The following is a 45162-nucleotide window of genomic DNA, read 5'->3' on the forward strand; positions in this document are numbered from 1 at the left end:
CGTCCCGAAAGGCGTGACACCGGAAGCAGCCGTACGGACGCTTCAGCAGGCCGTCCAAGTACTCGGCGTGCTGCTCGACCCGCACCGTGCCGACGCACGGGGCCGCGGCGAGCTGGCCGCGTCGACGACCGGTTCGGCACACGGTCTTGACGACGGCACCTGGCTCGCCCGCCTCGTCCAGCGCGGCATCGCCCTGGCCCACGGCACGGACCTTCCGGGCGACGCGGCCGGCCGACGGGCACTGTGGCGGCTGGTCTCAGTCACACCGGACGAGGTCTCCAGTACCGTGCTGACGTACGGCCTCCGGCCCCTCGGCGAGGACTGGCGCGCGAGGTCACTGCGGGAGCGGGCCGTACACCATGCGGAGACCCACCTGACCTCCCGGGACCTGCTCGACGTGCGGCTTCACCTGCCCGCCGGATCTGTCGTCCACATCTGCGAGAACCCACGTGTGGTGGAGGCCGCAGCGGAGGCAGGCTGCTCGCAACCCCTGGTCTGCACCTCCGGCAGTGCCGCGACGGTGGTCCTCACCCTTCTGGACATTCTCGCCTCCACCGACTGCCGCTTCGCTTACCACGGTGACTTCGACTGGCCGGGCATCGCTCTGGCAAACCGGATCATGCGCCGTTACGGAGCCCGACCTTGGCGCATGGGCGCTGACGACTATGAGCACCTGGCCACTCGCAGCCAGGCCGAAGGGATTCCCCAGCTGCCGCTGGTCGGTGAGCCCGTCAGCGCGGTGTGGGATGCGGGTCTCGCCCCTGCTATGGCAGCGCTTGGGGTGGCGCTCCATGAGGAGGCAACGCTTGACCTGCTGGTGAACGATCTGTGGGGTCCCCCGTTGGGAGACAAGGTGCCCGACCTAGCTCGGTCCCGCTCACGCCGCCAATTCCTGGGAGCCATCTGGGAGCCAACCCGCTCCCCAAGCCCCTTCGGGACCACCCGAGACCACGACAGACCGACGCCCTGACCAGGGCAAACGTCATCGGCGCTGGCAAGATCAGTATCCGACCCTCATTCGGGACGAAGAGGTCGTGGGTTCAAATCCCGCCACCCCGACAGCTGAAATAGCAGGTCAGAGGGCCCAGTGTGTAAGTTGCACTGGGCCCTCTGACGTTGCCGGGGCCACGAGGGCCGGCCCAGCTCCCCGTGTGATCGCGGGACGGAGCTGCTTGCTGGATCCGCAGGCCGACCAGCACCGAGAGGCGTACGGGTCCGTCACCCCGTGACCCGGTGTGGTCAGCCAGGTCAGCGGGTCAGCGCACGTCCACGCAGTCACCGGTGCCGGTGACCGGCGGCGTCGTGGAGGTGCCCTCGAACTTGTAGCGGTAGCAGCGGTCGGTGGTGGCGGTGCGCGTCTTCTTCTCGACGCCCGCCTGGCTGCCGGTGCCGGTGGAGTGGCTGCTGGTGGTGGCGTACGAGCCGGTCAGCGAACGCTCCTGGAGGCGGACGGTCTGCTGGGTGTAGCCCGCGTACTTGTAGGTGTCCCAGTTGGCGCGCTCCAGCTTGCCGGTGATCGTGATCGTCTTGCCCTTGGCGACGGGCTCGGGGGCCGCGTTGTTGCTCAGCCGGGACCAGCGCTTGAGGTACCAGGTCTTGGCGTTGTCGGTGCGCACGTCGGTGGCCGCGTCGGTGATTGCATAGAGGGAGGTCTTCCAGGCTCCGGCGTCCTCGTTCTTCAGGTCGTCCCGGGGGTCGATCTTGAAGGTGGCCGTGCAGCTGAACGTGGCGTCACCGGACCGGACGCAGGGGTCGATGTCCGCATCGAACTGCTCGGAGTTGATGAACTGCTTCAGTCCGCCGTCGCGGTCGGTGCCGCGCCAGAGCGCCGCGTGGCTGCCGTAGAGCGTCGACCCGCCGCTGAGCGTCCACTTCACGGTGATCGTCTGCGTGTTCGTCGTCCCGACGCTGGCGCTGTTGCCGCCGTTGACGGTGATGGCGGAGACGACGGTGGAGTCGGCAGTGCGCGCGGCCAGGGGCTTGGGCGCGTCGGTCTTCGCCGCCGACGCCTGGGCCGCCGCGGCCTTGCTCTGCTCCAGCGCCTCGGCCGCACCGGTCCCCTCCGCCATCGCGGACGGTGTGACGAGCAGGCCGACGGCGAGCCCGGAGGCGGCCAGTGCGCTGACGCCCAGAACCAGCTTCTTGCCGGACGTCAACTTACTGCGGGAGTGCTGGGACAAGAGGAGTCTCCGTTATCGACTATCGACGGGCGGATGCAGGTCGCGAACGGGCGGACCTGAGATCGCGCACGGCCACAGCGACCGCACAGTCTTGATCGCCGATGAAGCGAAAGGGTTGTACGCGCGCGACAGTTGAGGCTCGTGAGGTTGGGGGCGGTGTCGAGTCGTGGAAGAGTCTTGTCACTGGGCGCGGCGTCCGCGGTGCGACGCATGCCCTCCGCGCGGCTTCGGACCACCGATCCTGCCGGATCCCGGCGGGGCCGGCCACCACGAACCGAGCGCTTCGACAGTCGCCGCATTGCGCCACTCGCCCGCCCTACCTCCGCACCTGAATCAGCGCGTGGGTGCCACTGGTACGCCAGACATCCCCGGATCGTTCGAGAGCGTCCACCGTTCCCTCCTCCAGCCCGACGATCACGTCGGACTTCAGGGTCCGGAGCGCCACGACGGACCCTGGGAAGTACGAGGTGAGATCTGCGAAGGACGCAGTGGCGTCCCACAACTGGTCACCCACCAGGCGACGGTAGTTGAGGTCGCCCTTCAGGACGGTGAGCGCAGCACTCTCGAACTCGCCGCGAAGGTCCTCGGGCATCTCCCCGTACGGCTGCGGAGCGCAGAAGAAGGGGTGGGTGCGGACCACCAGGTTTCCTGCCGTCATGGCCTTCCACAGTCGGCCGCCGATCCGGCCGGCTTCGTCCGGCACCTCGATGAGGCGACGGAGGCAGTCGACGACGTCAGCCGTCATAGCGTCGGAGACGTAGTAGGGGTAGGGCTTCACGTGCAGCACGACCCGGTCGGCATGCCGCTGTTCGAGGAGGTGGTCGATGAGGATCAGGTCGGGGATCAGCTCTCGACCCGCGTTGTCCGCCACGACGGCGACCGTAGAGCCGGCTCCGACCGGCAGGAGCTGCCACAGCAGGACGCTGTCGTCGGCGACCAACGCAGGGGCGGCGGCCGCTCCGGCCTCAGGCTCCCCCGCCGCGACGCGGAAGCCGAGGTCCGCGCGGTTGCCCCAGAGCGAGGCGTGGAGCAGGGCCGTGGCCCGCTCCTCGGCCGGCACGTTCGCGAGCGCGTCCAGGGCGCGCAGCTCCTCTTCCACCGCGTCGCCTCCCAGTTCGGCCTTCTTGAACGGCTCGAAAGGGTCGACGCCCTGCCATGGGCCGGAGCCGAAGTACCCGACCGCACCGAGGAGCCTGCGGTAGAAGTAGCTCTCGGCCCACAGGAAGGGGGCGTCGTACCAGGAACGGCCGAAGTACTCCTGCCCCGAGACCACCCAGCGCTCGTGGTCACGTTCCGCAGGGGAAAGCGGTTCGACAACACCCTTGGTGATCTCGTCCAGCAGGGCGTCGAGGGACTCTTGCTGGCGCCCGCCGTACGGGAACGCGTCCCGCACCTGCTGGATGAGAGCAGGGTGGCGCTTGGCCAGCACACCCCAGGCGAACGAACCGGGCTCGTTGCTCAGGATGACCGGAGCATCCGGCGTTGAGGCGCGAGCTGCGTCTTCACCCGAGGCGCGGGAGGTCTTCTCCGTCATGGTTTCCAAGCCCTTCGATTCTCGCTCATGTGTCCGTGATGCTCAGAGCTATGAAGCCCGCCGCGCTTCCCAACGGCACTTCGCCCGTACCGGGTGCGACGGCCGCGCAGAGCAGTAGGGTGTCCACCCTGACCTTGGCGTTCTGCCGCTGCTCTCTGAGCGACCAGGGCCGCACCGTTCCGTCCGCCGCGGGCGGAACCACGACACCGTGCCGCCGGCCGCCGCACTTTCGGTCTTAATTCCGCAGAAGTTCTCGGATCAGGCTGATCAGCCCTGGCGAAGATCGCTACGGTAATGGCCTGGACGCTACGGGAGGGACCCCAATCCATGAGAGCGGACACGGTCGACCTGCGGCGGATCTTCGGCAGGGATGTGCGCTATACGGTGCCGCTCTTCCAGAGACCGTACGTGTGGAACCAGGATGACAACTGGTCGGCCCTGTGGGAGGACATCCGCCGCACCGCCGAGCGGGCCGAGCAGGCGGCACCGACCGGAGAGACTGTGGCGCCGCACTTCCTCGGGGCGGTTGTTTTCGACGAGACCCCATACCTCTCATCGAGCCTGGAGACGCGGCAGGTCATCGACGGGCAGCAGAGGCTGACAACGCTGCAGTTTTTCCTGTTCGCGGCCCGCCTGGTGGCGGCGACTCTCAACCACGAGCGCTCCGTGCGCCTGCTGAGCAAGTTCCTGGAGAACGACGAAGACCTGTTCGACCGCGCCCAGCATCCCGACCATCTGTACAAGGTCTGGCCGACCAATGCGGACCGTAACGAGTTCCGGGCCGTCATGCTCGGCCAAAAAGGGGGAGGACGGCTCGCTGAAGCCGTCGCGTACTTCGAGCGGGAGATCGACGCCTGGCTGGCGGAAGCAGCCGAGCCGCAGGAGCGGCTGGCGATGCTCGTGCATGCGCTGCGGGAACAACTGCGTCTGGTCATCATCGACCTGGAGGAGCACGACGACGCTCAGGTCGTCTTCGAGACTCTGAACAGCCGGGGTACACCGCTGGAGCACGCAGATCTGATCAAAAACCTGCTGTTCCGCGACGCCGAGCGTGCCGGAGCGGATGTCGACCGGCTCTACAAAACGTACTGGGCACCCTTCGACCAGGACGAATGGCGCGTGGAACAGACGACAGGCCGCATCACGCGGAGCCGACTCGATGTGTTCCTGACGTACTGGCTGACGATGCGCACGCGGCGCGAGTTCACAGCCTCCGCCTTGTTCAAGGAGTTCGAGCGCTGGCTGCACTCGGCATCCCTTCCTACGGAAGACGTCTTTGCCGAGCTGAGGCGATACGCCAAGATTTACGATCTCATCGACGACCATCCCCTGCAGGGCGTCGAGGGAAGGTTCCTGTATCGGATGAAGGTTCTTCAGACCTCCACGCCGATGCCCCTGCTCCTCTTCCTCTACGGCTTGGACAAGTCAGTCCTGTCACCGCCCCGTCGCCAGCGGGCCGTCAAGGCCATCGACAGCTTCCTCGTTCGACGGGCGGTGCTCAATCTCAGTACCCGCGACTACAACAACATCTTTCGTGAACTCGTCGCGGCTGTGGCCCGTCACCCCGACCACGCTGATGAAGCCGTCATCGAGGCCCTTTCGGCGATGCAAGGCCACCACCGTCATTGGCCGAGCGACTCCGATTTCCGTATGTCATTGGAACAGGATCCCCTCTACTCCCGCCTGGTCAGGCGCAGCGTACGTATCCTCCTGGAAGCACTGGAGGACGAATTGCGCACCGACCACACCGAACAGCTCACCGTCCCCATCGGCGAACAGGTCGGAGCGAAGCTGACCATCGAGCACGTCATGCCGCAGAGCTGGCGAGACAACTGGCCCCCCTATGAGAACGATATGTCCGAGGGGGCCGACCGCGATGAACTGGTTCACACACTCGGCAACCTGACCTTGGTCACAGCCCGCCTGAATCCCACTCTGGGCAACATGGCCTGGGAGAACAAGCGACAGTGGCTCGGCAGGCACAGCTTGCTACGCCTCACGCACGGCACTTTGCTCAGTGCTCCGCCGAACACTGACATCAGCGACTGGGCAACCACCTGGGACGAGCATCGAATCCGTAGGCGGGGCACGTACCTGGCCTCACTCTCCTTGGGCATCTGGCCGCATGCCGAAGATCTACGCGCCGATCCGTTGTCTGCGGAGCAGGGAAAATAGACAACGCTTGTGAACAGCACTGTCATTTCTCACTTGGTCCCCTCATCGTCGAAGTAGATCCTCTGGGCGATCGAACGCAATAGAGGCACTGCCTCCTGGGCAACGCGGAAGCCACTCGCCGAGACCGCGTCGAACTCGGGGTCGTAGACGGCGACGAGCAGCCGTTCGGCGTCTCCGACCGGAATTCCCTGCTCCTGGAGCCTCTTCGCAGCTGTCTTCACCGGTCGCGTGAATCCGCGAAGCATCCGAGTCTCCTCGTATCCGCCGATCTCGTACACAGTGGCGCGACTGACGAATCCGTCATTCTGAGCAGCATCGAGCAAAGCATACGCTTGCACATTCGCCTGACCGAGAAGCAGATCCACCAGAGCTTCGAGCGCCTCTGCCGTCCACTCCTGCTCTGCACTGGCCTTGGACGTCTGCAGTTGCTCCAAATCAAGGACGGAGGAACTCTCCACCTCTAGTGCGAGCACTTGTCGAGCCTGTTCGAGTAGGCCGCTGGGTTGCAGCATGAAGAGACGGTGGCCGGTGCGGCGATGCATCTCCTGAACCAGTTCGGAGCGAGGGCGCGCGGGAATGCTTCCGCTTCTCTGCTTCCACCAATCCTCTTTGCTGTCCCCTGTCACGAACAGCACTTCGGTCCCCAGACGCTCGGCTTCCATGAGTGTCTGCTCCCAGACCAGGTAGTCCCCCGCCGCCTGTTCATCGGGCTTGCTCTTGAAGTCCTCGTATCCGGGTGGCTCTTCAGCCTGCCCGCGTCGCTTGGCCTCCTGCAGCGCATTCGCATACTTCTGCTGGTCGAGAGGCGGACCAATCCGACCTTGGAGGATCGGATCCAGCAGAGCCAGTACGGGGTCGGCGTTCGTATCGGTCGCATCGGCGATGGCGTCCGCGTCGGCTTGGCCTTCTATCAGTGACTGAAGAGTGAGGAGCACCTCACCAAGTTGCCCGCGGTGCCTGCTGATCGCGCTGTTGATCTCCGAATCGTCTCCGACATGCACTTGCTTCAACCACCGGTCGAGCGCGTCACTCGCAGACTTTCCGGTCTTGGCAAGAGCAGCGCAGACCTCCAGGGCTCGGGCTTTGTGGTGGCCGAGAACGGAGTTCTGTTCTCGATTTCGCCAGAACTCGACAAGTACCTGATGGGGAACCCAGAGACGCTCACGCAACCTGTCCAGGACCGTCAGCAGATCGTCGCGTGTCCGCTGATTCGACCGGTACAAGGTCAGCAGCACGTTGGTGTCGACGACCACCAGCCCAGAACTGAAGAGACGCTGGTAGTCCTCCGTAGAGGGCGTTCGGTACTCCGCGAAACCATCGAAGATGCCCCGCGATTTCAGCGAACCGTCTCCACCCGAAGAACTTGCTGCGCCATCCATAGCCGATGCCCCCTCCCGGATCGGCGGGAATGTCCGACCCACCACCGATCCTTCCGCAACTGCGCCACCCGCGTGCGAAGTATCACTGGATCGATGGCTTCGGGGCCGGCCCGGGGGTTGCGATGGTGGCACCCAGGGCGCCGGCACGGGCCGGTGCTCCGGGCCGATACCTCCGCCGGCGCCGGTGACCGAGACGACGGCGTCCCCCAGGCTCTCACCCGACGGTCAGCGGCCGGGCCCCAGGTCGTCGGAGCGTCCGGCCTCGATGCGGGACCACTGGGGAATGGGCCGCCCGTTGGTGCGCATGGGGTGTTCGGGGGGTGCGTCCATGGTCTGCGGCCAGCCGGCGGGTGAGTCCTCCCAGAGTTCCTGGCGGCCGTACACGGTCATGTCCATGAGCGCGTAGTCGTAGTCCATCACCTCCACGCCGCGCAGCGTCGTCCAGTACGTCTCGTAGACGCGGTCGGCGTCGCGGACGTAGCAGACCACGTGCATGCTGCCGACCTGGCGTCCGGTCAGGAGTTCGTTGTTCGACGGGAGGGACGAGTACCACGGCACGTCCCAGCCCATGAAGTCCCGGTAGCGGCGGCTCTCCTCGTACGGGCCCTGGCAGAAGACCGCGTAGGTGATGTCGCGGGAGTGCAGGAAGGCCAGCTCCCGGACCTGGTTGGTGACCCAGGTGCAGCCTTCGCACTGGTCCGCCGCGTCGTGGCCCTCGTGCCACATGAAGTAGTACGCGATGAGCTGCCGGCGCCCTGCGAACGCGTCGAGCAGGGTGACCGGCCCGTCCGGCCCGGTCAGTTCGAGGCCGGCGTCGACCTCGACCATGGGCAGCCGGCGCCGGGCCGCCGCGATCGCGTCGCCCTCCCGGGTGTGCGCCTTCTCGCGGACCCGCAGTGCGTCCAGTTCGGCCTGGAAGGCGGCCCGGTCCGCCACCGGCGGCAGCGCCGGCGCGCGGCCGTGGCCGACCGTTCCGGTGGGGTCCTCGGTGTTGTCGGCCTCGGTCACGATCGTGTCCCGTCGTCGTAGGGCAGCCGGTCGGCAGGGGCCGTCGCCGGCCGCCGATCCGCGGGCGGCCAGGCTCGCAGGAGCGCCCGGTCCGATCCAGCTTCCGGCCCGGCGAGCCGGGTCCCGCACCCGGGACGGCTCAGCCGCGCCCGGCACCTCCCGGGGCCTTGTCCGACCATTCCCTTCTGCCTCACGCGCCGCAGAGGCCCTAGAGTGCCTCCGTGCCGACGTACAGCATCGGCCGGGCCGCGGAGCTGCTCGGCGTCAGTTCGGAGACCGTCCGCCGGTGGGCCGACGGGGGGCAGCTCGCCATGGAGCGGGACGGGGCGGGGAACCGGGTGATCGACGGGGTCGGGCTCGCCGCGTTCGCCAAGGACCGGGCCGCCGGGTTGCATCCCGTGCCCGGGGAGACACGGACCTCGGTGCGGAATTCGTTCGCCGGGATCGTCACCGCGGTCACCGTCGACGACATCGTGGCCCAGGTGGAGATCCAGTCCGGGCCGCACCGGCTCGTCTCCCTGGTGAGCCGGGAGGCGGTCGACGAGCTGGGCATCGAGGTGGGGGTGACCGCCACGGCCCGGGTGAAGTCGACCAACGTCCACATCGACCGGGCCTGATCCGCACCGCCCACAGCGGGGAGCCCCCCCCTGCGCCCCGGCGCCCCGCCGCCCCCGCCTCAGCGGCAGAGCAGTGCCGCCTTCAGGTCCAGTTTGTGGTCCAGGCGGGCCAGGTCGCGGCCGGTGAGAAGCTCCACGCGCTGGATGCGGTAGTGCACCGTGTTGACGTGCAGGTGCAGGGCCTCGGCCGTGCGGGCCCAGGAGCCGTTGTGCGTGAGGAAGACGTCCAGGGTCTCCAGGAGCATCCGGTGCGAGGGGTTCGTGTCGTCGGCGAGCGGGCCCAGCGCGTGGATGCCGAAGGCGGTACGTACGTCGGCGGGGATGCCCGCGAGGAGGGCGTCGAGGGTCGTGAGCTCATCGATCGCGGTGAGCCGGGCCGGGGACGCCAGTTCCTTCGTCGCGCCCGCCGGCCCCGGGCCCGTGCCTGCGGCCACCCCGTCCCTGTTCCCGGGCGCCCTTCCCGAGCGCGCCGCCGTCAGCGCGTAACGTGCCTGCGTCAGCGCGCCCTTGAGGTTCTGCGGGGTGGCGACCGATGTGCTGATGCCGCCGTGCAGGGGGACGTTCGCGTTCCGGGCCTGGAGCGTCGGCCACCGGCGCTTGAGGGTCGCGACCGCACCCGTGTCCGGGTCCGTATCCGGGTCCCTGCCGGTGCCGGGGCCGATCACCGCCCCCGGCTCCCCCGTCGGCAGCCGGCCCACCGCGAACCCCCGGCCCGTGAGGTGGCGCAGCGCCTCGGTCAGGGCGTCGAGCGCGCAGTCCCCGTCCGGACCCGCGGCCGTGATCACCGTGTACGGACCCTCGCCCGGGAGGCCGCAGGCGCCCAGCGCCGTCCGTAGCGGGGCGGGGGCGGCGCCGGTGGTCGACGGGGTGTCGATCAGGGCGAGGAGGTCCGTCGCGAGGTCACGGGCGGCCCGCTCGCGACGGACCGCCCCCTGCCGGTGCTGGGCGAACACCTCGGCTATCTCGTGCAGCATGCGCGGCGGGGCCTCGACCGGCTCGGGCAGATGCAGACGCCACTGGCCGTACGCGGAGGCGTCCGGATCGACGCTCAGGGCCGTGGTCGCCGCCGCGGCCTCGGCCGCCTGGCGGACGGACAGCGGCGGGGCCGTCGGCGTACGGGCGATCGTGCGGCCCGTGGCGCTGAGCACGTAGGCGGGCGGGGTGCCGAGGTGGGCGACCGCGCGGGTGAGCAGCGTGTCCGGGTCCGCGCCGTCCGCGAGGAGCCCGCTCAGCTCCGCCCGTACGTTCTCGGGCAGCGCGTAGTGGTCGGCGGGCCGTCGGCTGAGGTCGCCCCACTGCCGGAGGTACACCGTGTCGGTGACGGCCCGGAACGACGTGTGCACCGGCACCGAGAGGATCGCGATGCCGTGCCGGCGGCACGCCTCGACGAGCACCCGCGGCACGCCCCCGTGCGTCTCCTCGCCGGCCAGCAGCGCCGCCGCTCCGGCCCCGTGCAGGGCGGCGACGAACCGTTCCGCCTTCGCCTCGTCGTCCGCCGGGGCCCACCACACCAGGCCGCTGAGGACCAGCTCGCCCCGCTGGAGGAAGCGTCCCGGATCCTCCAGATCGGTCGCGGTCACCCCGCTGATCTCCCGGGTGAGCTGCGGGCGGTCGCCCCAGAGCAGGGTCAGGTCCAGGGACTCCAGCCGGAGGAGGTCTTCGACGTGCATGGGCGGTCTCCTTGCGGGGTTCCGGGCACCCCACCCGACATCTCACATTCACGAGGTCCAGAGGAGCTATTGCATCGTAAATGCAAGGTCAGGTGGGGCAAACACCCCTTGGTTGTTCCTCCAGCGTTACGGCTTCGGCCTGGTGTATTTCCGTACGGTGAACCAGTCGTGCCGGGCCCCCTCGCGCGGCTTCACTGACGGGCATGGACCTCAACACGGTGCTCGACGTACGGGACGCCCGCAGCCCTGTTCCCTGGCGGCCGGGCGACGCCTGGCTGGGCGGGGGCACGTATCTGTTCTCCGAGCCCCAGCCGCATCTGCGCCGGCTCGTGGACCTGGGGCGGATGGGCTGGGAGCCGGTGCGGGAGCTGCCGGACGGGTCGCTGGAGATCGCCGCGACCTGCACGATCGCTCAGCTCTCGCGGTTCGGGAGGGCGTGGGGCGCACCGGCGGCTCCCCTCGTCGAGCAGTGCTGCCGCGCCTTCCTCGCCTCGTTCAAGATCTGGAACATGGCGACCGTCGGCGGGAACCTCTGCAACGCTCTGCCCGCCGGCCCGATGATCTCGCTCACCGCCGCGCTGGACGGGGAGTGCCTGCTGCGGGCCCAGGACGGTTCGCTGCGGCGGGCGCGGGTCGCGGATTTCGTGGTGGGGGCGGGACGCAAGGACCTGGGTGAGGGGGAGCTGCTGCGTTCCATCACCCTTCCCGCCCGCGCCCTGGCCTGCCGTACCGCCTTCCGTCAGGCGTCCCTGTACGGGCTCGGCCGCTCGGGCGCCCTCGTGATCGGGGCCCTGGACCCGGTGGACGGCTCGCTGGCCGTGACGGTGAGCGCGGCGACGGTCCGGCCGTTCCGCTTCTGGTTCCCGCTGCCGCCGGACCAGGAGGCGCTGCGCGGGGCGATCGACGCGGCGGTCGGGGCCGACGACTGGTTCGACGACATCCACGGACTGCCCGCGTGGCGGCGGCACATGGCCCTCCGCTTCGCCGAGGAGATCCGCCGGGAACTGACGGCCGGAGAACCGTCCCAGGGAGGGGTTCGATGAGTTACGCGATCCAGGTCAACGGGCAGCCCTTCGAGGACGAGCCCCGCGCCGGCCAGTGTCTGCGCACCTATCTGCGCGAGCGCGGCTGGTTCGGCGTCAAGAAGGGCTGCGACGCCGGGGACTGCGGCGCCTGCACCGTGCACGTCGACGGCGAACCGGTGCACAGCTGCGTCTACCCCGCCGTACGGGCGACGGGGCGTGCCGTCACCACCGTGGAGGGGCTGGCGGACGTGGAGGGTGAACTCCACCCCGTACAGCAGCGGTTCCTCGACGCGCAGGGGTTCCAGTGCGGGTTCTGCACCGCCGGCTATCTGATGACGACGGCCGCCCTCGACGAGGAGCAGCTCGGCGACCTGCCCCGGGCCTTCAAGGGGAACATCTGCCGCTGCACCGGCTACCGGGCCATCGAGGACGCGGTGCGCGGCGTACGGCACACGGAGGATCCCGCGGCGGGGCGGGCCGTCGGGCGGAATCCGGGGGCGCCCGCCGGGCCGCTGGTGGTCACCGGAACGGCGCGCTACACCTTCGACGTCGACGTTCCCGGCCTGCTCCACATGAAGCTCCTGCGCTCCCCGCACCCGCACGCCCGCATCGTCTCCATCGACACCTCCGCCGCTCTGCGCGTGCCGGGCGTGCGTCTGGTCCTGACCCATCACGACGCCCCCGAGCGTCTCTACTCCACCGCCCGGCACGAGCACCCCACCGAGGACCCCGACGACACCCGGCTGCTGGACGACACCGTCCGTTACGTCGGCCAGCGCGTCGCCGCCGTCGTGGCGGACAGCGAGGGCGCGGCCGAGGAGGGCTGCCGCCGCGTCGAGGTGGTGTACGAGCCGCTTCCGTACGTCACCGACCCGGAGGAGGCCATGGCGTCCGGCGCTCCGGTCATCCACGACAAGGGGCCCGAGTCGCGCATCGCCCGTCCGGAGAACAACGTGGTCGGCGAGGTGCACGGCGAGATCGGCTCGGTCGAGGACGGCTTCGCCGAGGCGGACGTCGTGTACGAGGAGACCTTCCGCACCCAGCGCGTCCAGCACGCCAGCCTGGAGACGCACGGCGCTCTCGCCTGGTACGAGCACGACGAGGACGGGCAGGAGCGGCTGACCGTGCGCTCCAGCACCCAGACCCCCTTCCTCACCCGGCGAGCGCTGTGCGCGCTGTTCGACCTGGAGCTGAAGCAGGTACGGGTGTTGGCGGGCCGGGTCGGCGGCGGCTTCGGCGGAAAGCAGGAGATGATCGTCGAGGACATCGTGGCGCTCGCCGTGATGCGGCTGCGGCGGCCGGTGAAGCTGGAGTACACGCGTCCCGAGCAGTTCTACGGGGCGACCACCCGTCATCCGTTCATCATCCGGGTACGGGCGGGGGCCCGCGCGGACGGCACGCTGACCGCGTTGCAGCTGCGCGTGGTGTCGAACACCGGGGCGTACGGCAATCACGGTCCGGCGGTGATGTTCCACAGCGTCGGCGAGTCGATGGCCGTCTACCGTGCCCCGCACAAGAAGGTCGACGCCTTCTCCGTGTACACCAACGGCGTTCCGGCGGGGGCCTTCCGGGGCTACGGGCTCGGGCAGGTCGTCTTCGCCGTCGAGTCCGTGATGGACGAGCTGGCCCGGCTCACCGGCATCGATCCGCTGGTCTTCCGGGAGCGCAACATCATCGGACCCGGCGAGCCCATGCTCAGCCCCGGCGGCGAGGAGGAGGACCTGGAGATCGCCAGCTACGGGCTCGATCAGTGCCTCCAGGTCGTACGGGACGCCATCCGGCGGTACGGGGACGGCCCCGGCGACGACGTGCCGGAGGGGTGGCTGGTCGGGCAGGGCGCCGGGATGTCGATGATCGCCACCGGCCCGCCCGGCGGCCATTTCGCCGACGCCACGGTGAAGCTGCTCCAGGACGGTACGTACGACATCGCCGTCGGGACCGCCGAGTTCGGCAACGGCACCACGACCGTCCACCAGCAGATCACCGCCGGGGCGCTGTCCACGACGGTGGACCGGATCGTGATCCGGCAGTCGGACACCGACGTCGTCCGGCACGACACGGGGGCGTTCGGCTCGGCCGGGACGGTGGTGGCGGGCAAGGCCGTGATGAAGGCCGCCGACGCGCTGGCCGTGCAGATCCTGGACTTCGCGGCCGGGCAGCTGGGGGCGGCTCCGGGCGACTGCCGGCTGACGGTGGACGCGGTGGAGTGCGCCGGGCGCGAGATCAGCCTGAAGGAGCTGTTCCAGGCCGCCCGCTCGGCGGGGCGTGAGCTGTCCGCCGACGGGCACTGGGGCGGCTCGCCGCGCTCGGTGGCGTTCAACGCCCAGTGGTTCCGGCTCGCCGTGGACCCGGGCACCGGTGAGATCCGCATCCTGCGCAGCGTCCACGCCGCCGACGCGGGCAAGGTGATGAACCCGATGCAGTGCCGGGGCCAGGTCGAGGGCGGGGTGGCGCAGGCGCTCGGCGCGACGCTCTTCGAGAACGTCCGGCTCGACGAGCGCGGAGAGGTGACCACGGCCGCGTTCCGCCGCTACCGGCTGCCGCAGTACGCCGACGTGCCGCGCACCGAGGTGCACTTCATGGAGACCTCGGACGCGATCGGGCCGCTGGGCGCGAAGTCGATGAGCGAGAGCCCCTTCAACCCGGTCGCCCCGGCCTTCGCCAACGCGCTGCGCGATGCCACGGGCATCCGGTTCACCGAGCTGCCGCTGACCCGTGACCGGGTGTGGCTGGCACTTGACGAGGCATCGAGGAAGTCACAGGTGCGATGAGATATACGGTCTTGGGTTGTTGTTTGCCATGGAGATCGGGGATTTTTCTTGGCTTCTGAGGTGGTGTGAGATTTCCGGGCGCCTGTGGCGGGCATCACGTAGGGCGTGGATCGCGGCGGATCGTCAACGGAGACACCCAGGGGGCAGCCCATGCCGGTGGACCGGCTCGGAACGCGGGATGTGGCGGTACGGGCGTTCGCCCTGGTCGGGGAGTTGCACCGGCCCGTGACGCTCACGGTCACCGAACTGCGCGGGGGATGGGAGCAGCACCGCGCCGAGGTGACGTTCGACTGTGCGAAGGAGGGCCCGCAACACCACACGTTCGAGGGACCGTTGCTGCGGGAGGTCGTCGCGGACGCGGGCCCGGCCTTCGACGTCCGCCGACGCAAGGACCGCTCGCGTTTCCTGCTGGCCGTCACCGGCGGGGACGGGCACCACGCGGTGCTGTCCTGGGCGGAGATCGACGCGGACTTCGGCGACGCACCCGTCCTGCTCGCCACCCGCATGGACGACCGGCCGCTGGAGCCGGACGGCAGCCAGCTGGTGGTGCCGCGGGACCGGTGCGGGGCTCGCTACGTCAGCGCCATCACCCGGGTCTGGGTCGGGGCCGCGCTTCTCCCCCCGTACGACGGCGGCTGAACCGGACGCCCCTCGGCGCGCCGGGCGTTGAGCCGTCCGGCTGAACTCGCCGGATCTCCGGACGCCGTACGGAGCCCCAGGGCGGGCCGAATCGCCCGATCCGCCCTGTCCCGACCGGCTCGGTGGGCGCACAGAATTTCCCTGAACTTGCTTGGTTCGGCACGGAGTTGAGGGTTTATCTACGCGCGGAGCATGGCCCACCGAACGATCATTCGGGCATATCAGACGACTTCTCGCACGGGCATTACCGGTGGGTATCTCGAGCTGCTAGAAACTGCATCCCCACATCCCCCCACGCTTCGAAGGGCTGGCAGCCATGTCAGTACGGAGAATTCGGGCATCCCTCACCACTCTCGCGCTCGCCGCCGTCGCGGCCATCGGTGTCGCGGGGCCGGCTTCCGCGACCGACTCGGCCGCCGCGGGCGGCTATGTCGCGCTCGGCGATTCCTACTCCTCCGGCGTCGGCGCCGGAGACTACCTCCCCGACAGCGGCGACTGCCTGCGCAGCACCGCCGCCTACCCCTACCTCTGGCAGGCGGCGAACTCCCCCGCCTCGTTCGACTTCGTCGCCTGCTCGGGGGCGACCACCTCGTCCGTCGCGAGCGGCCAGCTCGGCGCGCTCAGCGCGTCCACCTCGCTGGTCAGCGTCACCGCCGGAGGCAATGACGTCGGGTTCGCCGACGTCATGCAGGACTGCGTGCTGGGAAGCGAGGCCACCTGCCTCAACAGCGTGGACGGCGCCGTCGCGCAGATGAACAGCTCCCTGCCCGGAAGCCTCGATTCGCTCTACGACGGCATCCGGGCCGGCGCCCCGCAGGCCCAGGTCGTGGTCCTCGGCTACCCCCGCTTCTACCAGCTGTCCGGCAGCTGCGTCGCCGGGCTCAGCGAGACCGAGCGGGCCGCGATCAACAACGCATCGGACGTCCTGAACGACGTCCTGGCCAAGCGGTCGGCCGACGCCGGGTTCACCTTCTCCAGCGTGGTCGACGAATTCACGGGGCACGAACTGTGCTCGGGCGACGCCTGGATCCACAGCGTCACGGTCCCGGTCCAGAACTCCTACCACCCCAAGGCCGCTGGGCAGTCGGGCGGCTATCTGCCCGCATTCAGCTCGGCGGTGTAGGACCGATCGCGTGCTGAGAGAGGCGGTTCACCGGGCGACCGGTGGGCCGCCTCGGTCAGTAGCGCTCGACCAGGTGCTCGCGGCCGGCCGGAGGCTCGTAACTCTCGGGCCAGAAGTCCGTCACCCCGGTGATCAGCCCTTCCTCGTCGAACGTGAAGAAGTGGATGGCGTCCAACTCCTGCGCCGGATCGCCCTCCTGCTCCGCCGTCACCGTGAATCCGGTCCGGGCGGCGGCCTGCCGGCCCTCCGCGTCGGCGACGATCCGCTCGACCTTGACGTGCCAGTCGCCCGGATACTCCTGGTTGAACCGGAGATACCGCTCCCTGCCGCGGATCCGCTCGCGCGTCTGCGGCAGGTCGTACACCATGCCCTCGGCGAGGGTCGCCCCGAACGCATCCCAGTCGCGCGCCTCGGCCGCCGACCAATATGCCTCCACCGCCCCGCGCAGCGCGGCCGTCGTGGTCCCGGAAGTCGTCGCGGGCGTGGCGCCCGGAGCCGTCGCGGGCGTGGCTCCGCCCACCGTTCCGCCTGTCGTGTCGGTCATGGGAACGAGTCTGTACCCCGCCACTGACAATCGGCCGGAGAAGCTCCGCGGGGCTGCTGCGACCTGCGGTTATCCCTGATGCTCGGCAGGCCGCGACGCCTTGACCGAGTACATCAAGGGGATCCTCGGCCGCCCCGCCGGGAAGCGGAAGCGACCGTCCGCATGGCGCTCCAGCGTGCCGAACCGCCGGACGGGCGCGGAATCGTGCTCGTGGAGGAAGTCGATCCGCAGCCCCGCCGCGACGAGCGCCGTCACCACCCGGCCCACCGGGTGCTGCCACTCGACGCAGCGGTTGTGCACGGTCGGCGCGTCCAGGTCGGCGTACGTGCCCGGCGGCGCGTCCACCCAGGCGTCGCGGCTGAAGTAGTCGTCGGTGACCACGGACCCGGTCTCGGCGTCCATCGAGTCGGTCAGCGGATGGAACTCCGCGAAGTAGAGGAACCCGCCCGGGGCGACCAGTGAGGCGGCGGTCTCGGCCCAACGGTCGATGTCCGGAAGCCAGTTCAGCGCGCCGACGCCCGTGTAGACGATGTCGTACGCGGAGTCGGGAACGGCGGCCTGCGCGTCGTACACATCGGCCGTGACGAACGCCGCCCGGTCCGGCCCGAGACCCAGGGACCCGGCCAGCCCCCGGGCCGCCTCGACGGCGGGCTCGGAGAAGTCGAGGCCCACCACCTGCGTGGCGCCGTGCCGGGCCCAGGACAGGGTGTCGAGCCCGATATGGCACTGGAGGTGCAGCAGGGTCTTCCCGGTCACGTCGCCGACCTCGGCCACCTCGAAGGCGGGCAGGGCGTCCCGGCCCGCCCGGAACGCGTCCAGGTCGTAGTAGTCGCTCGCCACGTGGATCGGCACGCGCTCGTCCCAGCGCGCGCGGTTGGCGTCGTGCCAGTCGTCCGGAGTCGGGGAGTACATGAGCCGAAGCTACCCACCGGCCGGGTGGTGTGCGAGGGGTTATCCACAGGCTCCCCGGCGGAGCGGCCGATCAGGTTGGATGGGGACATGAGCGAATCACAGAACGCCTCGACCACGCCGGAGTGGGAGCAGCGGTTCCGCGCGCCCCGGGTGTCCCTGCCCGACTGGGCCGAGGACGCGCCTGACCGCTCTCTGTTCGTCTCCAACGCCACCGGGACCTACGAGCTGTACGCGTGGGACCGGGCGAGCGGGCGGCAGCGCCAGGTGACCGACCGGCCCAACGGGACCACCGACGGCGTGCTGACGCCGGACGGGGAAGCGATCTGGTGGTTCAGCGACACCGACGGCGACGAGTTCGGCGTGTGGATGCGCCAGCCGTTCGGCGGTGGGGAGGACGAGCCGGCCGCCCCGGGCCTCGCACCCTCCTACCCGGCGGGCCTGGCCATCGGGCGGGACGGTTCGGCGGTGATCGGCCGCTCGACCGACGAGGACGGCACGACGGTCCATCTGGTGCGGTCGCCGGGCGCCGAGCCCGTGGAGATCTACCGGCACCGGGAGTCCGCAGGCGTCGGGGACCTCTCCCACGACGCGACGCTGATCGCCCTGGAGCACACCGAGCACGGCGACGCGATGCACTCCGCGCTGCGCGTGGTGCGCCCCGACGGCTCGACGGTGGCCGAGCTGGACGACACCGAGGGCGGCACGAAGGAGCTGGGGCTCGCCGTGCTCGGCTTCGCGCCGGTGGCCGGTGACAGCCGGCTGCTCGTCGGGCATCAGCGGCGCGGCCGCTGGGAGCCGATGATCTGGGACCCGGTCGCGGGCACGGAGACCGCCCTGCCGGTCGACCTGCCGGGCGATGTGGGGGCCGAGTGGTATCCGGACGGCTCCGCGCTGCTCATCGAGCACAGCTTCGAGGCCCGCAGCGAGCTGTGGCGGTACGAGCCGGGGGCGACGGAACCCGTACGCGTGGAGACCCCCGCGGGTACGGTCTCGGGCGCCACGGCCCGCCCGGACGGCACCGTGGAGTACCTGTGGTCCTCGGCCGCGCGACCGCCCGAGGTGCGGTCGACGAGCGGCGCGGTGGTCCTGGACCCGCCGGGAGCCAAGGCCCCGCCGTCGGTGCGGGTCGAGGACGCGTGGGTGGAGGGGCCGGGCGGCCTGATCCACGCCCTCGTGCAGAAGCCCGCCACCGGCGACGGCCCCTTCCCCACGATCTTCGAGATCCACGGCGGGCCCACCTGGCACGACAGCGACGCCTTCGCCTCCGGTCCCGCCGCCTGGGTGGACCACGGCTTCGCGGTCGTCCGGGTCAACTACCGGGGCTCCACCGGATACGGCCGCGCCTGGACGGACGCGCTGAAGCACCGGGTCGGCCTGATCGAGCTGGAGGACATCGCGGCCGTGCGGGACTGGTCGGTGAAGTCCGGGCTCGCCGACCCGGAGCGCCTGGTCCTGGCCGGCGGCTCCTGGGGCGGCTATCTCACCCTCCTCGGGCTCGGCACCCAGCCCGACTCGTGGGCCCTGGGCCTGGCGGCCGTGCCCGTCGCGGACTACGTCACGGCCTACCACGACGAGATGGAGGCCCTGAAGGCGATGGACCGCACACTGCTGGGCGGCACGCCGGAGGAGGTTCCCGAGCGCTTCGAGGCCTCGTCCCCGCTGACGTACGTCGACGCGGTGCGCGCCCCCGTCTACATCTCGGCGGGCGTCAACGATCCGCGCTGCCCCATCCGTCAGGTGGAGAACTACGTGGACCGGCTGGCGGCGCGCGGCGCGGTCCACGAGGTCTACCGCTACGACGCGGGCCACGGCTCGCTCGTGGTGGAGGAGCGGATCAAGCAGGTGCGACTGGAGCTGGAGTTCGCCCTGAAGCACCTGGGCGGGGGCCCGGTGGCCGGTACGGCGGGGTGAACCCGGGCCGCCGGCGGGCGTAAGGGCCGGATAAATGGCGGACCCCGCTCCGGGAGCCCGGGGCGGGGAACCGTACCTTTGAGGGGTGTACAGGTTCCTGCTGACCCCACGATGGTGGGGGATCAACCTCTTCGTCGTGCTGGCCATCCCGTTCTGCGTGTTCATGGGCACCTGGCAGCTCGGCCGCTTCGAGGACCGTGTGCAGTCGCACGAACAGGCGGAGAAGCAGCCCGATCCGAGCACCCGGGCCGCGAAACCCCTGGACGAGCTGCTGCCGGTCGACAAGGTGACGTCCGGCCGCCCGGCCGTCGCCACGGGGACGTACGCCGACCAGTTCCTGGTGCCCGGCCGTGAGCTGGAGGACCGTCAGGGCTTCTACGTCCTGAACATGCTGCGCACGGACACCGGCAAGGCCCTGCCGGTGGTCCGGGGCTGGCTGCCCGGGTCCGCGAACGACGTCCGGGTGCCCGCCGCGCCGAAGGGCGAGGTCACGGTGACCGGCGACCTCCAGGCATCCGAGAACACCCACAGCGACGGCGTCGACGTCCGGGGCGGGCTCCCCGGGGGCCAGGTCGGCATGATCAGCGCGGCGACCCTGGTGAACCTCGTCCCCTACGACGTCTACGACGCCTGGGTGACGCTGCCCGAGGCCGAGGCGGGCGGTACGGGCGGAGCGATGAAGCCCGTGCCCGCGGCGGCCCCGGAGGGCAGCGGCCTCGATCTGAAGGCCTTCCAGAACCTGGGGTACACGGGCGAGTGGTTCGTCTTCGCCGCCTTCGTGCTCTTCATGTGGTTCCGGCTGGTGCGGCGGGAGGCCGAGGCCGTGCGCGACATCGCCCTCGGGCTCGTGCCGGAAGAACCCGGCCCGGCCGCGGAGGACGCCGCTCCGGTCTCGGAGGACGCCCGGAAGGACGCCCCACAGGACCCGTCGTCGCCGGACTAAGACGCGGCGAGCACTCCCGTGCGGTAGATCGTGCCCGAGCAGGCGTTGGGGATCTCCGTCTGCGCCGTGGGCGCTCCCGTCTCCGGGGTGTGCGTCACGGCGACACTGCCCTCGGCCGGGGTCCCGCCGTCCTCGTGCAGCGACTGGGTGCCGACACCGGACTGGTTCTCGGAGCCCCCGCCGACCGGTCCTCCCGCGCCGTCCGCCGACGGGGTCGGGGTCGGTGAGGGGCCCTCGGTCGGACAGGTGTCGGTCGGCACCCAGGCGAACCGCACCTCGTACGCCATGGCCGGCTTCAGCAGCACCGTGCCCGGCTCCTGGGACGGGTCGGGCAGGCCGGGGGCGGGGTCGCCCGCCGCGTGCTGGACCACGACGATCTTCTGCGAGTCGGCGGCGCCGAGTGCGGTGAAGCCCACCGTGCCGTTGCTGCTGACCGTGCAGTCCGCGCCGGACACGTTGGCGATCCGGAAGCTGCCGTAGACCGTGCCGTCGGCTCCCGGTGCGTCGGTGCTCGCGGACGCGACGCCGAGCTGACCGGGGTCGCAGACGGGCAGGGACGCGAAGTCCACGCTCGGGGAGTCGGGCTTCTCGCCCGCGACCGCCCCGTCGGGGTCGCTTCCCTCGCCCTGGGAGGGGCTGGGATCCGGGGCGGCCTCGCCCTCGCCGCCCTCGCTCTCGCGCTCGGTGGGCTCCACGGTCCGCCGGTCGGGCTCCTCGATGCCGGTCTCCTCCCCGTTGCCGCCCTGGGCCTGCTCGCCGTGTCCGGCGATGGCGGGGCTGGCGGTGGACGAGCCGTCCGAGGTGGCGACGTGGACGAAGGCGGGGACGGCGGTGCCGATCAGCAGAGCCGCCGCGGCCGCGCCGACGACGGCCTGCCGCCGCCTGGCCCGGCGGGCGGGGACGGCGCGGTGGAGATGGTCGAGGGTCCCGTCGGAGGGGGCGATGTCCCGCACCGCACCGTGCAGCATGCGGCGCAGGGCCACTTCGTCCAGCTCGCCCGGCGGGCCCGGTGGGTCGGACGCGGGGACGCCCCGGCCTTCGGCGAAGAGGTCCGTCAAGGTGCCGAGGATGTCGTCGTCGGACGCCGCGGGGGCGTCGCCGGAAGCTTTGCCGGGGGCGTTGCCCGCGGCGGTCTTCTCACCGGCGCGGGCGGCGGTCTCCGTACGTGTGCCGGCGTCGGTCTCCGTGCCCGCATCGGCGTCAGGATCCGTACGCGCGTCGCCGTCGGTCTCCGTACCCGCGTCCGCGTCCACCGGGGCCGTGTCCGCCGGGGCCGCGTCCACTGGGGCCGTGTCCGCCGGGGCGTTGTCCGCCTCGGCCGATGCCGTGCCGGCGTCCCGCTCGGCCGGGTCCCGCTCGTCGGGGTCCTCGGCGGCCTCGGTGTCCACGCGCTCGGGGGGCGCGGGCTCCGGGGTCTCACTCTGCCCGGGACCCGCGCTCTCGGCGTGCGGTCGGTCATCCGGATCGGTGTGCGGAGTCTTCTCCGGCCCGTGGTTCACAATTCCGTTTCCCGTCGGGTCATTCTCGTGCCTGTGCTCGGGGCCTTCGGGGCCCTGTCCGGGGCGCTGCTCGGGCCCGCTCATGCCTGGGCCTCCATCACGACGCGCAGCGCCGCTATGCCCCGGGAGCCGTACGCCTTGACCGACCCCAGCGAGACGCCGAGCGTCTCGGCCACCTGGGCCTCCGTCATGTCCGCGAAGTAGCGCAGCACCAGCACCTCGCGCTGGCGTCGCTGGAGCCCCTTCATCGCCTTGATCAGCGCGTCCCGCTCCAGCTGGTCGTAGGCGCCCTCCTCCGCGCTCGCCATGTCCGGCATCGGCTTGGAGAGCAGCTTCAGCCCGAGGATGCGGCGGCGCAGTGCGGAGCGCGAGAGGTTGACGACGGTCTGCCGGAGGTAGGCCAGGGTCTTCTCCGGTTCGCGGACCCGGTTGCGCGCGGAGTGCACGCGGATGAACGCCTCCTGCACCACGTCCTCGCAGGACGCGGTGTCGTCCAGCAGCAGGGCCGCGAGGCCGAGCAGGGAGCGGTAGTGGGCGCGATAGGTCTCGGTGAGGTGGTCGACCGTGGTTCCTGCTGCCACCGTCTCGTCAGCACCCCCGCGCTGCGCGGGCAACTGGGCCGGGCGCGCGGCGGGCATGGGCGCGATCACCGGCATGCCGCCGGGCGCACGGGGCCGCCGGAGCGGACGCACCGAAGCGCCTCGCAACGGGCCCACCACTGTGATGTCGAGAACCTCTGCCACGCCTGTTGGACACGCTGCCCCCCGTCAGGGTTGTACGCGGACGGCGCCACGTTCGACGCTGTGCGACATGCCCTCATACGTACCTGCTCTTCCCCAAATGCCCCGTAATGGCGTCCGGCCACGCAAGAAGTGACGACATAGACGCAGCCCGGCCGAGGTGCGGTTGCAGATGGCCGGGAGATCATCGTCGGACACGACAACGCCCCAGCTCAAGAGGTTCAGACCAGCAAATTACTCATAGGGCGTTCACAGATCCTACAAAACAGGTTCGATCATCACCGGGGAAATTCGGCGGCGACCGATTCGGCGATCTGCGCCACGTTCAAAGCCGCACCTTTTCGGAGATTGTCGCCGCAAAGGAACATTTCCAGGGAATGCGGGTCGTCCATCGACCGCCGGACGCGGCCCACCCAGGTGGGGTCGGTGCCCACCACGTCGGACGGGGTGGGGAAGTCACCGGAGGCCGGGCTGTCGAACAGCACCACGCCGGGGGCGGTCGCCAGGATCTCGTGCGCCTTGTCGACGGCGACCTCGTTCTCGAAGCGGGCGTGGACGGACATCGAGTGGGTGGCGACGACGGGGACGTACACACAGGTCGCGGTGGTCTTCAGCTCCGGCAGTCCCAGCACCTTGCGGCACTCCTCGCGGATGGCGATCTCCTCGGAGGACCAGCCGTCCCCGGCGTCCGTACCCGCCCAGGGCACGACGTTCAGGGCGACGGGCGCGGCGAACGGGCTCCGCGCGCCGTTCATGCCGTCCGCGCTGTCCCCCAGGGCCCGGCGCACGTCCCCGGGCTGGGTGCCCAGCTCCGTACCGGCCACCAGTGACAGCTGTTCGCGCAGGGCGGCGACGCCGTCCCGGCCCACGCCGCTGACGGCCTGGTAGGAGGAGACGATGAGCTCGCGCAGCCCGAATTCGGCGTGCAGCGCGCCGACCGCGACGATCAGCGACAGCGTGGTGCAGTTCGGGGACGCGACGATGCCGCGCGGCCTGAGCCGTGCGGCATGGGGGTTGATCTCCGGGACGACCAGCGGCACGTCGTCGTCGAGCCGGAAGGCGGCGGAGTCGTCGATGACGACGACGCCCTTGGCGGCGGCGATCGGGGCCCACCGGGCGGACACTTCGTCCGGCACCAGGAAGAGGGCCACGTCGATGCCGTCGAACACGTCCTCGCTCAGCGCGAGGACCTCGCTCTCCTCGCCGCGCACGACCAGCTTGCGGCCGGCCGAGCGCGGCGAGGCGACGAGTCTGACCTCGCCCCAGACGTCCGCGTGCTGCGAGAGGATCCGGAGCATGACACCGCCGATCGCCCCGGTCGCGCCGACGACCGCGAGCGAAGGGCGGTGTCCGGTCATCGGCCGGTGCCTCCGTAGACGACGGCCTCGTCGGAGTCGCTGTCGAGACCGAAGGCGGTGTGCACGGCGCGCACGGCCTCGTTGACGTCGTCGGCGCGGGTGACGACCGAGATGCGGATCTCGGATGTCGAGATCAGCTCGATGTTCACGCCCGCGTCGGACAGTGCCTCGAAGAATCCGGCGGTGACGCCCGGGTTGGTCTTCATGCCGGCGCCGACCAGGGAGATCTTGGCGATCTGGTCGTCGTAGCGCAGCGAGTCGAAGCCGATGGAGCCCTTGGTCCGCTCCAGGGCGTCGATGGCCTTGCGGCCCTCGGCCTTGGGCAGGGTGAAGGAGATGTCCGTCAGGCCGGTCGACGCGGCGGAGACGTTCTGCACCACCATGTCGATGTTGACCTCGGCGTCCGCGATGGCGCGGAAGATCGCGGCGGCCTCGCCCGGCTTGTCCGGGACGCCGACGACGGTGACCTTGGCCTCCGAGACGTCGTGGGCGACTCCGGAGATGATCGCGTGCTCCACCTGCTGGTCCCCTTGCGGCTCGTTGCTGACCCAGGTGCCGCGCAGTCCGGAGAAGGACGAGCGGACGTGGATCGGGATGTTGTAACGGCGTGCGTACTCGACGCAGCGGTGCAGCAGCACCTTGGAGCCGGACGCGGCCAGCTCCAGCATGTCCTCGAAGGAGATCCAGTCGATCTTCTTCGCCTTCTTCACGACCCGGGGGTCCGCGGTGAAGACGCCGTCGACGTCGGTGTAGATCTCACAGACCTCGGCGTCCAGCGCTGCGGCCAGCGCGACGGCGGTCGTGTCCGACCCGCCGCGGCCGAGGGTGGTGATGTTCTTGCCCTCCTGGCTCACGCCCTGGAACCCGGCGACGATGGCGATGTTGCCCTCGTCGATCGAGGTCCGGATGCGGCCCGGCGTGACGTCGATGATGCGCGCTTTGTTGTGGACCGAGTCGGTGATGACACCGGCCTGGCTGCCCGTGAACGACTGGGCCTCGTGGCCCAGGTTTTTGATCGCCATCGCCAGCAGGGCCATGGAGATCCGCTCACCCGCGGTCAGCAGCATGTCGAATTCCCGGCCGGTAGGCATCGGGGACACCTGCTCGGCGAGATCTATCAACTCGTCCGTCGTGTCGCCCATCGCGGACACCACGACAACCACCTGGTTGCCGTTCCTCTTGGCGTCGACGACTCGCTTGGCGACCCGCTTGATGCCCTCGGCATCGGCTACGGAGGAGCCTCCGTACTTCTGCACGACAAGGCCCACGTGCGCTCCTCGCTCAGTCATTACTGCGGTCGGCTCAGTTTAACGAGCAGTCCGGAATCAACCCGTCCATTACCAGATGGTGAGATGTCCCGCTCACCACCCGGAACGGCGTGTCGCTCCGAACTGCTCGTACCGGGCTGCTGCCCAGCCCGACCGTCGAGCACTCCCGTTTGTGTCCCAGCCCACACGATCGGACACGGATCGGCGAGCCGGGACGGTCAGTCGGCGTACCCCTTGAGCTTCCCGGTGCCGGACGCGAAGCCGGCCGGCTCGGGCGGCGCACACCCGTTCACCGTCGCGGCCCGCCGCCGGCGCCCGCCCGTCGAAGACCGCGTGTTCGTCGAGGTCAGAGGCCTTCCGCAGGCCCTACTGCACCGGCCGCAGCCCCAGCGGCGCCGCGATCTCCTGGAGCATCACGCGGCCCGCCTCCTCCGCGAGGTCGTCCTCGCCCGGGTCCTGGTCGGTGTCCAGGCCGTCCAGTTCCTCCAGGGGCTGGCCGAGGCGGATGTGGGCGACCAGGGACTGGAGGGCGCGGAGGGTGGCGGAGGCGGTGGAGCCCCAGTTGGAGAAGTACGAGAACTGCCACCACCACAGCGCCTCGGCGGTGCGGTCCGCCTCGTAGTGCGCGAGGCCGTGGCCGAGGTCGGTGACCAGGTCGGCCAGGTCGTCGGAGATGCGGTGCGGGACCGGGGCCTTGCGGGGCTCGTACGGGTCGAAGACCTCGGAGTAGACGTCGATCGGCTCCAGCAGCGCCGCGAACCGCTCGCGCAGGCCGTCCGCGTCCGGCTCCGCGCCGAGGTCCGGTTCGTACCGCTCGTCGGGCAGGACGTCCTCGTACGCGCCGAGGCGGCCGCCCGCGAGCAGGAGCTGCGAGACCTGGAGAAGCAGGACCGGGACGGCCTCTTCCGGCTCGTCGACCTTGGACACCTCGGCGACCGCGACGATGAACGTCTTGATCTGGTCCGCGATCTGGACGGCGAAGTCGCCCGGGTCCTGCGTGACGGAGTTCAGCGTGGCGTCAGACATCGAGGGGACCTCCCGTGGGCGCGGTCACAGACGGTGAAGCGGACGGCAGTGCGTGCAGGAGCCGGGGGTGTACGGCGGTGGCGTCAGACATCCAGCAGCCGCCTCCCCTCGAAAGCGCGGCCCAGGGTGACCTCGTCGGCGTACTCCAGGTCGCCGCCGACCGGCAGGCCGCTGGCCAGCCGGGTCACCCTGAGGCCCATCGGCTTGACCATCCGCGCCAGGTACGTCGCGGTGGCCTCGCCCTCCAGGTTGGGGTCGGTCGCGAGGATCAGCTCCGTGATGGAGCCGTCCGCGAGCCGCGCCAGCAGCTCGCGGATGCGCAGGTCGTCCGGGCCGACGCCCTCGATGGGGCTGATCGCCCCGCCCAGAACGTGGTACCGGCCCCGGAACTCACGCGTCCGCTCGATCGCCACGACGTCCTTGGGCTCCTCGACCACGCAGATGACGCTCTGGTCGCGGCGGGCGTCCCGGCAGATCCCGCACTGCTCCTGCTGCGCGACATTGCCGCACACGGCGCAGAACCGGACCTTGTCCTTGACCTCCAGGAGGGCGTGGGCCAGCCGGCGTACGTCGGTGGGCTCGGCCTGCAGGATGTGAAAGGCGATCCGCTGCGCGCTCTTGGGACCGACGCCGGGCAGCCTGCCCAGTTCGTCGATGAGGTCCTGAACAACGCCTTCGTACAACGGAACGCCTTTCTTCGCTTCCTGCTCCGTACCGTAGTGGGTACGGGTCGGTACCAGTAGGCCTCGGTGGGCCTGCGGAACCTAGTGGCCTGTGGCCGGCCGGGTCAGAACGGCAGACCCGGGATGCCGCCCCCGCCGCCCAGGCCCTGCGCCAGCGGGCCGAGCTTCTCCTGCTGGAGCGCCTGCGCGTTCTCGTTGGCCGCCTGGACGGCCGCGACGACGAGGTCCGCGAGCGTCTCGGTGTCCTCCGGGTCCACCGCCTTCGGGTCGATCACCAGGGCGCGGAGCTCGCCGGAGCCGGTCACGGTGGCCTTCACGAGACCGCCGCCCGCCTGTCCCTCGACCTCGGTCCTGGCCAGTTCCTCCTGGGCCGCGGCGAGATCCTGCTGCATCTTCTGGGCCTGCTGGAGCAACTGCTGCATATTGGGCTGGCCACCACCGGGAATCACGGTCACTCCTGGCATTTCGACGACAAATGTTTCGGTAAGCCGAGCCTACGTGCTCCCCGGGCACCGCGCTCCACCCGCCGGGTAGCAACTCTTTCGGGTGAGATCCCGGAACCGGGTGAGTGCTCCTATACCTGACCAGCGGCCCTGCGCAGGCGGGAATCCCGCGATTTCGACCCCACGGCCCACCATTCGGCGGTAGGAAGGGCATGCGCATCGGCACACGAGCGTGCATGTGCGGTGACGCAGAGTTACCTCCCGGAGGTCGTCGGTCGCGCGGACCGCCGCGTCCGCCCCGTCCGTCCCGTCCACCCCGTCCGTCCCGTCCGTCAGAGTGCAGAGGAGTGCCCCGGTGAGCCAGCCGGAGATGCAGCCCGAGGGGCCGCCCCGCAAGGAGTCCGATGCGGGATCCGGTGAGAACGGAGCTGAGCATTCCGCCACGGGAGCCCCTGCTGAGGGGCGTGCCGGTGGCCGCGCCGGGTGGCGTGCCGGTGGGCGGGATCTGACCGGGCGCCCCTTCCCTCTCGGCGACTGGGGCGAGCCGGCCGAGCGGCTCGACGAGCTCTACCGCTGGGTCGAGACCGGCGCCCTGGACACCGCCGACTGGTATCTGAACGACCGGGTCTGGAAGCGCCGGGCCGCGAGGACGCTGCGGATGGGCACGGCCGCCGGGGTGGTCGCCGGAGCCGCTCTGCCGCTGCTCGACCTGACCGGCGCGCTGAGCGGCTCGGCGGGCTGGGGCTATCTGTCACTGCTGCTGGGGGCCGCCTGCATGGCCTGCGACCGGTATTTCGGTCTCACCTCCGGGTGGATAAGGAACCTCGCCACGGCCCAGGCGGTGCAGCGGCGGCTCCAGGTGCTCCAGTTCGACTGGGCCTCGGAGTGCGTACGGGAGATGCTCGGGCCGACCGAGGGCACGGCCAGCGAGGCGGCCGAGCGGTGCCTGGGGGTGCTGCGGAGGTTCTCCGAGGACGTGACCGAGCTGGTGCGCTCGGAGACGGCGGACTGGATGGTGGAGTTCCGGGCGGGGCCCGCGCCGATGGGCATGCAGGCCCTGGCGACGGGGGGTGCGGGGCGGGGGGAGCCGGGGGTGGCGCCGGGACGGTTCTCGATGCCGTCGGTGGCGGCGCGGCCGAACATGCCGCGGCAGCGGCCGCCGGAGTCGCCGCCGCGGTGAGTGGCTTTCGGGGGCTCCGCCCCCGGACCCCCGGTCCTCAATCGCCGGACGGGCTGGTTTTTGGCACCCCGGTCCGCAAGGCGGAGGCGGGCCCGTTTTCGGCACAACCGGTCCGCGAGGCGCAGGGACAGGCCCGTTTTCGGCTCCCCCGGTACGCGAAGCGCAGGGACAGGCCCGATTTCGGCACCCCGGTACGCGAAGCGCAGGAACAGGCCCGATGTCGGCACACCCGTCCCCAAAGCCCAGGGACAGGCCGGATGTCGGTACCCCAGGTCCGCAAGGCAGAGGGTGGGCTGAGATGGCGCTAGCTGAAGATGATCATTGAGCCCTGGGCCAGGCTGCGGGTCGCTGCCGCGTGGAGGCCCAGCCAGACGTGGCGTTCGCGGGCGAACGGGCTCTCGTCGTAGGGGATCGGGTCCGCCGGTTCCTCCAGGGACGTGGGGCCTGCGGGGGGTTGCGGGGCGGCCGGCGGGTTGGCCGGGTCGATGCCGATGGACGGGGCGACGAACTCCAGCTCCCGCAGCAGCCCGTGCGCGGAACCCAGCGGGCCGCCGCCGGCCAGCAGCGCGTCGTCGGAGAGCGGGGCGGGGAAGTCCAGCGGGACGTACGCCCCGGCGTGGTCGTAGTGCCAGACCAGGTGCGACTGCTGCGCGCCCTGTTCGAACATCTCCAGGAGCTGCTCGTAGTCGCCGTCGAGACCGGCGACCGGGGTGACGGCGAGGCCGCTCAGCTGGAGCAGGTAGGCGCGGCGCAGGAAGTGCAGGGCGTCGTAGTCGAAGCCGGCCACGGGGGCGACATCCCCGGTGAGGCCCGGCATGTAGGCGTAGACGGGGACGGGCGGCAGCCCGGCGTCGTTCAGCGCCTTGTCGTAGACGGCGATCTCTTCGGCGAAGGGGTTGTCGGCGCTGTGGCACAGCACGTCGACGAGGGGGACCAGCCACAGGTCACAGGCCACGAAGTCTCGCTCTCGGAAGGGTTCGGGCGATCGTCGGGACAGCGTAATGCGGGGCGAACCTCACGCACAGTGCCCCGGGGACTCCGGAGGCATCGGACGCGCCGGGGGCTCCGTGGACTCCGGCGGTCCGGGGGCCTTCCCCTCGGCCTCCCGCGCCTCCAGGCGGTCCGCCCAGGCGAGCGCGTGGGCGTAGTAGGAGTGCATGGCGGCATGGACCTGTTCGTGGTCACCGCGGGCGATGGCCTCGACCAGCTCCTCGTGGCCGAACCACAGCACGTTCTCGTCCATGCCGTCGCGGCGCAGCCGGTGCACGGCGAACACCCAGGCCTGGACGCGGAGTCGGGTGAGGAAGTCGGCGACGTACGGGTTGAGGACGAACTGCCCCAGCTCCCGCCAGAACCGCAGGTCGTACCCGATCAGCACGTCGAGGTCGCCGCCCTTCGCCGCGCGGACCGCCTCCGCCGCCCGCCGGCGGATCGAGGCGAGCCCCTCGGACCGGACGGCTACCCGCTCGGCGGGGTTGCGGAAGAGGCCCTCGACGACGAGGGCGCGGGCCTCGGCCATCGCGCGGTAGTCGGCGACGGTGAACTCGCGCACCTGGAAGCCCCGGTGCTGGTCGGAGGCGAGGAGCCCCTGCGCGGAGAGGTCGAAGAGCGCCTCACGGACGGGCGTCGCGGAGACCCCGTACTGCTCGGCGATCTGCTTGACCGTGAACTCCCGGCCCGGCGGAAGACGTCCGGCGAGGACCTCGTCACGCAGCGCGTCGGCGATCTGCTGGCGCAGGGTACTGCGCGTCACACCTCCGCTCGGACTCATGCCGGCCCCTTCCGTCCGTACCCGTTCGTATCCGTCCGTCCATGTCCGCCCCCGTGCGCCGATCGTTCCGGCGGGGGCGCCGCTGGCTCGGGTCACCTTAAGCCAGGGCCGCCGCCGTGCCCGTTTCCGGGCACGGCGGGGAGATGAACAGGGTCGATCGTGTACGGAATCGGATCGTCCGGTTACTCGGCGTACGGGAGCGTACGGGTGGGACGCGCCGTTACGACGCGCCCTCCACCGTGTACGTGTCGGCCACGGAGAGCGCCACGTCCAGGGCCGCGAGGCCTTCCTTGGCCTCGGCCTCGGAGACGTTGCAGGCGGGGACGGCGTGCGTCCGGTTCATGTTGATGAACGGCCACAGCCCCTGCTTCTTCGCCGCCGCGCCGAAGGCCGCCATCGGGGCGGCGGCCTCGCCCGAGGCGTTGTACGGGACCAGCGGCTCGCGCGTCTCCCGGTCGCGGACCAGGTCCAGCGCCCAGAACGCGCCGAGGCCGCGGACCTCGCCGACCGAGGGGTGGCGCTCGGCGAGGTCGCGGAGGCCGGGGCCGAGGACGGTCTCGCCGATCCGGGCCGCGTGCTCGACGACCTTCTCGTCCTCCATCACGCCGATGGTGGCGACGGCGGCGGCGCAGGCCAGCGGGTGCCCGGAGTACGTGAGGCCGCCGGGGTAGGGGCGGGTCTCGAAGGTGGCGGCGATCTCGGCGTTGATGGCGACGCCGCCGAGCGGCACGTAACCGGAGTTGACGCCCTTGGCGAAGGTCAGCAGGTCGGGCACGACGTCGAAGTGGTCGGCGGCGAACCAGGCGCCGGTGCGGCCGAATCCGGCCATCACCTCGTCGAGCACGAAGACTATCCCGTACCGGTCGCAGATCTCGCGGACGCCCGCGAGATAGCCCGGCGGCGGGGTCATGATGCCCGCCGTGCCCGGGATGGTCTCCAGGATGATCGCGGCGATGGCGGACGGGCCCTCGTAGGCGAGGGTGTCCTCCAGGTGCTGGAGGGCGCGGGCGCACTCCTCGGCCTCGTTCGCCGCGTGGAACGGGGAGCGGTAGAGGAACGGGGCCCAGAAGCGGACCACGCCCGCCGAGCCGTTGTCGGAGGGCCAGCGGCGCGGGTCGCCGGTGAGGTTGATCGCGGTGGAGGTGGCCCCGTGGTACGAGCGGTAGGCGGAGAGCACCTTCGGCCGGCCGGTGTGCAGCCGGGCCATGCGGATGGCGTTCTCGACGGCCTCGGCCCCGCCGTTGGTGAAGAAGATCTTGTCCAGGTCGCCGGGGGTGCGCTCGGCGATGAGGCGTGCGGCCTCGGAGCGCGCCTCGATCGCGAACGCGGGAGCGAAGGTGGCGAGCTTGCCCGCCTGCTCCTGGATCGCGGCGATCACGGTGGGGTGCTGGTAGCCGATGTTGGTGTAGACGAGCCCGCTGGTGAAGTCGAGGTAGCGGTTGCCGTCGTAGTCCCAGAAGTAGGACCCCTCGGCGCCGGCGACGGCGAGCGGGTCGATGAGGCCCTGGGCGGACCAGGAGTGGAACACGTGCGCGCGGTCCGCGGCCTTCACGGCCGCACCGGCCGCGGGGTCGGCGTACGGGGCATGAGGGGCATGAGGGGTCATGCGGCGAGCGTAGGCGCTGGCGGGGGGCGGCCTCCATGGCCACCTTGTACGGCTTGGGGCGGATGGATCGGCAGGATGTCGGGTTCCGGGCCCGTGTTCCGGGCCCGTGTTCCGGGCCCATGTTCCGGACTCGGGTTCCGGGCCCATGTTCCGGACGCGCGATCCATTGACAGCGTGCTGTCGATATGACAGTCTACTGTCATCGAGCCGAGGAGGTCATCATGACCAGCAGCAGCGCCGGAACCGTGCATCTCGCCGTTTACGACACCTTCGCCGACTGGGAGACCGGGCACACCACCGCCCATCTCACGCAGAACGGCTACACCGTGCGGACCGTGGGGCTCTCCCGGGAGCCGGTGACGACCATGGGCGGTCTGCGCATCCAGCCCGACCTGGCGTTGGACGAACTGCGTCCGCAGGACAGCGCGTTGCTGATCCTGACCGGTGCGGCCGGATGGGACACGGGCGACACCCTGGCCCCGTTCGCGCGGGCGGCCCGGGCCTTCCTGGACGCGGGGACGCCGGTCGCGGCGATCTGCGGGGCGACGGCCGGGCTGGCCCGGGAAGGGCTGCTGGACGACCGGGCGCACACGAGCGCGATCTCCTTCTACCTCGCGGCGACGGGGTACGCGGGCGGCGAGCGGTACGTGGAGGTGGACGCGGTCACAGACCCCGGGGCGGACGGGGCCGGGCGGCTGGTCACGGCCGGGCCGACGGAGCCGGTGGCGTTCGCGCGGGAGGTGTTCGGGCTGCTCGGGGTGTACGACGAGAAGAAGCTGGACGCGTGGTACCGGCTGTTCCACGACTCGGACGCGAGCGCGTACGAGGTGTTGCAGGGTGAGTGAGGGCGGTGCGGGGGGCGCCCCGTCCCAGCAGGAGCTGCTGAGCCGGACCGCGTTGACGGTGTTCCGGCTGAACGGGCAGTTCCTGTCGGTGGCCGACGAGTTGGCGCGGCCGGGCGGTCTCACGGCGGCGTGGTGGCAGGTGCTGGGGGCGGTGCTGGTGGAGCCGTTGCCGGTGGCGGGGATCGCCCGGACGATGGGGATCACCCGGCAGAGCGTGCAGCGGATCGCGGACCTGCTGGTCGAGCGGGGGCTCGCGGAGTACGCGGAGAACCCGGCCCACCGCCGCGCGAAGCTGTTGCGGGCGACGGAGGCGGGGCGCGACGCGGTGGCCCGGATCGGCCCGCCCCACGCGGAGTTCGCGGCGCGGCTGGCGGGGGAGCTGGGGGTGGAGGGGTTCGCCGAGGCGGTGCGGGTGCTGGAGCGGTTGTCGGAGGCCCTGGACCGTCTGAGCGCCCCGGACCGGGCCGCTTCGGCCCCCTAGCTTGCGGACCCGGCCACCCGGGCCCGTCCGGCGATTGAGTACGGAACCGTCGAGGTGTCGGGCCTCGGGCCTCGGGCCGGCTGCTCCGGGGCAGCGTCCCCGTGCCGCGCGCCGCCCTCGCCCGGTCAAGGGTTCCGTCCTCAAACGCCGGACGGGCTGGGTATGGGCACCGCCCTCGTCCGGTCGACGGTTCCGACCTCAAACACCGGACAGGCTGGGGATGGGCACCGCCCTCCTCAGATCAAGGGCTCCGACCTCAAACGCCGGACGGGCTGGGGGTGGGCACCGCCCCCGTCCAGTCGACGATTGCGACCTCAATCGTCCTACCGACTGGGGATGGGCACCGCCCTCCTCAGATCAACGGTTCCGGCCTCAAACGCCGGACAGGCTCGGGGTGGGCACCGCTCTCCTCCGGTCGACGGTTCCGTCCTCAAACGACGGACAGGCTGGGGGTGGGCACCGCCCCCGCCCAGTCGACGGTTCCGGGGGTGGGCGGGGGTGGGCACCGCCCCCGCCCAGTCGACGGTTCCGGGGGTGGGCGCCGGGCCGGACGGATGCTCGGCCGGGGGGGGCGGGCGCGGAACCGGAGCGTGGGCGTGCGTGTCGTAGAGGGGGACCGTGCCCCGCCGGCCCGGCCCGGCGGGGCTATCCTCGTGCGGGCCGCAGGGGAGGAAGCGCACCATGGACAAGCTCGGGCCCGACGACCCGCACCGCATCGGTGCGTACCGGCTCCTCGGCCGCCTCGGCGAGGGCGGTATGGGCCAGGTCTTCCTCGCCCGCTCCGACCGCGGCCGCACCGTCGCCCTGAAGCTCGTGCGCCGCGAGCTCGCCGAGCGCCAGGAGTTCCGCGCCCGCTTCCGCCAGGAGGTCCGCGCCGCGCACCGGGTCGGCGGCGCGTGGACCGCACCGGTGCTGGACTCCGACACCGAGGCCCCCGTCCCCTGGGTCGCCACCGGTTACGTCGCCGGGCCCTCCCTCCAGCGCGTCGTCTCGGGCCGCCCCGGCGCCCCGGTCACCGCCTCGGGGGCGTACGGGCCGCTGCCGTTGCGTTCGGTGCGGTTCCTGGGGTCCGGGCTGGCCCACGCCCTCCAGCACATCCACGGGGCCGGGCTCATCCACCGGGACCTGAAGCCCTCCAACGTGCTGATGACCATCGACGGCCCCCGGGTCATCGACTTCGGCATCGCCCGCGCCCTGGAGTCCGTGGCCGACGGCGATCTGACCCGCACCGGGGTCCTGGTCGGCTCGCCCGGCTTCATGGCCCCCGAGCAGGTGCGCGGGGAGCGCGTGACCACCGCGTGCGACGTGTTCTGCCTCGGGTCCGTCCTCGCGTACGCCGCGTCGGGCCGGCTGCCGTTCGGTACGGCCGAGAGCGGCGGGGTGCATGCCCTGATGTTCCGGATCGCGCAGGAGGACCCGGACCTGACCGGGGTCCCGGAGGAGCTGGCCGGCGTCGTCCGGGACTGCCTGGCGAAGGACCCGGCGGCCCGCCCCGGTACCGACGAGATCCTGGCCCGCCTGGGCGGGGCGGACGGGGACGAGCCCTGGCTGCCCGCCACCCTCCTCGCCCAACTCGGACGCCAAGCAGTGGGGTTGCTCGACGCGGAAGACCCGGAGGACCCGAAGGACCCGCGCGGCGCGCCCGCCTCCCGGAACAGCCCGATACCCCCCGCCCCGATACCGGCGGCGGCCCCGGTCGCCCCGGTCGCCCCGGTCGCTCCGGCCGCTCCGGCCGCCCGAACGGAAGCCGCTCCGCCGCCCCACCCGTACGCGCAGCCCCATCCGTACGCGCAGCATCGCCCGCCCCACGGTCACACCGCCGAACAGGCCTTTCCTCCGGCCTACTTCGCGCCCACGCCTCCCCCTCCGGCCCGCGAGCGCCGCTCCGCCGGGGCCACCGCCGCGCTCATCGCCGTCGCCGTGGTCGTGGCGATAGGGGCGGGCGGATCGGTGTACGCGTTCATGAACGGCGACGGCACGGGGAAGACCGCCTCCCCCGACCCGTCGGCCTCCACCGAGGCCGCAGGCGGGCAGCAGGGCGGAAAGGGAGCCGTCCCCGAGGACTTCGTGGGCACCTGGTCCGGCTCCATACCCGGCGACCAGGGCCCGTCCACCCGGACGTTGACCATCCGGCAGGGCGACGTGGGCGACCAGGTCCTCGCCCTCACCGCCGAGGGCCCGCTCGCATCCGGCTCTGCTTACCACTGCGAGTTCACGGCCCCCCTCGCCGGGGCGGTCGCCGAGGACGGCCCGGTCCGCATCGGCCCCTCCACGGTGTCCTCCGGCCGCCCGGCCTCCTCCTGCACGCCCGGGAAACCCACCGAGCTGGCCCTGCTCCCGGACGGCAGCCTGCGCCGCACCACCACCGGGACGGGCGAGAGCCTGATCTACACCAAGTCGGACTGAGCGGCCGGCACTTCGGCGGCCGGGGAGGCCGTCCGCCGCCGCAGCGCCCCCGTGATCAGCGCCGCGCCGCCCAGCAGGACGAGCACCACCAGCATCGCGTTCCGCAGCCCCACATGGTCGGCCAGGAAGCCCAGCGACGGCGGTCCGACCAGGAACGCCGCGTAGCCCGCCGTCGAGACCGCCGCGACCCGCGCCGAGGCGTCCCCCGGCCCCGCGCCCTCCCCCGCCGCCGAGACCGTGACCGGGAAGCCCAGCGAGGCGCCGAGACCCCACAGCACGACCGCCGCACCGGCGAGCGGCGCGCTGGAGGAGAAGACCACCAGGGCCACGCCGACCGCCGCCACCACCGCGCTGGCCCGGACCACGGCCGCCGGCCCGTAGCGCACCAGCAGCGGCCCGCCCGTGAACCGGCCCGTCGTCATCGCCGCCGCGAACAGCATGAACGTCAGCGAGCCGGCCGTCGCACTCGTCCCGTGGCCGTCCACCATCAGCAGCGGCAGCCAGTCGTTGGCGGAGCCCTCCGCGAAGGCCATGGCCAGCACGATCAGGCCGATCAGCACCAGCCGCCGGTCCCGCCAGACCGCCGCCTGCGCGCGCAGCCCTCCGGTCCGCCCGCCGTCACCGGTCTCCGCCGGCTCGCGCCCCGTCCCCGCCGGGACCGCCCGTACGGTCCACACCCCGGCCGCCGCGACGGCGAGCGCGACCGCCGCCAGGTGCCAGCCGACCGGGAACCGGACCGCCGTCAGCCCCATCCCGAGCAGCGCGCCGACCACGGTCCCGAGGCTGAAGCAGCCGTGGAGCACCGGCAGGACCGGGCGGCCCAGCATCCGTTCGACGGCCGCGCCCTCGATGTTGAACGCCACCTCCGCCAGGCCCATCCCGGCCCCGAACAGCGCCAGTCCGCCGAACACCCCGCCGGACACCTCCAGCGCCGCGCCTGAGGCGATCACCAGCAGCCCGGCCACGAGCAGCCCCGCCCCGAGGGTGATCACCAGCCGCCCGCCGTGCTTGCGCACCAGCCCGCCGGAGACCAGCACCCCCGCCATCGAACCGATCGAGAGCCCGAACAGCACCAGGCCCATCGAGCCCGTGGACACCTCCAGCGCGTCCCGGACAGCCGGGGTCCTGGCCACCCAGGACGCCATGCTCACCCCGGTGGCGAGCATGAAGAGAAAGAGCGCCGCGCGCCAGCGGCGGATGGTGGCGTCCATGACCTGCGGGTTCTTCATGGGGAGCAGTGCCTCGGCAGACAGAGGGGTGAGGGGGCCGGACGTACGAGCGTACGCCCGAAGTGTACGTCCGTACACTCCGCTCCCGCGCTCTATGCTGCGAGGAGAACCGAGCCGACCGAGGCCGACCCGAGGAGGCGCCGCGTGGCGACAGGGCGCACCGACCCCGAGCGGCGGGACCGCATCATCGACGCGGCGCTGGACCTCATCGTCGACGAGGGCGTCGCGGGGGTCTCGCACCGCAAGGTCGCCGCCCGCGCGGGCGTGCCGCTGGGTTCGATGACGTACCACTTCTCCGGCATGGACGAGCTGCTGCACGAGGCGTTCACCCGGTTCTCCGGCACGATCGTCGCCGTCTTCGAGGAGCGGCTCGGCGCGGCCACCACCCCCGACGAGGCGCGCGAGGCCGTCGCCGACCTCGTCCACCACCTCTCCGGCGGCAACCAGCGCGAGCTGATCCTCACCCACGAGCTCTACACCCTCGCCGCCCGCCGGCCCGCCTACCGCGAGCTCACCCGCACCTGGATGGGCCGCAGCCGCCGCGCCCTGGAGTGGCACTTCGACCCGGCCACCGCCCGCCAGCTCGACGCGCTCATCGAGGGCCTGTCCATCCACCGCGCCCTGGAGACCGAGCCCCACGACCGCGCCCTCACGGTCGAGGCGATCGCCCGCATCACCGCGCCGCGCCCCTGAGGACCCTGGGCCGCCGAGGCCCGAAGCAGACTTCCCGAAGTCGTCCGAGGTCGGCAAGTAGCAACGGGATCCTGGGCTTTGAGAACCCCTGCTGGTGCCATGGAGTAGTCGCTCTCCTCTGTGGAGATCTGTGGAGAAGGGAGTTCTCGCGGGATGCGGACCACAACACTGGGCAGGGACGGGCCGGTCGTCGGACGGCTGGGGCTGGGGGCGATGGGCCTCTCGTACCGCTACGCCCCGGCCCTCGGGGACAGGACCAAGGCCGTATCGCTGGTCCGGGAAGCGGTGGACCTCGGGGTCAACCTCGTCGAGACCGCCGGCGCCTACGCGGCCGGGGAGAACGAGCGGCTGATCGGCGAGGCCATCCGGGGCCGCCGCGACGAGGTGGTGCTGTGTACCGGCGGCGGGCTGCTCGGCGACGCCGACGGTGTGCTGCGGCCCGCGGGCGGCCCGCAGGCGCTGCGGGACGCGGTCGACGAGAGCCTGCGCCGGCTGCACGTGGACCACATCGACCTCTACCTGCTGCGGCGCGTCGACCCCGGCGTACCGCTGGAGGAGAGCTGGGGCGCGCTGGCCGAGCAGGTCTGGGCGGGGAAGATCCGCATGCTGGGGCTGCCCGTCGTCACCGTGCAGGAGGCACGCGACGCCGAGGCGGTGCACGAGGCGGCGGCGATGGCCGCCGAGGTGTCGCTGTTCACGCGCTGCGGCCTCGACGACGTCGTGCCGTACGCGGTGGAGCGCCGGATCGCGCTGCTGGCCGGCGCCCCGCTCGGCCGCGGTCTGCTGGCCGGTGCGCTGTCCACGTACGACGACCTGGCCCCGGACGACTGGCGGCGCACCCAGCCCCGCTTCGCCCCGCGCGCCATCCGTCACAACTTCGCCCTCACGCAGGCCGTCGCCCAGGTGGCCGCCCGGCACGAGGCCACCCCCGCGCAGGTCGCCCTGGCCTGGCTGCTCCGGCTCGGCGATCACGTGGTGCCGCTGCCCGGCACGCGGGCGTCCTACCACCTCGCGGAGAACCTCGGCGGCGATGGGGTCCGGCTGACCGAACAGGACCTGACCGACCTGGAGTTCCTCCCCTACGCGGCGGGCGCCCCCGAGGTGTGAGGCCTCTGCCGCCCACTCCGCACCGCTGCCCGACTCCGCTGACTCTCCACCTCTGGCTCTCCGCCTCTGGCTCTCCACCTCTGGCTCTCCACCTCTTTGGAGTTCTCGACATGACGACCTCTCTGGTACGGCAGGTCCTCCCGCGGCCCCGTCCGCGGGCGGCCACGGCCGACGTGCACGGCACCACCGCGCCCGGGTTCGACTCCGTGCGCCACTTCTTCGAACGGGCCTGCCGGGAGGCGGGCCCGCCCGGCTCCCGGGGAGCCGCGCTGGCGGTCGTCCAGGACGGTGAACTCGTCGTCGACCTCTGGCACGGCACCGCCGACCCGGTCACCGGGACGCCGTGGACCGGCGACACCCTGGAGCCGGTGCTGACGGGCTCCCACTCCATCCTGGCCACGGCGGTCCTGCTGCTCGCCGACATGGGCGCGCTCGCGCTGGACCGGCCCGTCGCCGACTACTGGCCGGAGTTCGCGGCGCGCGGCAAGGGCGCGGTGACGCTGCGGGACGTGCTGACCTTCACCGCCCGCCTGCCGGGCATGGCCGCGGGAATCGACCAGCGGGACGTCGAGAACCCGCACATGATGGCCGCGCTGCTCGAACTGCACAGCCCGGAGGACGACCCCCGGGCCGGCGGCGTGCTGCACGGGCCGTGGACCGCGGGGTGGATCGCCGCCGAGGTGATCCGACGGGTCGACGGCCGCGATCTCGACCTGTTCTTCCTGGAGGAGATCGCGGGCCCGCTGGGTCTCGACATCCACTTCGGCCTCGTCCCCGACCAACTGCCGCTGACCGCCCGCATCTCGTACGACGCGGACTTCCGCGCCCGTTTCCCCGTGCTGGACGGCGGGACGGGCCGCGGCGGAGTGTGCGACGGCGACGCGGACCTCTACGGGCGGGTGTGGAACAACCCGTCCCCGTTCCCGGCGGACCCCGGAGTGTGGGGCGAGAGCCGACGGCGCTACGCGGTCATCCCCTCGCTGGGGGCGTACGCGTCGGCCCGCGGTCTGGCCCGGCTCCAGGGCGTTCTGGCCGCGGACGCCGTACGGACCCCGGGCGAGGAGCCGCTGCTGTTGTCGCGCCGCACGCTCGACCAGGCGCGGAGCTTCTGGGTCGAGGGCCTGGATCCGCTGCTCGGCGGGGTCAGCGCGTACGGGGAGGGCGGCTTCCAGCTCCTCGACGAGGGCCGCCACCCGGCCGTCCGCTCCGGCGCGTTCGGCCACCAGGGCCCCGGCTCGGTCGCCTACCAGGCGTGGCCGCGGGCCCGGGCCGGGGCCGCGTGGGTCCGAAACCGGCTGACGGCGGGCCCCGGCGCCCCGGTCCTGGACGAGGTGGCGGACGCGGTGGCCCGGGCGCTACGGACCGCCTGACCCGTGGGCCGCTTCCGGCACGGCCCGGCCCTTCAGGTCGACGGTGAGGCCGTGGAGGACGACGTCCCAGACCGAGTCCCAGACGGAGACGGAGTCCCAGGCCGACTCCCCGGTCCCGCCGTGCGCGGTCATGGCGCCCTCCGCGAGGTGCGCCAGCAGGGCCACGGCGTCCTCGGGGGAAACGCCGGGACGGAGCCGGTGCGCGCCGTGCGCCCGGTCGAGCAGGTCACGGAGCACCGGCAGCCAGGCCTCGGCCAACGGCGGTACGCCCTCGGGGCGGTCGGCCTCCAGGCGGCGCGCGGCGCGTACGAAGGGGTCCTCGTGCGCCAGCCGGGCCAGGGCGCCGATCAGGGTACGCAGTTCCCGCAACGGGTCCCCGGCGGGGGCGAGTTCGTCCAGACAGCAGCCGAGCCGGGCGCGCCCGGCCGTGCGCACCTCCTCGGCCAGGACGGTCTTGCTCCCGAAGTGGAAGGTCAGAGCGCCGATCGAGGTCTCGGCCCGCCAGCCCACCCGCTGGAGGGAGGTGCCCTCGTAACCGCGGTCGGCGAACTCATCGGCGGCCGCTTCCAACACGGCCTGGCGCGTCCTGGCCGCCCGTTCCTGCATGCGCCTTCTCCTTGAACCTCGGCAAGTAGTCGTTCTCTCGAACAGAAATATAACGAACATTCTCTATGTTTGTTAGTCTGCACAGCGACGCTCACCTGGGAGGGACTGCAGTGACGACGACGTGCGAGACGCCCGACATGACGACGGGCCGGCCACCGGGCGATCTGTCCCGGCTGCTGTTCGGCCATTTGCACCGCTCCGACCAGCAACGCTGGGGACACGTGTATCTCCAGGGGCTGATGCGGACGCACGGGAAGAAGACCGTGCGCCGGATGGCGGCCGCCGTGACCGGCTCGGAGGCCGCGTCGGCGTCACTGCACCAGTTCGTCAACGCCAGCCCGTGGGAGTGGGCCCCGGCCCGCGGCGAACTGGCCCGCTGGGCCGCCCGGTCGCTGCCGGTGCGGGCCTGGACACTGGCGCCGGCGGTGCTGCCCAAGCGCGGCACCTGCTCGGCCGGGGTGCACCAGCGCTTCCTGCCGGAGTCCGGGCGCACCGTCAACTGCCAGCTGGGCCTCGGCCTGTTCCTGGACGCCGGGCAAGCGCACGTCCCGGTCGACTGGCGGCTCTTCCTGCCGCCCCGGTTCACCCACGACGAGGCGGTACGCGACCGGGCGAAGATCCCCGCGACGGCCGAGGCCCAGCCGCTGTGGGACCACGCCCTGCGCCTGGTCCAGGAGATGGCGTCCCGGTCGAACGGGCGGACGGCGCCGGTGGTGGCCGATCTGACGGCCCTGTGCGACATCGCGCCGCTGGCGCAGCGGCTGCAGGGCGGCGGACACGCGTACGTGCTCGCCATCCCGGGCCAGACCACCCTCGCCGGACCCGAACTGCCGCCCGGTGACCGCGAGTCGGTGCGCGGCCTGCTGCTGCGCCGGGGCGTACGGCACCCGGCGGGAGCGGGCCGGCAGGTCGTCTCGTACGACACCCCGGTGCGCGGGCTGGGCCCGGACGGCGAGCGCACGGGCGGGGCGGGGAGGCTGATGGCCGAGTGGGACGCGGCCGGCGGGCGCCCGGGCCGGATCTGGCTCACCAACATCACCGACCGCCACCCGGCCGACCTGCTGGAGCTGGCCCGTTCGCCCCGGGGGGCCCGGACCGCGATCGAGCGGATGGGCGAGGACTTCGGCCTCCTCGACTTCGAGGGCCGCTCCTTCCCCGGCTGGCACCGCCACATGACCCTCGTCTCGGCCGCCTACGCCTGCGACACCCTGGAGGGCATCACCCACTGACCCCACCTATTTGCCTGGACAAGTAAATAATGACGAGAGCCGCCTCTGCGGTTCCCGGCACTCCCCAAATGGTTGCATGGGCATGTATCTTGTTCTCATTGCAGTCGAGTAGGGGAGCCATTCCATGTCGATCCAGCAGCAGCCACGCGCCGCCTCCGATCAGGCCATGTGGGAGGCCGTCCTCGGCCTGCACGCCTTCGTGGAGCGCCAGCTCGCCCACACCCTGCAGCGCCGCTACGGCGTCGGCCTGTCCGAGTACCGGGCCCTGGAGGTCCTCAGCCAGGCCGAGAAGGGCGAGTGCCGGATGCAGGAGCTCGCCGACCACATCGGCCTGGGGCAGAGCTCGGTGACCCGCCTGGTGGGACGCCTCGACAGCGCCGGGTACGCCTACAAGGACAACTGCGCCGACGACAAGCGCGGCGTCTTCGCCGTCATCACCGAAGAGGGGCGCAAGCGCTACCAGGACGCCCGTGCCACGTACGCCGACGTCCTCAGCTCGGCCCTCAACACCGCGAGCGCCGACGACCAGCTCGCCCGGGCGGTGCAGGCGCTGCGCAGCGCCGCCTGACACGATCACGGCAGACGGCGGGAGGCGTCCGGGGTGACCCGGCCTCCCGCCGTCTTTTGCATGTTCGGGCTTCTTCTCCGAGCCCGAGAGCAGTGACCTGGATCACCTCGCTCCTTTATTTGCATGCTTGACCATGCAAATAAAAGCCATTAGGTTCTTGCTCGTGGCCAGCCAGTCGGCCACGACAGCCAATCCATCCAGGGGGACCGTTGCCTTCGCCTCGCCTGTTGCGGGCAATCAGCCGGCACGTACAGGAACAACCCGACAGAACCGCGCTCGTCAGCGCCGGTCGACACGTCACCTACGCGGACCTGGAGCGGCTGATCCGCCGGGCCGCCGCGGACCTCGACGGCGCCGCGCTCGGCCCCGTACGCGCCCTGTGCGTCCCGGCGCACAAGTCGGCGGAGACCATCGCGCTGCTGCTGGCGGCGTGGAGTCAGGGGATCAACACCCTGGTCCCGTCGCCCGGCCTGGGGGCCGCCGCCCTCTCCACGCTCACCGCCCAGGCCCACGGTCCGCTGTCGGCCGTCGCGGTCCCCGGCGGCGGCGTGGCCCTGTCACGGGAGGAGGCCGACCCCGCCCTGGCGGACGGCTTCAGCGCCCCCGACCCCGAGGAGTCGCTGCTCACCCTCACCACCTCCGGGTCCACCGGCGTCCCCAAGCTCGTCCCGGTCCGCGTCGAGGCCTTCGACCGCTTCGCGGACTGGGCCACGGAGAAGTTCGGACTCGACGGCGGCACCAGGTCGCTGAGCTTCTCGCCGCTCAACTTCGATCTGGCGCTCCTCGACGTCTGGACGGTCCTGGAGGCCGGCGGCACGGTCGTGCTCGGCGACGCCGGGGCCAGCGGGGACGCCGGCTATCTGCGCGACCTCACCGAGGGCAACGGGGTGACCCTGGTCCAAGGCGTGCCTCTGCTGCACCGGCTGCTGGCCGCGGGCGACGCCCGCTATCCGGCGGTCCGTACGGTCGTGTTCACCGGGGAGTCCGTCTCCGAACAGGGCCTGCGGGACACCTTCGCCGCCTGCCCGGCCGCCCGTTTCCACAACGTCTTCGGCTGCACGGAGACCAACGACAGCTTCGTCCTCGACATCGACCCGGACGCCTACGTGCACCCGCTGCCCATCGGCGACCCGATCGACGGCACCGACGCCGTGCTGCTGATCGAGGGGGCCGACGGCACGGAGGTGCTGCAAGGCCCCGGCACCGGCGAACTGCTCGTGCACACCCCCTTCCAGACCAGCGGCTATCTCGAACAGGCCCGCAACGCCCAGGCGTTCATGCCGGATCCGCGCGGCGGCGGCGCCATGTTCTACCGCACCGGCGACCTCGTCCACCGCGACGCGGACGGCCGCCACTTCCTCCAGGGCCGCGCCGACTTCCAGGTCAAGGTGCGCGGCGTGCGCACCAACACCCTGGAGGTCGAGACCGTCATCGGGGCCCACCCGGACGTCGTCGAGGCCGCCGTCGTCGCCCTGCCCTGCCCCGAGGCCGGCACCCGGCTGCACGCCGAAGTGGTGCGCCGGGACGGCACGTCCCTCAGCTCGCTGGGACTGCGGGCGTACGCGGCGAAGCACCTGCCGCGGCACGCCGTGCCCAGCTCGGTGGGGCTCGCCGGCACTCCCCTGCCGAAGACCCCGACCGGCAAACCGGACCGTAACTCGATCAAGAACACCCAACTGAACGGAGCCTCCTCATGAGCACCGCCGTCAACGACCCGATCCGCACCTACATCGTCCAGGAGTTCCTGGCCGGCGAGGACGCCGAGGACCTGACCGACGACTTCGACCTCATCGAGAGCACCGTGGTGAACAGCCTCGGCCTCGTCCGCCTCATCTCCTGGATATCGGAGACGTACCGCATCCCCGTCGACGACATCCCGCTGGAACCCGCCGCCTACCGCACGCTCGCGGACATCCGCGGCTTCGTCGGCCGGGCCGCTCCGGCCGCTATCTGACAGACCGTCACCCCACAGGCGCTGCCGGTCGTCCCGCCATCCCACCGGTGGTGGCCCGACAGCCGCCCGTCCTCACGTACAGACCCCCCACTCGCGCGGCCCCGCACGCGTACCGCACCCGTAACGCGCACATGCCCGGAACACAGCGATGACAGGAGTTCAGCCATGATCGTCCGTTCTCTGTCCGACGTCCCCGCGATCGAGTGGGGCAGTGGCACGAGTCACCGTCTGCTCACCGAGGCCGACGGCATGGGATTCACCGTCTGCGAGACGTTGGTCCGCCGGGGCACCTCCAGTGGGCTGCAGTACCTCGGCCACCTGGAGGCCTGCTACTGCATCGGCGGCTCGGGCGAGGTCGTCACCAAGGACGGCGCCCACCACAAGATCATGACCGGCACCATATACGCCCTGGACCAGCACGACGCCCACCACCTGATCGCCTCCGACGACGAGGACCTCCTCCTCGTCTCGGTCTTCAGCCCGGCGCTGCGCGGCGACGAGAAGCACTCGCTCTCCGAGGACGGCTACTCCCGCTACTGATCCGGCCGCTCCGAAGGGCCGGGTGGGGGGGCGCGCCCCCCCGGCCCCCCCCCCCCCCCCCCCCCTCCCGCGCCCCCCACCCGCGCCCCGCGCAAAGCCAGGCCCAAAACCCAAAGCAGCACAAACAGT

Annotated in this window: 40 protein-coding genes (1 of these 40 cut by a window edge); 21 read left to right on the forward strand and 19 right to left on the reverse strand. The window is 71.5% G+C overall.

Annotation, left to right across the window (positions count from 1 at the left end):
• Positions 1 to 970: the 3' portion of a TIGR02679 family protein gene (locus tag ACFWRV_RS06190; RefSeq protein ID WP_384328924.1), read on the forward strand. The gene continues 428 nt to the left of window position 1, outside the view; 970 of the gene's 1398 nt are visible here — the last part of the coding sequence; its start codon lies off the left edge, out of view; its stop codon occupies positions 968 to 970.
• A gap of 286 nt (positions 971 to 1256) precedes the next feature.
• Here ACFWRV_RS06190 and ACFWRV_RS06195 read toward each other — a convergent pair whose 3' ends face one another.
• Together ACFWRV_RS06195 and ACFWRV_RS06200 are read right to left on the reverse strand one after the other, a co-directional pair.
• Positions 1257 to 2180 (reverse strand): calcium-binding protein, encoded by a 924-nt coding sequence (locus tag ACFWRV_RS06195; RefSeq protein ID WP_384328927.1) that lies wholly within the window; start codon positions 2178 to 2180, stop codon positions 1257 to 1259.
• Positions 2181 to 2496: 316 nt separating this feature from the next.
• The gene (locus ACFWRV_RS06200) at positions 2497 to 3714 is read right to left on the reverse strand and encodes a damage-control phosphatase ARMT1 family protein (RefSeq protein ID WP_384328930.1); all 1218 of its coding nucleotides are present in this window, start codon (positions 3712 to 3714) and stop codon (positions 2497 to 2499) included.
• Positions 3715 to 4041: 327 nt separating this feature from the next.
• Here ACFWRV_RS06200 and ACFWRV_RS06205 point away from each other — a divergent pair, with 327 nt between their 5' ends.
• On the forward strand, positions 4042 to 5889 hold the full coding sequence (locus tag ACFWRV_RS06205; protein WP_384328933.1) for a DUF262 domain-containing protein: 1848 nt from the start codon (positions 4042 to 4044) through the stop codon (positions 5887 to 5889).
• A gap of 29 nt (positions 5890 to 5918) precedes the next feature.
• Here the strand turns inward: ACFWRV_RS06205 and ACFWRV_RS06210 are convergent, their stop codons facing one another.
• The gene (locus tag ACFWRV_RS06210) at positions 5919 to 7268 is read right to left on the reverse strand and encodes a PIN-like domain-containing protein (RefSeq protein ID WP_384328936.1); all 1350 of its coding nucleotides are present in this window, start codon (positions 7266 to 7268) and stop codon (positions 5919 to 5921) included.
• A 225-nt stretch (positions 7269 to 7493) separates the two neighbouring features.
• A complete protein-coding gene (locus tag ACFWRV_RS06215) occupies positions 7494 to 8276 on the reverse strand; it encodes a DUF899 family protein (RefSeq protein WP_384328939.1) in 783 nt (260 codons plus the stop codon).
• 221 nt (positions 8277 to 8497) lie between these two features.
• Between ACFWRV_RS06215 and ACFWRV_RS06220 the strand changes: the two genes are divergently transcribed.
• Positions 8498 to 8893, forward strand: a complete 396-nt coding sequence (locus ACFWRV_RS06220) for a molybdopterin-binding protein (RefSeq protein WP_201045549.1) — start codon at positions 8498 to 8500, stop codon at positions 8891 to 8893.
• Positions 8894 to 8952: 59 nt separating this feature from the next.
• Here the strand turns inward: ACFWRV_RS06220 and ACFWRV_RS06225 are convergent, their stop codons facing one another.
• On the reverse strand, positions 8953 to 10563 hold the full coding sequence (locus ACFWRV_RS06225; RefSeq protein ID WP_384328943.1) for a PucR family transcriptional regulator ligand-binding domain-containing protein: 1611 nt from the start codon (positions 10561 to 10563) through the stop codon (positions 8953 to 8955).
• Positions 10564 to 10766: 203 nt separating this feature from the next.
• Between ACFWRV_RS06225 and ACFWRV_RS06230 the strand changes: the two genes are divergently transcribed.
• From ACFWRV_RS06230 to ACFWRV_RS06245, 4 genes are all read left to right on the forward strand, one after another.
• Complete coding sequence (locus ACFWRV_RS06230; protein ID WP_384328947.1) at positions 10767 to 11606, forward strand: FAD binding domain-containing protein; 840 nt, start codon at positions 10767 to 10769, stop codon at positions 11604 to 11606.
• Positions 11603 to 14359 carry a molybdopterin-dependent oxidoreductase gene (locus tag ACFWRV_RS06235; protein ID WP_384328950.1) on the forward strand — a complete coding sequence of 919 codons (2757 nt, stop codon included), beginning with the start codon at positions 11603 to 11605 and terminating at the stop codon, positions 14357 to 14359. Before ACFWRV_RS06230 ends, ACFWRV_RS06235 begins: the two co-directional genes overlap by 4 nt.
• A gap of 150 nt (positions 14360 to 14509) precedes the next feature.
• The gene (locus ACFWRV_RS06240; RefSeq protein WP_384328953.1) at positions 14510 to 14998 is read left to right on the forward strand and encodes a molybdopterin-dependent oxidoreductase; all 489 of its coding nucleotides are present in this window, start codon (positions 14510 to 14512) and stop codon (positions 14996 to 14998) included.
• A 316-nt stretch (positions 14999 to 15314) separates the two neighbouring features.
• The gene (locus ACFWRV_RS06245) at positions 15315 to 16121 is read left to right on the forward strand and encodes an SGNH/GDSL hydrolase family protein (RefSeq protein WP_384328956.1); all 807 of its coding nucleotides are present in this window, start codon (positions 15315 to 15317) and stop codon (positions 16119 to 16121) included.
• A 55-nt stretch (positions 16122 to 16176) separates the two neighbouring features.
• On the opposite strand, the gene ACFWRV_RS06250 is transcribed toward ACFWRV_RS06245, so the two are convergent.
• Both ACFWRV_RS06250 and ACFWRV_RS06255 read right to left on the reverse strand, forming a co-directional pair.
• On the reverse strand, positions 16177 to 16557 hold the full coding sequence (locus tag ACFWRV_RS06250) for a nuclear transport factor 2 family protein (RefSeq protein ID WP_384329187.1): 381 nt from the start codon (positions 16555 to 16557) through the stop codon (positions 16177 to 16179).
• A gap of 177 nt (positions 16558 to 16734) precedes the next feature.
• Entirely contained in the window at positions 16735 to 17577 is an 843-nt protein-coding gene (locus ACFWRV_RS06255) for a class I SAM-dependent methyltransferase (RefSeq protein WP_384328959.1), read from the reverse strand.
• An 87-nt stretch (positions 17578 to 17664) separates the two neighbouring features.
• On the opposite strand from ACFWRV_RS06255, the gene ACFWRV_RS06260 reads away from it, so the two are divergent.
• Both ACFWRV_RS06260 and ACFWRV_RS06265 read left to right on the forward strand, forming a co-directional pair.
• On the forward strand, positions 17665 to 19488 hold the full coding sequence (locus tag ACFWRV_RS06260) for a prolyl oligopeptidase family serine peptidase (protein WP_384328962.1): 1824 nt from the start codon (positions 17665 to 17667) through the stop codon (positions 19486 to 19488).
• 85 nt (positions 19489 to 19573) lie between these two features.
• Positions 19574 to 20431 (forward strand): SURF1 family protein, encoded by an 858-nt coding sequence (locus tag ACFWRV_RS06265; RefSeq protein ID WP_384328964.1) that lies wholly within the window; start codon positions 19574 to 19576, stop codon positions 20429 to 20431.
• Here the strand turns inward: ACFWRV_RS06265 and ACFWRV_RS06270 are convergent.
• From ACFWRV_RS06270 to ACFWRV_RS06300, 7 genes are all read right to left on the reverse strand, one after another.
• Positions 20428 to 21930 carry a hypothetical protein gene (locus ACFWRV_RS06270; protein ID WP_384328967.1) on the reverse strand — a complete coding sequence of 501 codons (1503 nt, stop codon included), beginning with the start codon at positions 21928 to 21930 and terminating at the stop codon, positions 20428 to 20430. The genes ACFWRV_RS06265 and ACFWRV_RS06270 overlap by 4 nt on opposite strands.
• 80 nt (positions 21931 to 22010) lie before the next feature.
• Positions 22011 to 22673 carry a SigE family RNA polymerase sigma factor gene (locus ACFWRV_RS06275; RefSeq protein ID WP_384328970.1) on the reverse strand — a complete coding sequence of 221 codons (663 nt, stop codon included), beginning with the start codon at positions 22671 to 22673 and terminating at the stop codon, positions 22011 to 22013.
• Positions 22674 to 22948: 275 nt separating this feature from the next.
• On the reverse strand, positions 22949 to 24028 hold the full coding sequence (locus ACFWRV_RS06280; RefSeq protein ID WP_384328973.1) for an aspartate-semialdehyde dehydrogenase: 1080 nt from the start codon (positions 24026 to 24028) through the stop codon (positions 22949 to 22951).
• A complete protein-coding gene (locus ACFWRV_RS06285; protein ID WP_137235118.1) occupies positions 24025 to 25296 on the reverse strand; it encodes an aspartate kinase in 1272 nt (423 codons plus the stop codon). Before ACFWRV_RS06285 ends, ACFWRV_RS06280 begins: the two co-directional genes overlap by 4 nt.
• 366 nt (positions 25297 to 25662) lie before the next feature.
• Positions 25663 to 26322: a DUF5063 domain-containing protein gene (locus tag ACFWRV_RS06290; RefSeq protein ID WP_384328976.1), complete on the reverse strand. Its 660-nt coding sequence runs from the start codon at positions 26320 to 26322 to the stop codon at positions 25663 to 25665.
• Positions 26323 to 26405: 83 nt separating this feature from the next.
• Complete coding sequence (gene recR, locus ACFWRV_RS06295; RefSeq protein ID WP_164614609.1) at positions 26406 to 27005, reverse strand: recombination mediator RecR; 600 nt, start codon at positions 27003 to 27005, stop codon at positions 26406 to 26408.
• A gap of 104 nt (positions 27006 to 27109) precedes the next feature.
• Positions 27110 to 27454: a YbaB/EbfC family nucleoid-associated protein gene (locus tag ACFWRV_RS06300; protein ID WP_073775674.1), complete on the reverse strand. Its 345-nt coding sequence runs from the start codon at positions 27452 to 27454 to the stop codon at positions 27110 to 27112.
• Between the two features lie 349 nt (positions 27455 to 27803).
• On the opposite strand from ACFWRV_RS06300, the gene ACFWRV_RS06305 reads away from it, so the two are divergent.
• A complete protein-coding gene (locus ACFWRV_RS06305) occupies positions 27804 to 28628 on the forward strand; it encodes an SLATT domain-containing protein (protein WP_384328980.1) in 825 nt (274 codons plus the stop codon).
• A gap of 304 nt (positions 28629 to 28932) precedes the next feature.
• On the opposite strand, the gene ACFWRV_RS06310 is transcribed toward ACFWRV_RS06305, so the two are convergent.
• The 3 genes from ACFWRV_RS06310 to ACFWRV_RS06320 all read right to left on the reverse strand — a co-directional run bounded on the left by ACFWRV_RS06310 (position 28933) and on the right by ACFWRV_RS06320 (position 32005).
• Positions 28933 to 29583, reverse strand: a complete 651-nt coding sequence (locus tag ACFWRV_RS06310) for a hypothetical protein (RefSeq protein ID WP_384328983.1) — start codon at positions 29581 to 29583, stop codon at positions 28933 to 28935.
• Positions 29584 to 29643: 60 nt separating this feature from the next.
• Entirely contained in the window at positions 29644 to 30399 is a 756-nt protein-coding gene (locus ACFWRV_RS06315) for a GntR family transcriptional regulator (RefSeq protein ID WP_384328986.1), read from the reverse strand.
• Between the two features lie 220 nt (positions 30400 to 30619).
• On the reverse strand, positions 30620 to 32005 hold the full coding sequence (locus ACFWRV_RS06320; protein ID WP_384328989.1) for an aspartate aminotransferase family protein: 1386 nt from the start codon (positions 32003 to 32005) through the stop codon (positions 30620 to 30622).
• Between the two features lie 221 nt (positions 32006 to 32226).
• Between ACFWRV_RS06320 and ACFWRV_RS06325 the strand changes: the two genes are divergently transcribed.
• The 3 genes from ACFWRV_RS06325 (at position 32227) to ACFWRV_RS06335 (ending at position 35737) form a co-directional block, all read left to right on the forward strand.
• Entirely contained in the window at positions 32227 to 32850 is a 624-nt protein-coding gene (locus ACFWRV_RS06325; protein ID WP_384328992.1) for a DJ-1/PfpI family protein, read from the forward strand.
• Positions 32843 to 33331, forward strand: a complete 489-nt coding sequence (locus ACFWRV_RS06330; protein WP_384328995.1) for a MarR family winged helix-turn-helix transcriptional regulator — start codon at positions 32843 to 32845, stop codon at positions 33329 to 33331. The genes ACFWRV_RS06325 and ACFWRV_RS06330 overlap by 8 nt, the downstream gene beginning before the upstream one ends.
• A gap of 681 nt (positions 33332 to 34012) precedes the next feature.
• Positions 34013 to 35737 carry a serine/threonine-protein kinase gene (locus ACFWRV_RS06335; protein ID WP_384328998.1) on the forward strand — a complete coding sequence of 575 codons (1725 nt, stop codon included), beginning with the start codon at positions 34013 to 34015 and terminating at the stop codon, positions 35735 to 35737.
• Here ACFWRV_RS06335 and ACFWRV_RS06340 read toward each other — a convergent pair.
• On the reverse strand, positions 35719 to 36966 hold the full coding sequence (locus ACFWRV_RS06340; RefSeq protein ID WP_384329001.1) for an MFS transporter: 1248 nt from the start codon (positions 36964 to 36966) through the stop codon (positions 35719 to 35721). The genes ACFWRV_RS06335 and ACFWRV_RS06340 overlap by 19 nt on opposite strands.
• Before the next feature lie 144 nt (positions 36967 to 37110).
• Between ACFWRV_RS06340 and ACFWRV_RS06345 the strand changes: the two genes are divergently transcribed.
• The 3 genes from ACFWRV_RS06345 (at position 37111) to ACFWRV_RS06355 (ending at position 40136) form a co-directional block, all read left to right on the forward strand.
• The gene (locus tag ACFWRV_RS06345) at positions 37111 to 37659 is read left to right on the forward strand and encodes a TetR/AcrR family transcriptional regulator (RefSeq protein ID WP_384329004.1); all 549 of its coding nucleotides are present in this window, start codon (positions 37111 to 37113) and stop codon (positions 37657 to 37659) included.
• Positions 37660 to 37812: 153 nt separating this feature from the next.
• Positions 37813 to 38766: an aldo/keto reductase gene (locus tag ACFWRV_RS06350; RefSeq protein WP_384329007.1), complete on the forward strand. Its 954-nt coding sequence runs from the start codon at positions 37813 to 37815 to the stop codon at positions 38764 to 38766.
• A 110-nt stretch (positions 38767 to 38876) separates the two neighbouring features.
• Positions 38877 to 40136, forward strand: coding sequence for a serine hydrolase domain-containing protein (locus tag ACFWRV_RS06355; RefSeq protein WP_384329009.1), 1260 nt, complete (start codon positions 38877 to 38879; stop codon positions 40134 to 40136).
• On the opposite strand, the gene ACFWRV_RS06360 is transcribed toward ACFWRV_RS06355, so the two are convergent.
• Positions 40122 to 40742 carry a TetR family transcriptional regulator gene (locus tag ACFWRV_RS06360; protein WP_384329012.1) on the reverse strand — a complete coding sequence of 207 codons (621 nt, stop codon included), beginning with the start codon at positions 40740 to 40742 and terminating at the stop codon, positions 40122 to 40124. The two genes, ACFWRV_RS06355 and ACFWRV_RS06360, sit on opposite strands and share 15 nt — an antisense overlap.
• Positions 40743 to 40852: 110 nt before the next feature.
• Here ACFWRV_RS06360 and ACFWRV_RS06365 point away from each other — a divergent pair, with 110 nt between their 5' ends.
• From ACFWRV_RS06365 to ACFWRV_RS06385, 5 genes are all read left to right on the forward strand, one after another.
• On the forward strand, positions 40853 to 41971 hold the full coding sequence (locus ACFWRV_RS06365) for an IS701 family transposase (protein WP_384329015.1): 1119 nt from the start codon (positions 40853 to 40855) through the stop codon (positions 41969 to 41971).
• A gap of 124 nt (positions 41972 to 42095) precedes the next feature.
• Positions 42096 to 42539, forward strand: coding sequence for a MarR family winged helix-turn-helix transcriptional regulator (locus ACFWRV_RS06370; protein WP_384329018.1), 444 nt, complete (start codon positions 42096 to 42098; stop codon positions 42537 to 42539).
• Between the two features lie 227 nt (positions 42540 to 42766).
• Positions 42767 to 44236 (forward strand): AMP-binding protein, encoded by a 1470-nt coding sequence (locus tag ACFWRV_RS06375; RefSeq protein WP_384329021.1) that lies wholly within the window; start codon positions 42767 to 42769, stop codon positions 44234 to 44236.
• Positions 44233 to 44493: an acyl carrier protein gene (locus ACFWRV_RS06380; RefSeq protein ID WP_384329024.1), complete on the forward strand. Its 261-nt coding sequence runs from the start codon at positions 44233 to 44235 to the stop codon at positions 44491 to 44493. Before ACFWRV_RS06375 ends, ACFWRV_RS06380 begins: the two co-directional genes overlap by 4 nt.
• 165 nt (positions 44494 to 44658) lie before the next feature.
• Positions 44659 to 45033 (forward strand): ectoine synthase, encoded by a 375-nt coding sequence (locus tag ACFWRV_RS06385; protein ID WP_205085210.1) that lies wholly within the window; start codon positions 44659 to 44661, stop codon positions 45031 to 45033.
• Positions 45034 to 45162: the final 129 nt, after the last annotated feature.

The organism is Streptomyces sp. NPDC058576, assembly GCF_042718715.1.
In the GTDB taxonomy this organism is placed as follows: Bacteria; Actinomycetota; Actinomycetes; order Streptomycetales; family Streptomycetaceae; genus Streptomyces.

Bases quoted from the DNA above. Each gene is read 5' to 3' on its own strand.
- ACFWRV_RS06280 (WP_384328973.1), bottom strand. From the start codon at position 24,028: ATGACCGGACACCGCCCTTCGCTCGCGGTCGTCGGCGCGACCGGGGCG.
- ACFWRV_RS06205 (WP_384328933.1), top strand. From the start codon at position 4,042: ATGAGAGCGGACACGGTCGACCTGCGGCGGATCTTCGGCAGGGATGTG.
- ACFWRV_RS06230 (WP_384328947.1), top strand. From the start codon at position 10,767: ATGGACCTCAACACGGTGCTCGACGTACGGGACGCCCGCAGCCCTGTT.
- ACFWRV_RS06245 (WP_384328956.1), top strand. From the start codon at position 15,315: ATGTCAGTACGGAGAATTCGGGCATCCCTCACCACTCTCGCGCTCGCC.
- ACFWRV_RS06225 (WP_384328943.1), bottom strand. From the start codon at position 10,563: ATGCACGTCGAAGACCTCCTCCGGCTGGAGTCCCTGGACCTGACCCTG.
- ACFWRV_RS06370 (WP_384329018.1), top strand. From the start codon at position 42,096: ATGTCGATCCAGCAGCAGCCACGCGCCGCCTCCGATCAGGCCATGTGG.
- ACFWRV_RS06260 (WP_384328962.1), top strand. From the start codon at position 17,665: ATGAGCGAATCACAGAACGCCTCGACCACGCCGGAGTGGGAGCAGCGG.
- ACFWRV_RS06210 (WP_384328936.1), bottom strand. From the start codon at position 7,268: ATGGATGGCGCAGCAAGTTCTTCGGGTGGAGACGGTTCGCTGAAATCG.
- ACFWRV_RS06355 (WP_384329009.1), top strand. From the start codon at position 38,877: ATGACGACCTCTCTGGTACGGCAGGTCCTCCCGCGGCCCCGTCCGCGG.
- ACFWRV_RS06320 (WP_384328989.1), bottom strand. From the start codon at position 32,005: ATGACCCCTCATGCCCCTCATGCCCCGTACGCCGACCCCGCGGCCGGT.
- ACFWRV_RS06240 (WP_384328953.1), top strand. From the start codon at position 14,510: ATGCCGGTGGACCGGCTCGGAACGCGGGATGTGGCGGTACGGGCGTTC.
- ACFWRV_RS06255 (WP_384328959.1), bottom strand. From the start codon at position 17,577: ATGTACTCCCCGACTCCGGACGACTGGCACGACGCCAACCGCGCGCGC.
- ACFWRV_RS06360 (WP_384329012.1), bottom strand. From the start codon at position 40,742: ATGCAGGAACGGGCGGCCAGGACGCGCCAGGCCGTGTTGGAAGCGGCC.
- ACFWRV_RS06315 (WP_384328986.1), bottom strand. From the start codon at position 30,399: ATGAGTCCGAGCGGAGGTGTGACGCGCAGTACCCTGCGCCAGCAGATC.
- ACFWRV_RS06350 (WP_384329007.1), top strand. From the start codon at position 37,813: ATGCGGACCACAACACTGGGCAGGGACGGGCCGGTCGTCGGACGGCTG.
- ACFWRV_RS06380 (WP_384329024.1), top strand. From the start codon at position 44,233: ATGAGCACCGCCGTCAACGACCCGATCCGCACCTACATCGTCCAGGAG.
- ACFWRV_RS06335 (WP_384328998.1), top strand. From the start codon at position 34,013: ATGGACAAGCTCGGGCCCGACGACCCGCACCGCATCGGTGCGTACCGG.
- ACFWRV_RS06200 (WP_384328930.1), bottom strand. From the start codon at position 3,714: ATGACGGAGAAGACCTCCCGCGCCTCGGGTGAAGACGCAGCTCGCGCC.
- ACFWRV_RS06235 (WP_384328950.1), top strand. From the start codon at position 11,603: ATGAGTTACGCGATCCAGGTCAACGGGCAGCCCTTCGAGGACGAGCCC.
- ACFWRV_RS06340 (WP_384329001.1), bottom strand. From the start codon at position 36,966: ATGAAGAACCCGCAGGTCATGGACGCCACCATCCGCCGCTGGCGCGCG.
- ACFWRV_RS06290 (WP_384328976.1), bottom strand. From the start codon at position 26,322: ATGTCTGACGCCACGCTGAACTCCGTCACGCAGGACCCGGGCGACTTC.
- ACFWRV_RS06325 (WP_384328992.1), top strand. From the start codon at position 32,227: ATGACCAGCAGCAGCGCCGGAACCGTGCATCTCGCCGTTTACGACACC.
- ACFWRV_RS06385 (WP_205085210.1), top strand. From the start codon at position 44,659: ATGATCGTCCGTTCTCTGTCCGACGTCCCCGCGATCGAGTGGGGCAGT.